Raw genomic sequence first — 57,671 nt, 5'->3', positions numbered from 1 at the left:
TAACGAGCCAAAGCGTCGAACGTAGGCATACCTTCGCCAGTCAGCAGGCTTTCAATTTGTATAGGCTCTCCAAGAGAACAATAACAAAATGACCCATCTAATCCGTCTATTTGCTCTTTAGACTTTTTAATGCCAAACATCCTCAACACTCCACCTTTAACCACTCGCTGATATGAGTGATATTGACCTTTTGTTGAATCTTGTATTATATCTAACTCACTAATTGTTTTATGTGAATTCTTAAAATCAGACCAGCTAATATTTTTTACAAAAAGCTCTTCCTTGATGTTTTTTTGAGCTACATAACCTTTGATAACTAGTTGCATCCTAGTTCGCGTTATATCGATAACCTCGTTATAACCAGCCAAATCAGCTTTTGAATCAGCTTTGATTTCTTCTGGCAATTGGATTCCAATAAAGCGTCGCTTACCAAAATCAGCATTATTTAACTTTAATACTGAATGTAACGTAGTCCCACTACCAACAAATGAGTCAAGTATAGTAGATGATTCATCACAGCAAAGATCAATTAAACCGGCAACTATATCTACATCTTTTGGATAAGGAAAAACACCTTCACCAACAAGTTCTTCAACTTGCAAAGTGGCAGAACGTCCATCTTTGTAAAAAACTGTATTGAAAGCGTCACCGGCAGATTTCTTAAGATAAGTTTTTCTATTAGGAATTGTAGTATTATCTTGACCAAAATGGATTAAAGGAGGATTGGCTTCAAGTGCTCTTTTAGTTGTTGATTCATCCCATCTCCAGCCAGTAGATGGTTTTGCGCAAGGCAACCCGTTGATTGGATGTAGAATATCGTATCTTGGTCTACTTTTCCGACCATCATCTGGTCCAGCAAAATTATCTGGAAAATATAAACCTCTGTTATCAGAGTGCGTATAGTGTTTCATGTTTTTTGCAGGTTCATCATCAGGCATATTTTTAAACCATTCCTGCATTTCTTCTTTAATAACTTCGTGTTTATCTTTATACTTTTTTCTTAGCTTATTGTAATGGCTGAGTACCTCATCGATACCTTCTTTTGGAGACCTCCATTTTATACCGATAGATTTAATGGCTTCCTTATTTTTACTATATACATGAATATATTCGTGGGTATTTGAAAAGAATGTAGAATCGCCTTTTTTACCTTTTTCCCAAACCAATGTTGCAATAAAATTATCTTCTCCTAAGATCTCATCCAACATTAAACGCAATGAGTGCTGCTCAACATCATTAATGCATACAAAAATAGTACCAGTCTCAGATAGTAATTCTTTCAACAAAGTCAAACGTGGCCACATCATGCACAACCACTTGTCATGACGCTCAAGATCCTCTTTATCGACTGGGTTCGCAGATTTTTTTAGCCACTCTTGCATAAGCGGGGAACGAACATTGTCATTATAGCTCCAGCCTTCATTACCAGTATTGTAAGGTGGGTCGATAAAAATACAGTCAATTTTGCCTGCATGGGTTGGCAGCAATGCTTTGAGTGCTTCAAGATTGTCACCGTGAATAATGAGATTGTCATCAAGAGAGGGTGATTTCCCTTCTAAAGGCAATGACTTGTCAAAATCTACCTTTAACTCGCGAAATGGGACGCTAAGATGATGTGAGTAAACAAACTGCTTACCTTTAAAGTCTAACGTTGGCATTATGGTTCCTTGAATATTTAAATGATGACTTTTTATTTGTTCGATAAATAAGTCTGTTATAGCGACAGATACAAAATCGTAAGGTGTTGAACATATCGGAGAGCAGCTCTTTCTTGATCGGCGCTAAGTATCTTCATACCCTATTACTTATACTCGTTATACGGTATGAAGATTGATTGTAGCGAACACTCATTAGTATTGACCATGATACTTCTCAGCTAACTTGCTTATCTAAGATGTAATTAGTGACAATTAAAAATATGCATTATTCGAACTAGTCCACTATGTATATTTCCTGTAATAATACCACTTCTAAACCAGCTTAAGCATAAACCGTTTATAACTCACTCTTGAAACAAACATATATTTCACAGGTTTTATTCTAAGCCATTAGAAATTATAATCCACCAACTATCAATCGCTACAAGCTTATTTATCTAATCAAACAGTATTGTTAGTTAGGCTGTTATTTAGCATCAAGAAAGTTAGAAAGGTCATATATCACTAGTCATATAAGCTGTAACACCCAAAAAACACCCCTTCATGCTCATCCGATCAAAGCTATACACATGAGCATGAGGTGCTTCCCTACAGCGTCCCACTAATGGCTGCTTTTGATCAGGTTTACCATTCGCTAGCTCTATTACTCCAGAACAAATTGGGCAGGTTGCCGTAAACTCAGTAACTCTCGCTACATTTAGCTTATCTTTGTCCCAATACATCTCGATATCAGCATTAACAACATTCATATTAGCAAAGAACATAGGTGCTTTAATAACACGGTGATAAGGCAGCATATATAGCGGCATAAAAAAGTATCGCCAGTTTAAGTATGCTACGGGAATAAGAATAGCGTATAAGAACGCCTGCCAAAGCTTTAAATTTGGTATCTCATTCATCAGCATGACAACGAATACAGCATATATGGCAATCAAGATATCTAGAAAAAAGCTTAATAATAGCAGTAGCATTAACACAATGCCTTTAAAGCTCATCATCTTAAGCTCACCTTGCTTAAAAAACAGTCTCGTAAATAATGATGGCTTAACATCGGATGTGGCTTTACGCTCGTACGTGATACTACTTAAATCTTCAGGATCTTCGTCATCAGAATCCAAAACAGTAGACCCATCTGTCTGCTCATTCCCTTCATCCGCACTGTCAATAGCCTCGATATCCATCCATATCAATGTTTTATTCTTTGATCCACCTCCTGATGCTGAACTAACGATGGTTGGCTTATATCCTAGATTGATAAATGCTCTTTTACAATCTGGTTGCCATTGAATAAATTCTGATAGTGTCGATTTTAGCTTTGACGTTTGAACTGCGTTTTTAGCAGTTAGGCTATCTACTGTATTCTCATTAATACTCTTGGCTCTAGCATAAATTTGTTGCCTTGATAACTTCTCAGGTTCAAAACCATCGTCTGAGTACTTGAACTGTTTAAGTTGCTCTTGAACAATAATTTCTAGATATTTATCACGCAGCGTATTACGAGGATAGTTCAATAACTGATTATGCAACTCACTAAAGACTTCTAAGTATTTGTTTTCCATAGTAATGCACCGATTAAACCCCTATTGATACCCTAATAGAGGTCTGTTTTGATAGTCAAATCTTTTTCATAATTACCTCACTCCTAACCAACTAACAAGAGGATGGTAACTATGTCAATGTCAATCGCTGTTAATGAGCAAAAGCAAATCGTCAATGTTAAGCAAGTCGAGCGAGGGCTGGCTTGTATGTGTTTTTGCTTTGAATGTGGTGAGCCTGTAGTGGCTCGTAAAGGTGAGAAGAATGAGCATCATTTTGCGCATCTCAACAATAAGGAAAGCTGCACTATCCACCCTGAAAGTATCCTACACAAGTTTGCTAAACAAGTCATTATGCAAGAGAGGTATTTAACACTGCCATCTCTACCCGATGACGAAAATAGCGGGGATAAAACTTGGCAGTTTGATCAACTAATCGAAGAGCAAGCTGTTGGCTGTATTCGGCCTGATATAGTCGCAACGGTTGACGGGGAAATGATGTTTATTGAAGTTGCTGTGACTTCTTTCATCGATACCGATAAAGCGGATTTTATTAAGCAATTAGGTATTAAGACCGTTGAGATCGATTTGAGAGAAATCATTACGCAAGGTATTGAGTTGCCAAGTGAGGAAGCAAAGGATCATATTTTAGACTGCGTCACTAATAAGCAGTGGATATTCCCAGCACCGAAATCCTTAACAATACCAGTAGCCCCTACACCATTACCTGAGCCTCTTTATAATTGCCAGAGCAGTACTGATGAGAATAGCAACGGAAGCTTTGATAAAGGCTATACGATCTATCGCTTTACCATTAACCATGCTTGGGTAGATGTCAGAGTCTTTAATTCAGGCATGGTGTCTATTAAGTGTGTGACCTACAACCATGATGTTATTGAGATATTAAAGCAATGGCGTAACGAAGGCGGTGGTCAGTACAATCAAAAGTATAAGTCATGGAATTACTTCAAACCATTTTCAGACACTGTCTTTCAGCGACTGCAAGAAATGGACATGACCCCTACTGCTTAAATATGATTCTATTTGAAAATACGGAGAATAAAGCTATGACACTCACTACTATGCTACTAATTATAATACTGCTGATGTTAGCCATGCTTGTATGGGCTATACAACGGATACAATTACAAAATAAGACTCTGCTACAGAGTGAACGAGATGTTGCGCAAATTAGGAACGATATGCTCGAAAGAGAAGCAGGCTTTCAACAGCAATTAGCGAAAGAAATTAAAGAGGCACAAAAGCGTTCCAACAATATGCAGCGCAATGTGCTAAAAGGTCAAATTGGCGAACAGTTCACGCCCTTTATTACTGACTTTCCTTACAACCCTTCAGACTGCCGATTCATGGGTGAACCGATTGACTACATCATCTTCCAAAATTTGCATGAATGCGCCGATGGCAACGTGCCTATCGAGGACGTGCATCTCATTATTGCAGAAGTTAAAACAGGGAATGCTAGGCTAAACCAACGGCAGAAGATTATTAAACAAGTAATCGAAAATGGGCAGGTTAGCTTTAAAGAGCTTAGGATAAAACACTGTGAAGATACGCGTTCAGGTAAGCGTATAAATCAGTAAAACTATACGTTTTGACTCTTATGTAATTTGCTAGCATTTTTCAATGCAGATGGTAATTAATAGGACTTATTAATAGAAAAGACTTTTTACTTAATCTCTAGAGACAAGATTAAAACATTGATTTATATAGTTTTTTTTATTTTAAAATAGTCTATAAATAGTCTTTTTATTGAAAAGACTATTTATAATCCTATCGATTATAAATGCAAACTCGCAATATTATTTATAACAGATTTGTTTTAAACAGCCATGATCACACCACTAGCGATTAGCACCTGGCCACCTAAAACCTTCATCCAACTGCCTATTAACTCTATGAGTGAAGTCAAGACTGATTGAAGCAGCAAAACAACCAGCAGCAAGTGCAAAGGATAACAATACTACTTCTAGATAATAAAATAAGTCCCCTTCCTACTAGAACCGTCATGTCAGGAATGGTTTGACAACTAGTAGCTAAATTACCTACGGGTATCAAAGGCTACTAGAACCGTTATCACTTTAACGAATATTAGAAATCCGAGAGCTTTAGGCCTCTGGCAGTACTATACCGAAAGATGTCGGCGGTTTCTCAAATAGACTTAAGAACCTCACTAAATCTATCTTGCTCCCATCAATAGTCAACTCATCAGACAATAGTATTTTTTTAACCCCTGCTTCACCGATTAACATATCAATAAACAAAGGATGAGTAAGACTGAGCGTAGCATTGACTTCATGTTGTAATGGAATCTTGTTATCTAATAACCGATGATGTAGAACCGAATTCTCTACCCATAATAAATAGCTTTCATTCAAATCAGTAAAATTAATCTTGATACGCCAGTCTTTATCAGTAGCGTTCTCAGATTTTAGACGAACTGCTAGGGTATCAAAGAAATTCGATACGGGTGTTTGCAAGAAAACACCTTTCATAGAAGCCATGTCAATACCTGTATTAGGAGTGCCTTGACGAAGCTCTAGCGCTGCTGTCAAATAAACATCGCGCCAAGGTCCCGACTCTGCTTGATAGCCAAGCTGATCGTAACTGCTAGCTAGTAGTTTTCGGGCAGCCGTATTATTGGGTTCAGCAAATACCAAATGGTTCAATAATTCAGCACTCCATCGATAATCTCCTTTATCAAATGCAGTCTGCGATTGTGCTAGCATCTTTTCACTACCAATCATCGCTACATAAGCACTCGCTCGCTGCAAGTCAGGCAACGGATCTAAATGCGCAGGATTGGCATCATACCAGCCAAGATAGTTCTGATAGACAGCGCGTGCATTATGTTTGACCGTGCCATAATATTCACGATTAGAGAATACTTTGGCTAAACTCGGTGGTAACTTTATATCTTCTGCAATCTCACCAGGCGTCATACCCTTATTCATTCGACGTACGCTTTGGTCATGAATGAATTTATACGTATCGCGCTGCTGGGTCAAAAAGGTTTGGATTTTTTCTTGACCCCACATAGGCCAATGATGACTAGCAAAGTAAATATCAGCGTCGGCAAATAAGTTACGCGCCTCTTCAATGTAACTGCTCCATTTCATCGCATCACGAACTTTCGCACCTCGTAAAGTATAGAGGTTATGCATATTGCGTGAGACTAGCTCAGCTCCGCCAAAAGCCTTGTATTTAGGCAGATAAAAAGTCAGCTCCGCTGGTGCTTCTGATTCTGGGGTATATTGAAAATTAAAATCTACTCCGTCTACTTTTAGGTTCGTAGGTGTAGCATTAACGAGTTGGGTAGGCTTAGTAATACTAAATTGACCAAAGGCTGGACCTTTACCTAAACCTGTATCGACATGACCGTACTCATCACGTGCTAAATCTTTACCGTACATATAAACGGCACGACGACTCATCGCGGTACCAGCAAGAATGTTTTCACTGGTCGCTTCTTCCATAAATCCACCAGGAGCAATCACTGGAATGTTCTGTTTGGCAATCTCTTCTTGACTGATAATACCTAATATCCCACCGAAGTGGTCAATATGACTATGGGTAAAAATAATAGCGCTAATGTTAGTCGTATTTGGATAACGCTTAGCCAGATGCTTCATGGCAAAATCAAAAGCGTACTTTGCCGTTTCTTTTGAAGTCATCGTATCGACTACAATCCAGCCACCATCTCCTTTGATAAGGGTCATATTGGACAAATCGAAACCACGCAACTGGTAAATACCGGGAGTCACTTCGAACAGTCCCTGAATATTGTTAAGCTTAGCCTGTCGCCATAGACTAGGATTAACGGTGTCAGGAGCGTCGCCCTTTATAAAATTATAAGCAGACATATCCCAAACGTTCTTGGTAGCATCAGATGAAGATGCTATTTGCATACCGTCTATACTAGCAATTAGGCCACGACGCGCATCTTCGAAATCCTGTTGATCTGCTATATTAAGCTCATTAGCGACTTGATGGTTTGCTTCTATTGTACTGGCCGTTGCAGCGCGTTCGCCGTCATTAACGGCTATTTTAGTTGTTGATGAGTCATTACAGGCTACTAGCAGCATACTACTACAAAGTAGTAGCAGTTGACTTGATCTCAAAACATTAGAACGAATCCTAGTTAAGGAGATGGGGTTTACCATTACAAATTCCTTTTTTTTAGTAAACTTCATTAGTTTAAATTTTAATGACACAATGGTTCAAAGTTTGGACAATATTTTCTCTATTAGTTAAGCGCATAGATAAACGAGAATGAATATGGAAGACAAAAAATTTACTGTTCATAAAAGTATGGTGCTTTCTAATCGAAAGGCGCTAGCTTTATACTTATTTAAGATTAATCGTGCTGATGACATTCCTAAAATCATGGCATTATCAGTAGATTTAGATACTTTTATAGGTGATCGTGTTCCCTTGGAGATTGTCACCCGTGAAATTGATTTAGCCGTACAGCTCCTTCAAGAAGAGTACATAGGGCTAAAAATAATGGAACTCACTGATGTAAAAGCACTACCTTTGTATAAAGGTATAAAACTTTGCATTAATCCTTTACTAAAAGCTGAACTAGAGATTCCATTTATTGTGCTTTGCCGTCTGGTTAGCCGTTACTTCAAAGTTATTACCGAGTCCATACAAGTTACTTTAGTGATAGAAAAAAGCTTATTACGGTTAGACTTTAATCCAAGTATGCCAGAGCTAGCTAATAACCATCAAATTGATGGTGTCATACTCGCTGTACATAAAATATTAGCCGAATTCAGTGCTCTACAGCCTGTAAGACTTACTATCGCGCATCGGAACTCAACACACGGCAGTGAGCTCTATAAAAAACTTTTAGGCATCCCAGCTGAGCTTGCTAGCAAAAAAAATAGTTTATATTATCCATTAATGAAAAATTATAGCTCTCAATCAAATTTGAACTTATCGGCAGGTGCTGACATATCAATTGAAAGTAGCTTTTTCATTGGGCCGTTGCACTATATGCTTGATAAAGAGTTTCCTGATTTGAGCTACGCTGAGCGCTGCCAACATATCTTGATGACTATCATAGGACTTAGTGAAGCAACCCGTGAGACTGTAGCGCAAGTCCTAAATATGAGCGTCAGTAGCTTGCAAAGACGGTTACGTGAAGAGGAAACCTCGTTTCAAAAAGTACTACTACATACGAAAAAAGTGATGGCTGATAAATTCTTGGTGGAGCAGAACCTCTCAGCTACTGACGTGGCTTTTCTATTGGGGTATCAGTCTCATAGTCAGTTCTTCCAAGCTTTTAAACGCTGGTATTCAATGACTCCGATGGCTTATCAAAAGTTGCATCGGAGTCATAGTAGATCAGATTATTGAGCTGTAGCTACCTATTGAGGTAAAGACTTATAAGCATCACAACCTAATGCTTCAAACTCGGATTTGGTAAAGTACTCAAGCTTTGGTAAAAAATCTCCTAATACTTCTACTTCGTCTCCCGGTACTGAAGTATTCTGAATAGAATTGTCAAAATCAGCAGCTGGCAGCATATGTCTCATAAGTAATAACCCGTCTGTTTTATTGTCTTGTCTACCAGCAACAATAGAGAAGCCATCGCCTTTATCCGACCAAGGCAGGAAGCCTACGCCACATTCATCAGTAGCATTAGCTGGACGATCTGACGGTAAACTGGTAGCAATGGTATAGTAACCATCTGGATTGATAGTGACTTGCTCATCGTATAAACAACCCGTTACTTTTTGGGAATAAAATTCATTTTGACACATAGACCAATAGCGTACTTGAGCGTCACTCTCGTCAAATATTTCATCGCCATTAACTGTCGATGGAACCTTTGGAATTTTACCGCGTATGACAGCAATAGGTTTAATATCTCTATCTATGTAAGTTCCAACGTATTGATTATCTAAATTGGCATACCAAGGCACTTGTCTGACAGGATTACCGTCACACTGTCCCAAAAACCCACACCTAAGAGTAAACTGGATGTTATAGACCGCACGCCATATTGGATTTAGTGTTGCAGGGTTGTTTTGGCGAAGACTTGCATAAGTTTGATCAGGTAAAATTGGGATTTCTATCAACTCTTGCTTAGACTGAAGAGTGTCACACACTGCTTGACCTGTTAATACTTGACCATTACCTAAGGTCAACTCTGGAGTAGGCAGACCTACACCACCGGTAACATCTTTACCTTTATTAGGAACATAGACTCGATAAAGTAGTAGCGATTCGCCATTATCTTGGACATAGTCATATAAAGTATTATTTAGCGGTATTATCGGAGCCTCGCCACTAGCCAATTCAATTTCATAACCCCGTTTATTACTATTACGCTGAGCACCCTGAAGGAAAGGATTAATAGAATCCATATTTGCAATAATGTCTTTGTCTTTCAACGCAAATGCTGGAGAGGCATCTTGTCTATAGCTATTAAACGACATATATCGCGCAAAAGGATACTCACCTTTTAGCTTTAAGGTTGCGTCTTTAGGTAAGGTATATTTTGCATGCCAGTAGGTAGCACCAGTATCAGGATAAGCGAAGTTTGCATCTGGATTATCGATACTGTAAGGACCACCCCAAAAGCATCCTTCAACGTTCTCTGGTAGATTGGGATCTGGAATAATAGTAGTAGTGGTTTCATTATCGTCACCACAAGCAGCTAGTAATCCAACACTAACTATTATGGCACTTGTTAAAGTAAGCCTTTTATATTAAGCATAAGTACTCCTGTTTATCATAGTTACGTCCTTGTTTTGCGTTAAACCGACTAACTTAATAAATCTAACAGAGTCATTACTTACTCAATAGGTGCATCCGAGTCAGCTATTATGACTACTATGTCTATTCGGGTCATATTTTAGTTAGTGCATATTTGTCGTTAAAAAACAGCCGTCTACTTGATAGGTAAACGGCTTACTTTATATTAGATACCTCTATCTAGAATTTTAGTATTAATCCAATTAGCGATCTCGCTCGCTACCCACACTACCCTCACCTGTGTCAGCTGTACCTTTTTAGGAAACGTTGGATCGTAACGATCAGATTCCTCATTGATCATCTCATAAATGGTCGAACGGCTAAGCCCGGTATAATGACCGACATCCTTAATACTCAATAGCTGTGGTATATGATTGCACTGCTCGATTACTGGTTGTGCTGCATTTAACTGTTCCATGATTATCTCCTTCGTAAGTGAATGAGAGCGGTATCTCTCATATACTTACCGAGTCCCATAATTTTTTATGCCGTCCCATACTGACCGCATGCGCCTTTCATTGAGCGCATAAAAAGAGAGCTGACGGATCAGCTCTCTTTTTATGTTGCGTATTAGTTTGTTAGCTCACCGCTGTCACGCTTTGGCGTAAGCCTTGGGCGATACTGCGTGTGTTTGGCTGCATAGCTTTTTCTGCCTTACTAGGTATTTTATTGCTGTCGTCTGCTACTGGATAAAACTCTTCCATTACCTCACTTGCCTCATCGTCGACCTCAAAGCATGAATTGGCATAACCAAGCGTGGCAGCTTGCTCTAATGCACTTTGATCAAAGCCGTTCTCGCTAAGCTCATAATCAATCGCCTTAGCCTGTTGTACAGCGTCTTTGATTGTCACCTCATCACGTAGCGTGAGGTCTACGAAGTAAATGGGTGTGCGATAGCTTTGCGTGGTGCTTTTACCTCTTAGCGTTAATTGCAGTGGTAAACATGACAGCTTATTACCGGATACCGCGGCAAAGTAGCGCAGCCTTGCTGCAAGTGTACGAATACTATTAAAGCCCGTCGTACGAAAGATAAACGTGCCGAGCTCATCGTCCTCACTCAGATTCACATACAAGCGACCATAAGGCTTACAAGCGCCACCTTGGGCTAGTGGGCAACGATCAGGCGACGGACAAGGCAGTTGCTCCACGCCATTGTTGGTACGGCGCTGACAGTGTTCGCCATCTCCCACGCATAATGGTCTGCCTGTCTGCCGATCAAATAGCGTGTACTGAGCACGTAGGTTTAGATCAGGATCATTAAACAGCATACGAACGGGTATTTGTCGCAGCTTACTGTCATTACCTTTACGCAGTTTGGCATCGAGTGGATGATTGACCCAGCCGTCCTTATTCTGCACTTGGCTGGTAATAGTGAATTGATCGTCTTTCGCAGGCAGACGCTTGCCGTCTTTATTGATGACGCGTCCAATGCTGATACGACCGAGTACGGGCGGGGTTATGGTTAGACCTTTAATCATAGTGGTATTCCTTGTTTGTTTAATAAATAGATAAGACATAAAAAAAGCCCACCGATTAGGGCGGGCTGTTATATGCTTACTTCGATTGATTGGTTCTGATTGATTAATAGATGCGTGAATAGTTAAGTGACTGACAATTTAGTCGTTTAACACCACAAAGCGTCTGCTACCTTGGCGAGTTTTACTAAATTTATCCATCAGCTCAGGATGGGCTTTAATGACTGCTTTGCTATCTAAACCGACACTGTCTTTCGAGCGCTTCCATGAGATCGCGCCCTTGTCAAAGACCGCCACCTCATTGTCTTTAATGAGGCTTTGCAGTTGATGTTTAACTTGATCGTGGCGCTGCTCTAGATCTTCGATTGACGCGCGATAGCTAAGCAGCTTATCGAACAGCTTATTTGCGCCCTCATCACTCTTAAAGTCTATCTTGCTTGTAGGCTTAGGCTCAGGATAAAGCAGCTTAAGCGCACGAGCGGCTGACTCAGAGTGATCAGGCGTGGGTGGTGTGTCCGTCTCCACGTACTGCCAGAACAAACGCTCATGCTCGATAATTGATGCAATCAAACGCTCATCACGCTCAACCTTGTAGATCTTCGCTTCGTGTCCGCATAGCAGCACACAGATATGCGCAGCTTGTTTGCCAGTGACTGCCAGTTGATGCTGTACTTGGCACGTGACGTATAGCGGTACGCCATCACGCCATAGTTTCGCGCCATGCTCCCCAGCGGTTTTGCATTCAAGTATTTGTACTTCCTCGCTACCTGTTACTGCATAATCTAAATTCGCGAGCATAAAGGCTTTATCAGGCTCAGGGTGTTGCAAGATAGCGTTTACGCGCCGTACCTTATTGCCTGTCTTTTCTTGGTAGTACTTAGCGACCATTGGCTCAAGCGTATTACCCCAATACAGGGGTGCATAACCGTCGATGCTCTCATCTAAGTCGGAGCTTGCACGTCCTGTCTTAATCAGCCATAGCTCTAGCATAGACAAATACGGATGAATACCACAAGCAGCGGCAGCATCACTACTGCCTACTCCTTGACGGCGTACCGCAAGCCACTCGTCATGACTTAAGTCTTTAGTACTAACTAGGCGCTTAGGAGTTAGCGGCGTATTAGACTCAGTAGCAAAGGGATCGATCCGCTTACTCTTATCTTTAGCCTTGTCAGTTACAGGCGCTTTGACTTTAGCGCTTAAACGCTTAGTACGTCTTATTGATGTGCTGGTGTTTAATGCGATCATGTTCATAGTGAACTCCTTCGATAAATTGATTGAAATGAAATAACAGGCATAAAAAAACCACGCGCTTAGGCGTGGTCTAATTATTAAGTGTACCAATAGACTTTAGGCAATAAGACTAAAGGCTTCCTCTAGGCTCTTGTCTTTAAGCTTAGCGCCTGCGCCAAACCAAGCAGAGTCTAGTCTGTGATCGGTAGATATCGCTCTACGTTCATGATCCACATACTCTGTCATAGCAGACAAGAGGCCATAAGCGGTATCACGCGCTGAGTCGAGATCGGCCCCGCGACCTTGACCGTTGAACATACTCATCACCTTATTCATAGCGCGAGCGTTAGGAACGGCGTCCTTTTCTTTCTTAGCGCTGTTAAACAGAATGATGTCGTTATCCTGATCATTGAACACACGGTTTAGATAGTTCGCCGCTTCTGCTTGAGTGACGCGGCGCTGGGTTAATTGTTTCATCTCGTACATGTGCTCGTTCCACTGCTTGACCGATACGCCAAGTTGCTGCTTGACGCGATCAGCATCAAAGGAGGTACTATGCGGTACTTTGACCACACCGCCACTACCGTCGGCTAAGCTTACCGCTAAGGTGTTATTACACACCACACGGATATTAGTAAACTGCGCTGTCGTTGCTAGAGTTCCATCACAAGCGGTTGCCAGCAACAGATACCCATTACTGACATCACCGCCTTTTAAAGTCATAGACTGACCAGTACGAGCCAATGCCCACATCTTACGGCCACCCTTTAAGATGCCAGCAGTCTCAAGCTCAAAGTGTGAGTGCTCTGTTAAGTCGCGGTAGAACTCTAAGATCTCACGAGGTTGTACTTCTTGGTAGCGTTGACTGACTACGCTAAGTGGCTCAAGCGTATCTGAACGGTATAAGACCTTATTGCTATCAAAGGGCATGATAAGACTTTGCCCTTTATCGTTGTTTGCCATATAGCTGACATCGGACGATTCAATACGCCAGTCCATACCGGCCTCACGTGCCCAGACCTCGATAGGCTGATTCTTAGGAAGCTGGTTACCAAGGCCATGCCAAGGGGTGTCGCCAACGTATGCCATGTTTTCGATTAAATGTGCCATAAGAGTATTCCTTTTAAATTAATTGAGTTGGTAGTTCAATAAGAGAGTTAGATAGTGAATGTTTTTGAACAGGTATTGCATAAATAGCTAGGTTGAGTAGCCACAACAAGAAGAGGTGGCTGTAGCTTATCTCTAGCTAAGCTAATCGCTGAAGCAATAGCACTACCTGCGATTATTCCGATAGCAGGATTTACCTTGTAGTACTTACAGACGCTAGCGCCAAGTCCCGATAAAGTCGTTGACGAGCATAGCTGCTCGATAATACTAAAGGGGCTATCAACATTAATGTTTTTCGTTACTCGCGATGAATGGCAGTGAGGACAAATTGTTTGCATGATGACTCCTATTATTTTGCGCATAAAAAAAGGCCTGCGATTAAGCAGACCTTTAATTAAGATGGATTAAGGTTAATAGACAAATTAGAAGTGGCTCCTTGCCTTATTTCATTGGAATACTATATATTTGAAATTATTTTGATATGGGCGGTAAGCCTCTACGTTTTTTCGTACGATAAACACCATGACCGAAAGTACGCATATTTGGTAGCCATAATTTTAATCGCTGCTCATATTTATTTGGCTCCGTTAAATAAAGAGCTGATCGTACTGCGTTTTCAACCTCCTGAGCATTATTTTGATGAATCATGCCAATACCTAATTTGCCGTTTCGTGCATAATTCTGCTTACGCTCTGTATCGTGATAGCTATAGTACTCTCCTAGTCCTCCAGTAATCATCTTCCACTTCTTACCGACCTCTTTAGCAAGATACCAGTCGTTCTGTCGTTTCGCTCCATCGTACATAAGCAGTAGATGACAGTGTAGTCCACCATTGCTCTCTCCTTGTTCAATAGCCCAAGCATTGCCTTGCAAGTGCTTAAAGCACGTTTTCTTATTGCCGATAAGATCCCGAAGATTCCTCATGTGACAATTGAAGTCCTCAATATTCACAAGATGGCTAGTCGCTTGCGCGTACTTTAAATCTATACGTACAAATAAAAGCCTTGAATAATGGGTAATAAGATTATTGGCATAGTGACCTAACTTTTCTTGGTTTTGTTTCTCCTGATAAACGAATGCTAGACGCTCATTGTCAATATCATTCTTATAGCACGACAACGTAGTGATAAATCGTTGGGTTTTATCATGATTCCAAATAACGTTTTCTGGATAATCATCGCCAACAATAGCATTGGTGCTATAAATAAATGCGACAATCGGTTGTGAATAAAGTAGCTCAGAATTAAGGTGAGTCATGAACGAGAGATAAATCTCGTTCAATTTGCTCATAGTCTCATTAAATGTAATAGCGTTCGCTAATACGCTTACAACTAAACTGTGTACTTTTGCAACGACTAATGGTTGGTTAAGGTGTGCGTAAGACATTATGGTATTCCTATGGAATTGAATTCATAGGGTAAGGTGGGTCTGTATTTTTATAATGATGATCGCTGAGAGTTATACCCTCAGCAGTAGAACAAGTAGCTGCTGTGTTTAAGTAATAATATAAATAACCTACTAAGGATGAGCTGCCGTAGTGCAGCTATTCTTAAGCTGGCATTGAAGGATGACTAGTTTAGCAGCTAGAAATCGCTTTGTACTGTAGGTAGATTATTGGGATGGAGTTAGATGATACTGTACTCTTGAAGAGTAGATAGGTTTTATTGCCTATAAGCCTTGTATTATCTGTTATATTGATGATAAATAATGACGTTTTTATGACATTTTATTGATGTATATATGAAAGTATTTAGACGTTCACATGATGATTACTTGACTACAATCTGTCTTACCCTTATTGTACTAGAACTACTAAATTTACCTCTGTATAGTTTACTTGGAGATAGTCAGTGAGTAATAGTAAGAACCAAAAAGCACAATCAAAATACATTCCTGATTTAGAATATATTACAAAAAAGGTAAACGCTCTTAGTGTTTACGATACTTACTGGTGTTTATTTTATTTACGTTCTATACATAAATACAAATACGAATATATTCTGAAAAACGATAAAAATGTAAAACTCCAATTATTAAATTACTTCTCAGAAAAAAACTTAAGCAAGCACGCGGTAGACTCTATTTTGAAAAAATCTGCTGACAACAATATTCCATATAAATATACCAAATGGTTTTACAATAATAAAAGAGCAGCATTATGGCTGTATATGGTTTTAAAATATCAAGGTTTATTAGATAACTATCTAGCAGTTAATTCCAATCAATTAGCATTAGACTCTGATATTGATATATTTATTCATGATATTATTTTTAATATTCATTTTCAAATTTTGGAAGATAGTATTACAGAAAGGGACGAGGGTGATGTTAGAACAAATATATACTTTAAAAAATCATCATTCGATTTTTTGAACAAAGTATATTTACTGTCTGGAGTTGAAAACCAATCCTTAAAATGGATAAATAAGCGTGATAAACTTTTAGTCAATCACTTATATAAATACATGGCAAAAAATCATTTAAAGAATAGCAAGCTGTCGACTCAAAAAATACAAGCTTTAGTTAGTACTGATACCATCAAGTTTCCAGAATCAGATATTGAGAGTAGGCTTAACCATATGCTTGCGTCACTTGACTACTGGGCTTTCGACTACCATTGGCTTAAAAGTAGAAATATAATACTAAATGAACAGATCATTGCTAGTAGAAACGCGTTTATTAAAAAAATGCGTGATGTTTGGTTTTCGAAGGCTAAGCGAGATCGCGATAAGAAAGCTGAAGCAAAAGGTTTGCGACTTACTACTGAAAACAAGAAGTTGTTAAAGCTTATTGCAAAAAATCAAAATAAGACACTAAGTCAAATGCTTAACGATATAATTGAGAGTTATAGTAAGATATTCCATTCCAACGTTCCTAAAACTAAACCACATACTAATGCTTTTTTACGAGGTGATTATGGGAAAACGTTTTTTGATTCTTATGAAACTCAGCAAAGCTTAGAAGCTAAGATCAACAGCACTGAGGCTATATTGGAAAACAATATCAGTCCTAATACTTGCGAAGGTATCAACGATCAAATTGAAGAGGCTGAAGACTTAGGGTCGTTGCCATACTCTAAAAAGGATGCTGATCAAGATTGTACTGAAAATGAAACTTTGATTGATAGCCAGCAGACGCAGTCTCAAACACATACTAAAGAGTCAGACGATGTCGGCAGTAGTCAATTATATCGTCCATTAGATCGACCGATCCTTGATATAGCCCTTAGTAAAACATTACGTACTAATACCACTGCAGACAGTCATGATAGACTACCGACTGTCACTTCTGTTCAAGAGGTTGAGTCGTTTCAGAATACAGACCTCACTAGTACTTCAACAGCTTACGTCAGTAGCACTGAAGAAGACCCTTTTGCTAAAAATAGTAGAATTATAAATGAGATTAAAGAAGGCGGTAGAAGACGTTAAGCCACTTGCTACTCATTTCAATATGTATAAATAAGTTATGGTCGATGGTCATATAGAACTGAAAGTAGAGTTATAAGTATACTGGTGAGTATACTATATCTAAAAAAAATTAATTAGTCATTATAAATCAAATACTTATCTATTAAATATCGTTCCGGCTCCGGGTACCATTACATAGTTCTATACTATCTTATAGAGTAGCCAAAGCCCCTGATATCAGGGCTTTGCTGTATCTATGATTCGCAACTCTTATCTATATGTCCAAGTCCAGCAGCTTTGAGCTTAAGCTCTTGCCATGCATATCTTGCGCCAGCGACTTGGTCACCCCGCCGCCTAATGCCCCATACAAAACAAAGTTAAAAGCTTTTAAGTTTGGCAACTCATAACGAATCACCTCTCCTGCTACAATATCTTGGAACCAGTCTTTGACCACGGCTGCGGTTACTTTATCTTTGAGCAATTCGTAATCAGTCTCCTCAAACGCGATCAGAGAAATATTGGAGATATTGCCTTTGTCACCAGTGCGAGAATGGGCAATTTCACGTAGTTTCATTTATTTGACTCCCAATATGAGACAGTAATGTCCGTATCGGTTTCTGGAATCAAGATAGAACCGATGGACACGATAGCCTGAATGTGTGAACGAATACCGCCGCCACCTGCGGGGCCATTGGTATACAGCGTCTCGACCTCTCGGGTGATGGCTTGTGCCATGGTTTTATCCGGGGTACGCGCCGCCACCCGTAGTCGCACCTCGGCCGCCTCCGCCGTGCTGGCAAACTCATTGCTATATAACGAATTGAGACCGATAAAGTCATAGCGTATCTCGATCGGTTTAATATGCTCAGCGGCTAGCCTGTTTTCAATGACCCGCTTGGCAAGCGCGGCCCTTTTGACTGCCCCTGAACCGCCGTAGCTGATCTCCGCTTCTGCGATATAGCCATCTTTATAGCCGATACTGGTTTTCAATAGACCTGTTTTGGGCCTGCCTGATCCGCCAGACACTTGAACCACATCGTTATCAATGGCTTTCACAGACACGTTAGAAAAATCAGCAATCACATCTGGGGTAAGATAGCGGGCAGGATCATGAATTTCGTACAGCAACTGCTCTTTTACCGTCGCCTCAGAGACCAACCCGCCAGCATTGGGCAGCTTGGACACGGTATACTCTCCGTCCTCTGTCACCGCCAAGATAGGAAAGCCAACATTCCAAAGCTCAGGTACCTCCTTATAATCAGGATCTGCAAAATAACCACCTGTGATCTGAGCGCCGCACTCCATCAAATGACCGCCAATTGTGCCTTTGCCCATCAAATCGGTATCGTCAAAAGACCAGCCAAACTCATACACCATCGGCGCCAAAAAGAGCGACGGATCGGCGGCGCGGCCCGTGATGACGATATCTGCGCCAGCGCTCAATGCTTGCACGATACCTTTGGCACCAATATATGCATTGGCCGAGACGATAGAATCGCCAAGATCTGCAATGGTGCGATCGTTTTCCAGCAGTGTCTCATTCTGATAACGCACAATGTCTGTAAACACATCATCACCTGTGACAGCAGCGATTTTTAAACCATGAAACCCTTGCTGCTCGGCGATCTGTTTGATTGTTTCGGCAGCAGCTTTGGGGTTGGCAGCCCCCATATTGCTGATGACTTTGACCTTTTTTTCGACACACAGCGGCAGTACTTGCGCCATACGATACTTAAGTAAACGGTCATAACCCTCGTTTGGCTGCTGCATTTTGCGCTGCTGGGCAATGGCAATGGTACGCTCAGCCAAGCATTCAAACACGATATAGTCCACGTCGCCGTAGGTCATAACATCAAGCGCAGGCGTCAATCTGTCATCAGCATAACCTGCGCCAGACCCAATTTTGATGGTTTTCATTCCTTACTCCTGATTATTTTATTTAAATGATCACGCCTGTGACTATCGCCACAATGGTCATGACCAGCGTGGTACCAAACGCCCATTTAAAGACAAACTTTTGATGATCGCCCAACTCCACACCCGCAAGGCCAATCAACAAGAACGTCGATGCGGTCAGCGGACTGAGCGGGAATCCTGTGGTCATTTGTCCCAGCATAGACGCTTGACCAATTTGGACAGGATCCAGCCCGTATGCACTCGCGGTCTGTGCCAAAATCGGCATCACCCCAAAATAATAGGCATCAGGAGTAAAGACGAGGCTTAAAGGCATGCTCAAGACGGCAACGATGACGCCCATCGAACCACCCACCGCGTCTGGAATGATCTGCACCAGCGCCGTCGCCATCGCAGAAATCATCTCTGTCCCTGATAAAATGCCCGTAAAGATACCTGCCGCAAAAATGATGGACACCACGGTAATCATGCCAACCGATTGCGACTTGATCTGATCCATTTGATCATTAGGTTTGGGATAATTGATAAGCACAGCGATGGCGAATGCCAGCATAAAGACGATTGGCAGTGGTAGCCAAACTTGCACCAACGCCACAATAGTAACTATGGTCAATATCAAATTGAACCAAAATAGCTTGGGGCGACGCATATCGCGCGCTTCTTCCGTCAGCTCATCATGCAGGCTGTGCTCCATGTCTTGAACGCCCAAGCGTTTGCGCTCTTTTTTGCCCACAAGGTAGGCCACAAATACAATCCAAACTACACCTGCCACAAACGCAGGAATAAGCGGATTAAATAACTGCGCGGTACTCACCTCTAAAGCCGCCGCCGCACGTGCAGTTGGGCCGCCCCAAGGCGTCATGTTCATCGTACCTGCACCAAGCGCCACCAAACCCGCCAGTATGATTCGCTTCATACCCAGTTTGTCATATAGCGGTAGTAGGGCTGGAATGGTGATTAAAAACGTCGAGGCGCCCGAGCCATCCAAATGCGCCACCATGGCGATCACCACGGTGCCGATACAGATTTTGACAGGATCGCCTTTGACCAGTGTTAATACCCGCGAGATAAGCGGATCAAACAAACCTGCATTGTTCATCACGCCAAAAAACAAAATGGCAAACCCTAACATGATACCCGTTGGTGCCACACCCACGATGCCGTCTAGCATAAAGCCGCCAAGCTCTGCGCCAAAGCCGCCGATTAAAGCAAAAACGACAGGCACAAGAATCAATGCCACAATGACGGACACCCTTTTGGTCAGTATGAGCGCCAAAAATACGAAAATCGTCAAAAACCCAAGTAATGCCAACACATTCCTTCTCCTTGTGAACGTTAATCTCTTCCATGTGATATCACGACCAGCTCACCTCTCCATCGGTGACTCACTGGCATCAGCTTTACTAGAAATATCACGGGTGCAGGAGGCTTCCAAGGGTACAGATGAACGTTTTGACAGGAAACTGTACCCGTTTTGGGCACACATTTCTGTGCTATGGCAGGCAGTTACTAGGAAAATGGGCGGTGCGATTCATCAAACAAAATGACAAAAATATCGGTCATTATCGATGCATTTTTAAGAAATACTGGCAGGTTTTGTATCATGTTATTAAACAAAAAATATCTCCCACACTGTCAAAAGCAAAAAGTATGCTTTGATATAACGCATCAACATAAGCGTTAATGATGGTTAAAAATAGCAGTTTTAATAAACTTAACCGTGGTTTTGTCTATATAGAATTTATTGACTCTTAAGGCAAAATAAGTCGGATCGGAGGGAAAAAACAGACTACCAGGCGCGATGAAAATATTATTATTTTTAGCGGCTTCTACCGCCTTTTTATCGTCCATCGGAATACGAAACCACAAAAAATTACCACTGGGATTATGCGGATAAAGCGTCAGGCCGTCGATTTTGTTTAGCTGAGTGATGGCAGTGGCTGACTTCTCCGCAGACAGATGCTTGAGCGCTTGCAAATGATTGGTCAAAGCGCCACTGGTGATCAGATGGTTGAGGATATTTTCCATGATGGATGAGGTATTGATCACCGTAATCATCTTAAGCCGTGTGAGTGATTTGATCACCGATTTGGAGGCGACGACAAAACCACATCTGATCGACGCAGAGACGGTTTTTGAAAAACTACTGACATAAATCACAGGACAGGTTTGATTAAAAAAGTAACTGGCAGCGTCGTCTCTTGCCAATAAAAACGGGTCGTTTTCCACAATAATCACATTATATTGGGTGCATAATGCCTGAATCTCTGCCATATTCTGAGACGTCAAATCTGTACCCATCGGATTTTGTGCAAAAGGCTGCAAAAATAAAATCTTGGGCTGAGATTTAATAATAAGGGCTTCTAAATGATTAGCGTCTATGCCCAATTTGGTTCGCTTAATGGTATTAATAGCGACTTGATGTAATTCAAGCTTACTAAATAGCGGATAATATCCGGGAGACTCAACGATGACTGGATCGCCGCTGGTCAAAAAGTGCCGAATGATCAAGTCCAAACTGTGATTGGTGCCATAGGTCAATAGAACATTTTGCGATTCAACCGTCATAGCGCGCCTGCTTAGGATGTCGACCAGCAGCCCTCGCAGTAATACATTGCCAGCAGGATCGCCATTACCACGATCAAAATGTGCCACCTCAGCGCTTTCACTCCCAAAACGGTCACTAGCCTGCCCCAAATAGCGCTCAAGGTTGAGCTTATCCATGTATTCTTTGGGATAGCGGCCCGCCCCAGGCTTATGATGCGACTGGTTGACCATTTGTTGCTCCAACAAGTCAATACCTGTATAAAACGGGGTCGCGTTTAGCATGGGTGTGTTGGACAAATCCTCTCCCACATAAAAACCCGATTTGGGCAGCGCTTTGATCCAGTGCTGCTCAAGCAACTTGTTATAAGCCGTGATTACGGTGTTTTTGGACACCTTATGTTTTTCGGCCATCGCTCGAATGGAGGGTATTTTGTCTCCTACTTTTTTTCGACCAGCTTTGATATCGTCAATCACAATGAGACAAATTTCTTCGAACTTTTTCACCGTCACACTCCATGTTGAGCAACCACCACGCTCAGTACGTACTCGCTTTCGCAAATGCTATTTCTAAAATAGATTAGTAGCATGTGAGGAAAATATCATAACTGAAAGACCTATAGTTTATAATCTGGATATCAAAATTGATATTATTAAAGAGAGAACAGACCGAACAAGGTATCTCTTCATCTCAAGTCGCCAAGTCGCCAAGTCACTGAGCATCGCGCGATAAGGCTTATTTTGGTGACTCAGAAAAAACACACTAAAAAAGGTTGTCTACGCTATGAGCATAAACAACCTTTTGATCGTGATTACCATCATAGTATCTGATGGCTAAGATTTTTTAACACCGATCAGGGATATCATGAATGGTATCTTAAAAGCAGAACGCTACGCCTCTAATAGCGCATCACCATACTCATCACGCAAGTCTTTTTTCACCATTTTTCCGGCACCGTTTAGTAAGATGTTCTCTACAAAAATAACTTTGTCAGGTATCTGCCAGCTAGCAATTTTATCTTCATAAAAACTTAGCACTTGTGACTCATCGAGTTCTGCATTCTCTTCTTTTACCACAATCAGTACCGGACGTTCTCCCCATTTTTTATGTTTTGCGGCGATAGCAGCTGCCATTTTTATCTGTGGATGGCCGGCAGCGATATTTTCAAGCTCTACTGAGGAGATCCATTCTCCACCAGACTTAATTAAATCTTTTGATCGGTCACGAATATTCATATAACCATCAGCATCAATGGTTGCAATATCACCCGTGTCAAACCAGCCATCTTCTGTAATGGCATCAGGATTCTCTGTATAATAATCGTTGATAATCCAGTGACCTTTGATCTGCAAGCGACCCTGAGACACTCCATCCTCTTTGACTGGCTTAAGTGGCTCATCAGTGTCTATGAGACGTAACTGTACACCATACGGTGGACGTCCTTGAGAGTTACGTAGCTCGTCAATCTCATCTTTACTCAGTGATTTATGCTTAGCTTTTATTTGATTCATCGTTCCAAGTGGACTGGTCTCCGTCATACCCCAGCCGTGTACCGCATCGCAATTAAAGTCTTCTCTAAACGTTTTAATCACTGATGGTGGACAAGCGGCGCCACCGACAATGGTACGCGTCATACTATCAAGCTTACTGCCTCTGGCTTTAGCAGCGGTCAATAGGCTTTGCCAAATCGTGGGAACGCCTAACGCAACCGTCACCTTATAATCATCAATGAGAGATACTAGGCTATCACCATCCAGATTGGGACCTGGGAGCATCAGAGAGCAGCCAGTTAATGCAGCCGCATAAGGGGTTCCCCACGCGTTGACATGGAACATCGGTACTACAGGGAGTAGGACGTCTTGCGCAGATAAACCCGATACGTCCGGCATACAGAGTGCCATCGCATGAAGCACAGAAGAGCGGTGCGTATATAAAATCCCTTTAGGATTGCCTGTCGTTCCTGAGGTATAGCAAAGCGAGCTGGCAGTGGCTTCATCAAACTGAGGCCAATCAAAGTCAGCATTATGCTCTGCTAATAACTCATCAAAGAATAATACCTCAGGCAGTTTTGCGACGACACTGTCCTCTCGAGCGCTCAAGCAGATAAAGTGCTCAATCCCTTTAATATCTTCTTTAATCGCCATGATAAGCGGTAGGAATGTGACATCAAAAAATAGCACGCGGTCATCAGCATCATTGATAATGTAACTAAGCTGCTCAGGAAATAGACGCGGATTGATAGTGTGGCAAACCATGCCACTGCCTGAAATCGCATACCAAGCTTCTAAGTGACGGCGATTGTTCCAAGCCAATGTGGCTAAGCGCTCTGATGATTTAAGTCCGAGGGCAGCTAAGGCATTGGCCAACCGTTTTGAATTATTCGAAATCGTAAGCCAATTAGTATGAGTCATTTGTCCATCGACTTCTTTGGACAAAACTGCCGTATCGCCATGATAGCGGGCAGCGTGTTCGATTAGACCACTGATCAGCAATGGCTGATACATCATTTTTCCTAACATAGTACATTCCCTGTCGTTGTTAAAAGTTCGCTTATTTTTATTCATGTATCCTCTAATACTAAAAATAAACCACAATTAAGAATAATCAGAATTGTGTGTCAAGACAAGATAATATTATGATCGCCCTCCATTAAAATAAACGGCTGTTCATTATTTATATATTGCTGCTAATACTCTATTTTCCTTTTCCTACTAATTTACCAAACAGCTAACTACATTAATCATCAATAAAAAATCGTTGAATTGCTCTAAACTCATTAGGGCGTGTTGAACATTCGACCATGGCACTGACAGCGACTATTTTTTAGGCGATTCGATGTTAAAAATAATAAGCTTAGTCACTCTAAGCGCTTATTTTTAACGATGAAGCGGCAAAAAAGAGTCCTGTCCCCTGCTTTTATCGTTGGGGCTGATGCTAAAATTGCCCCATACTGCGTTACAAATCTCGCTAAGGCATCTGCATTATCGTCGCTTTGTGCCTTGTCTGGAACAATTTTAGCGATCAGCAGTGCCTATTTGCGAATGTTCAACACGCCCTAAATTTCTTAGGTACTTTGCGCAATACCACATAATGCAAAAAAACCGATCAAATTAAATGATCGGTTTTTTGTTCGTGGTGGGATAGCAAGAACTAGGGACACGCCCTAAATACTTTGATAAGTTTTTTTAAAAACCAACTTCATTTTGCGTTAGTGCACGTACCTCAATCGGTACTGCATGAAACCAACCATTATCTGCGGTGCAATAAAACTGCCCGTCCCTAAAATCTACGATACACGCTGTAAAGTCGTTCCCTACTTGATCTTCCATAGCGTCTTCATCGCTCACATCACTCACGGCACACCATATTTCTTGATGGCCATTTTCAAGCATTAAGCGAGTTAATTGACTCCCCACCATTCCACTATCCATACCACTGACTCCTACAATGAAGATGATTATTTAGGCAAACAATCAGGTTACATCCGTGTTCATTCAACTATAAGCCTACGTCATCTTGAGTAAGCTCGACCTTTTTAACGGGTACAGCGTACTGCCATAGATGGCCTTTATCACAAACAAAGCCATCATCACCCAAAGACACGATAGACACTAATAATTCGTAATAACCATTATCGATGGCTGTCATAGCATGATCGTCACTGACATTGCTCACAGCACACCATACCTGATTATCATCCCGCTCTAATATTGCCTGAGTCAATCTACTACCCTGTAGTTCGATAAGCATGTCTAATCCCTCATTTTTAGTCTGTTATTTTTATACTTTACAGATAAATTCACTTTCTACAATATATTTTTTCGACTTGAAGGTTACAAATAGACATACTGAAAAGCAATTCTAGCTTGCCTTGAGTAGTGTTTTAGCTAATTACGACGATGATAAGCACGAGATATTTCATGGTGAAATCTATGCTACGTAACGTGATATAGGTCAAGGATATCAGAGTATTTTTTGTTAATATTGAACAGCTGGAAAAGCTTCAATACCAACAATAACCCCAACATCCTATATGGTAGCCAACCTTTTATAAGGTAAGAGAAAGTCAAAAAACACGCAAAATAAAGGGCTGACAATCTGCGACTGTCAGCCCTTTATCAATATTTGGTGGAGATGGCGGGAGTTGAACCCGATTACATCACATTCTATCACACGCTATCAAATACGTACTTAGCAATATCAATGACTTACCAAAAGTAAATGTGATTAAGTGTGATAGTGTTTGATGGTAGGCTGTCAAAAATCATGTCACGGCTTAATTGTCTGATGCTGCAAATCTTAAATTGCCAGCCACTCGTCTTGCCCATCCGCGGCCAAAGCTTAACCAACCACGAAGGCCTGTGTAAAACTCAATACGCTCGGCGTTAAATAAGAATACCACATCATTCTTGTCCTTGGCAGCAACCGCAGCTAATGTACGTGGGCCAATTAAACCGTCATCACTGGCACCAACTGCACGCTGTAAAAACTTAACCGCTTGTCGGTTACCGTGGTTATAAGCCGCATCTGTAAGCTGCCATGCAATTAGTCGGTCTAGTTGATCGCCCTTCACAGCTTTATAGTATGACTGCTCAGTGATCTGCTTTGCAAGTGATTTGGGTAGCTTGCGCATATCCCCCCAATATCCGTGTGCATTGGCAACGCGCTTAGTCACACCATACATGGTTTCGCCTCCTGGATCGTTCGGATGGTTGACGTAACCACCCTCATGGTCCATCAATCTATCAAAAATCATGTCGTAGATACTCATAGCTTTACCTTATTTTAGACATTAAAAAAGCCCCGTTAAGGGGCGTGGTGTTTATCGCATCTGTCATGGCAGATGAACGACCGATGTATCTTGTATAGTGTTGCGAGCCATGACACAAAGAATAGCGACCTTGCGAGCGTATAACCCCAATGACCACGGTATCCAATGGTATGTAGTCCACCATAATCCAACCATGCTGACACAGCCAAAAAACCAAAAACCAACCAACTGAATGATCCAAGGCATAAGATGGCAATATCAACAAATGGCGAATGTATGCAGCGTTTGCCAAAACTCATACGGCTGCAAAGAAATATTGAGCCAAGCACCACCGAGATGAAGGCAAATATAAAATCTAGATAAATAGCTTGCATTATTCATCATCCTTATCTAACGACACATCAATGCCTGTCTTTTGTTTGTAATAGCCATCTAAGGCTTTATCAATACGTCTTTGCTTGCTTAGCCACGCCATCGTACCAGCCACTATCGGGGCACTAAACAATGAGGCGAATAGCGCAAAGAATGTTAGTAGCTCAATACTGGTATTAAGTAGCGTTTTTACTAAAAGCGATATTGCTACGCCACTAAAAACGCCAATCACAAACTTTGCCAAAGCAGAATAATGATATCGGTCATCAATCTCTCTCATCTTTAGGAATGCAGATCCTGCACCACCACCTATCGCAAAAGCCCAAACACCTGACCATTCCAACAAGAAAGGCGCTGGCAGCATTAAAATAGGGGTGTTTTCTACCGCCCATGCGCTAATTGGGTACAAAACTACGATGGCAGCGCAAGCCCACCATAGCCGCCTAATTTTTATTTTAAGCATCTCTACCCCTCGAAATTTAGACAAAATAAAACCCTCAATTAAGAGGGTTGATGATACTTACTGTAACTTAAAACCTAACCAATCAAGTGCCGTAGTAGGCGAGCTGTATGCTTTGATTTTATGCAATCCTAAATCTAAGCTGCCCAACGACTGCCCTTGCATTGTGATTGTAGTCTGCACGCCATCAACCAAGACATATTGGCCAACAACCGCATTGGCATAGTAAGCAGTTAAACCAAGCTGCTGGCGGCTCGCGTTGAATACCCAATACTCTTGGTATTTTTTATCTGTAGCATCAGCATGAGTCGCCAATGTTTGGTTTTTAAAACCTTGCTTGAAACTACCTGCTGCTAATTGGCTGATGTACGTGTGATTGATATCAGACTTATTAAGCTGTGTGCTGTAGTCAAGTTGCTCACCTGTAGTTGTCCAGATGCAGCGCTGGCAGAAACGAGCAAATAACAACTCTGCTGTGTATTTGTGGCCGCCATCACCAAAGTGGATAATGTTACCCCCACTTTCCATAATGTTATTTAGCAGTGGCTTAGTGCTGTACTGCATGAAATCCTGACCCCACTTGTTAACGTCCACAAGCTCAAGCCCATATTTATCAGCTAGCGTTTTCTTGATACCGTTAGCGACTTCTTCCGTATCGCTACCGTCACCATCGCCAATGTACAATGGCATAGTCATTGGTTGTGTGGTCATTAGAAAAGGCTGATACCCATGCTCAAAACACCATTTGATAAGTCCTTCAATCTCTCGGTAAAAGTTCGTCGCGTAGAGCGCCGCACTCGCTGTGCGGTCGTTGATGCCGTGACTGATTCCGATCATCTTAGCGTCAGCATATGCCTCGCCCATGATTGCGTCGATATTAGCTAGTGCCCAAGTGCTATTACGGCCGCTGAATCCTGCGTTGTACGCTCGCATCTGCGTGTTACCAGTGATTTCACGTATCAAGCTTTGGAATATAGACGTATAGCTGCTAGGTGCAATGTAGTCTTGCCCAAGCGATGCTCCTGCATCGCGGTAAACAAATCCAGTCGTACCGTTGCCGTTGGTTGTAGAATCACCTAAGAAGCAGATAGGAAATTTTTGACCATCACGCCACGCTATCCACGCATCCAAGAAACTATATTTACGTGCTAAGGTTTTATTTAGATCAAGCTTGGTTTGTGGTGTGACATGCAATTTATCTAAGCTAAATTTGTAAGGCTGTGGAATAACAGAAGGAAGCACAGTACCCGCGTTAAGCTGAAAACGATAAGATACAGCACTGCTTAAATTAAAACGCAGCTGAGTACAGTCAGACGGTGTAATAAAAGCCTTATCTGCAGACGCGCTGATAAAACTACCATCTGCACGATAGAATAAAACGCGGCTCATTTCATTTGCGATGTATGCCTTGCTTGGTTTGCAAGGTATGTATGCTGTAACATCAACGCTTGCTGCTGGTGTCTCAGTTTTGCCATCCGTTAAACTGATAGTTAGACCTTTGCGCAAGGTGCTAGCATCGTGCATATTTAAAAAAGTAGCATCAGCAAAATGCTTCGCGCTGACTGCTGCAGTCTGTAATTTGTCACTACTGACGCTGTTATCCTGCAAAGCAGCTGTGGTCACAGCTTTATCAGCGATGATGACACGGTAAGCCTCATAAGAAGTTTTAACCGCACCAAGCTCAATTTGCGCAGTATTTAAGCTGCTATCACTAATATCGATACGTACAAAAGCAGCGCTGGTGGCACTGATAACATTTGCATTTGCACCATTGCTCAACTGTACAAAAGCTTTATTTGAGTCATAAAAGACAGCTTTGTTTATATTACTGAATGAGTAAGCGACGTTTGGTTTTACAGCGATATAACTTGATACATTACGGCCAGGCGTGTTAAATGTGCCGCCCGTATCATTTAACGCAAGTCCTGCAATTGATTTTGTTTTGTCAAACAGGTTTTTACCAACTACGCCGTCCAACTTTAACGCGATTTTATCTGATGTGTTTGTCGCTGCTGCTGCTATTGCGGCTGATTGCGCGACATTAGCTTTATTTTGTGCGTCAGTCGCTGCGGCTGCAATCGCTGCTTGCTTTGCTTGCTCAATCTGCTCAAGACCTTGTCGAGCTACGTTTAAGTTGAGCCACACCAGCTCGCCTTGGCGCATCTGATAATAGCCATTGTTGTCTAAAGTTTCGTCATTGAGCACAAGACCAAAATCATCATCAACAAGCGTGACTGGGGTATCACTACCTAGCGCGTTACCGGTATCAAGATCGGCTTTAGTTAAAAACAAGAAAGCATCAATCGTGCCTTGCTCTAAAATCAGTCGTACAGCACGCGGTGCAGATGGAAACTCACGGCCGTTACGAGCAGTGACGATCATGTCTTCAAGCGCAGCTTGCTCGATTGTGTTTACATCTACATTAGCATCAATCATGCCTTGTATAGTCAGTGCATCTGCCATATTTTTTAGCTCCAAAAAAAGCCCTCAAATGAGGGCGTATGTGTAAATGAATTTAGGCTATCAAGCCGTTTATATGGTCTTTATCGTTCGGGTAGTATCTGCTGTCATAAGCCATGGCATTTATAGAGGATTCAAAAAGACCTTGGCCTGATTTTTCATTGATTAAATACGCTTCAGCTTCAATATCGACAGCTTCAGTAATACTAAATGCTGAATGAGCCACGCCACTGGTGACCAGTGGCATCATTGGTATGCGCGCCACTTCAATTTGATAGTGACCAACTTGGCCAATAATATCAATCACATCAACGGTGCAGTTCTTAAGCTGCAGATGGATGACATAGCTCTTGTCTTCATCCAAATCAACTGGATAGTCCAAGGTCAGTATCGTATTCTCTTGGAGATCCACTTGCCCACTGCATAGGATTGGTACGGTCGAGTCAACGACTGCGATTCTATCCATGCGCGTCACCAAGTCGCCCTCTCCGTATGCAGTAAACTCAATCGCCTTGCGGTTATATTTAAGTTTATTCCATACCCTGTGCGCCAAAAAGTGCGCTTGTGCGTAATTGGTTACGCCTTGGCTATCTATAGTCTTATAGTTGGTACGCAGATTATCCGGCAGTCTAATGATTGCTTCGCTGTAATTGTCATCAGGATCACGCCATTTAAACTCAACACCATCGTGTTTATCTTGGATACCAAAAAACTCAGTCACAACCATACTCTCTGGCACAACATTGCGATGGTTGAACAAAGCTAAACTATTAGGCGTCTCACGCTCGAAATTAAAATAATGCAGACCGCCCTCTCTGCGTGCAGTACAAAACACAGCTTCAGCGACCGTAAAGATCATTTCTTGATAACTACTGTATTTATCATCAAACGTGTAGTTAAACTCAGTCGCTTTATCGGTACCAAAATAAGTAGCTATTTCATCACTTAAATCATAAAACGACTCGATATCAACTTCGGATTCATCCATTCGGCCGATATAAGGATCAAGGGCCATAGCAATCGATATATCAGCAAAATCACTGGTAGGCAAAAAACCACCAATAGTATCAAGCTTGCGGTGGACCACTGCGTTTAGCTCACTGGCGTTGGTACCAGAACCAATTGCCATACGTCGCAGCCGTGCCACAGTGTCGTATTCGTAGACTGAGCGCTTTGTCTCGTAGCAGCTATATGCACTTTCAAAAATCACATCGTCAATTAAGTTGTCATCTTTGCCTTTGTAGTCCCGATTATCGTTAGAGCGTTTGGTTCTAAATCTAAACTGGCCAGCACTTGGCAGATCTCTTCTAATCGTTAATCCAATCGGATTGCGATTATTTGCAATACCTTTCATGACATCGCCATGCTTGAATATTGGACCCGTTGGCACACCATCAACGACCATCTGATACTCAACTTCGATTGCTACCTGTTGTGATGTATTGCCCTGATAGATACCGTTTTGTGCCAAGTAGTTTAGAATAAACCCGGTACTTTCATTACTGCCTGCATAGTACCAACCGATAAAATTATCTTTAGAGCTTGCAAAGGTTACGGTCTTAGAGAGCATATCAACTATTTGAGATTGAGTTAAAGCGCCCAACCTGTTCCAGTCGCTATTCACAGCAGCAGGATTAACTAATGTAAGATTGGTATCAGTGACACTAGATACAGTGTATTCGCCGGATAAATCAACGTTGTTATCATTATCTGTCAATACACCCGATGTCACGCCAGTTGTGTTTGCTGTCAGCATATAAAAGCTTGGGTTAATATCTTTATAGCCGTCAGCAAGCGTCAGCTCATACACATATGCATCGTTACTACCAGACTTAGCAATACTATCGACAGCATACTCACCCGCTAGATTCAAGCTACCGCCATTTTCATCTCCAACTAACAGCGATGTGATTCGAATTTTTTTATAGTCATCAGGATTGGATATGTTTTGTTTTGCTGCAATAGTGAGCACGCCATCAGTGATATCAATATTTGTATTGCCAGATACGACGCTATCAGCAACGGTACCGTATATAGCATTGGCAATAATGATTTTCTCGCCAGACTGGAACTCACTCGTAAATTTAGCAACTTTAGGATTAAAAAAGCTATTAAAGCTACCATTATTATCCCATTCAAAATTAGCTACTGTTCCCTGCTCCTCTTGAACCTGTATTGTATTTGGCGAGGTGAAAACGACGCCTCTATATTCTAGATAACCACTGTTAGGTGAGCGTAGCGTTTGTTTTCCATCAATTGAAGATACTTGCTTAGTGACTAATGGCAGTTCATCAAACGCTGCGCCTATCTGTATTTGAGGCGATTCAGCTATCATTGATTGACCAGGCTCATAAATACTAATAGAAGCGCCCTCAATTGTATTGATCGGCGTTTCACCCTCTTTGATACTATTCTCATCAATAGCAAACCAACCGGTGCCAAAACACAGCAGGCACTCTTCGACTTGAATACCATCTTTGTAATAGCGGTAAAATGGCCCTATACCATCAGGTATGGATTTTCGCTTGCCATACATATCAGGCGCCCGCTCATTAACACGATGCTTGTTTTGACGCTGAGCAAGACTGTTATTCGGTGAGCCTGACGTGTCACCTGGCGTACTTAAATCAGGCATATTCATATAAGTATAAACAGCAGCACCAATTGATATGACCGCTGCTATCACACCAAGTGTAACTGGGTCACGCGCATGGCATACTACATAATAATCACCAGTCACATCTTTTAGTGCCCAAGCATCGGCCTTTGTCTTTGGTGTGATATCGCTCTGCACGCATATAGTATCTTTATATAAACGTGCGGCTGGATATTGCTCACGCACTCTCATCCATTCAGTCAGTAAGCAAGTAAAGTTATGCTCTGTGCATTCGCTAGCATCAAGCTGATTATGAAAAATCTTTAACGTCATAAAACCTTACCTTCTTATACTGGCGTTTAATACTACGCATGGTTTCAAAGCGTGGACCAATCTCAGATAAATGCAAAACACGGTTACAGTAGTACAATCCGACATGATGGCGATTATCTAACGTCATCATGAGTACAACCGTTGCATCACTAGGCTTGGTAACTAAAGTGCCCTGCTCCATGCTAGCTTTACAGGGACTGAGCTCAGCATTTAGAGAGCCGGTCAACCCCAAGAAGCAATGACTAAAATCATAATTAAATAGGTGTTTTCCGGCATCTATTAAAAAATGTACGCAGTGATAATGATCGCGATCAAACTTACGGTTAAATAAAGGATCAATGCTTTTCATGCCAGCAGCCCTTTTAAGTCGGTGTAATAATCAGGCGAATACGGCCTGCCTGTTTTAACTGTGTTCTTGTCTGGGGTCTTTGCATCGAAAGTCGTTGCTTGATGATCACGGCTCATCTGCTCAACAAATAAGCCTTTCTTGATATCAATAGGCTTATCTTTGGCAAAGGTCATTGATAACGTATCAAAAGCATAAGCACGATAAGTCACTTGCGGATACTCATCGCTGTCCGATGCCCTGATTTGCTTGATCAGTGGTGGCACAATTTCGCCAAGGTCACCTAGAGTAATATTAAGATTCTGATCAAGGTCATCAGAGGTAGTACCGTTGTTGATAAGCAAGGGCGCAAACTCAAAATACACAGTCTCACCAGTTTCAAGCGTAGCCTCAACACCATCCTCATGATTGGTTACGATGCGAATAGGTGTTGGCCATAAACTGTGAGTAACCTCCAATGTCTCAAGTGATGCGATGCTAGGCGAGCTATCAAGATGAAAGTCTTTGATATCATCAATTGTTATCACTTAATACCTCCCAGCGCATTTGGCATATCTTCATTGGTCAATTTTTCGAGCAGATTTAGATACTTCACTGGATCGTCAGATTCCCAGAGCTGAACGATAGTGTCATCAAACTCTTTATTAGTGTTATTTGGCTTTAGGCGCAAACCAAATGACACGCTATACACTCTGCCATCCCTTTCGTTGAGGCGTAATGAGCCAGCGACAAACTGACAGACATAAATGGTAATCTCAGCGTCATCGACAATCAAACGCCACAAGAAAGGACGTGGTTTACTTTGATGACTGTTCCAAAAAGCCCAAAAGTACTGCTGCTTTGCTTTATCATCAAGCATGACCGATGCAGTAACAGTGTGCACATTATTAACAAACTGTACGCGCTGACGGGCAAAACCACCCATTAGCGCTTGCTCTAATAGGTTGTTTGCTACTTCAGGCGCGTAGCCACGTTGTAATGGACATAGTGCAAAATTATTCATGAACGATTCACCCTTGCTGTGGTACCACGCCTTACGCTTTTACTTTCGATTGAGTTGGGACGGCCAATACGTCGGAATGATTTTTCAATCATCTTGTCTACCATATCAACCGTTACCCCACCATCTGGTTCGCGGCGTACACTGGCTTGCGCGCCTGGGCTTTCGTTGATGGTAATGCCACCGTAACTCGCCTTTTGACCATTCGCCATAAACTTAACGAGGTCCTTATTCTGCTTGGGAGACAGTACGCGCTCATCTTTTTGCAATAGATAAGTGGCTTCTTCTGGCACATTATCCAGACCGCCGTGGGCGATACCGGCAACGGATGGTACTGAAATGCTGCCAATGCCAGCCGCTTGAGCGACTTGAATAGCAGACGCCGCTGCCGCCATCGGCATTGCAATGTAAGGACCGATTAAAGGTATGGCAGATATAGCATTGAATGTATTAGAGTACGTCTCTTTAACATTCATCAATGCTTTTTGGGTGGCATAGGTTCGTTCCATAATAAAAGCGGCCTGATGCATTCTAGAGCTTTCACCAAAGAACATAGCGGCAATGCTTGTCATTGAACCAAATGCAGACTGCTGTATGGCTACGCGCGTCGCACCCATTTGCTCATCAAGCGATTGCTGTCTAAGTGCGTACTCTTGCTCCATAGACCACATATTATCAAGATGCTCTTGCTTGGCGACTTCTAACAACTCGAAGCGTTCAAGCTCAGGCAACGCATAGTTGCCACGTTCATCGACAGCATTGATTTCAGCTTGTCGGTTGGAGTACTGACTATTTACTGAGTTAAATGCTTCATCACGGTCTTGCGCCAATCTCCATACAGCATATTCATCATCACTCATGGTGCGCTGTGCCATGCTATCAAGGCCGGTACTAGCAGCAGATAAGCCGTTGGCTTTCATACTATTAGCAATCGACTGATACATTTTGTCTTGTTCACGAGCTTTTGCTTGTGATGCAAATTTGAAGTTGGCTAAATCTTCTTGATAAGCTGCGTTTTGAAGATCGACATAAAGCTGTCTGTTTGAGTCATCCTTAGCAAACTGCTGATCAATAACAGCCATCGCCTTTTTATGAGCATCATGAATACGTTGCTCTTCACTGAAATATTTCTCAGCTATAGAAAGCAATCCTGCATTTTTTTCTATTGCATAGCGCTCTTCTTCACGCGCTAAGTATTTAGTGCGTTCACTCGATCCTTCAGCGTAGAGCCGTTCGATTTCTATAACGTTATTAGTATGGTTGCTTTCTATCTTCTCTCTATCTGATGCATACTTCTGATTAATAGACAGCTTGGCTCTCTCAAGCTCTTCGAGCGCCCGTTTTTCTTCGGTCGCGGCTTTTTGCTGCTCTACTAATACCTTGCTATTTTGCTGTTTGATCCAAGCAATGTCAGCACCGCCCTTACCATTATCCTTTTGTCCATAGACCGAAACATGTAAATGGCCACCAGTGGCATTTTTTGATGGATTGGCATACTCATCAAGTATTTTTACTTGGTAACCATATTCTTTCGCAGCAGCTTTTATCTCAGCAACTGCCTTCTTAGCTTGCTTGGCATCATTTAACACAACATCAAAAGCTTGCCCAGTTGCGTGTTTGCTATTAGAGCCTTTATGATAGGTATCATTAATTGCGCTAAAATATTTTAGGTTACCGCCGAGTATTGATTGGGTTAACTCTGCAAACTCAGCTGTATAACCACGCGCTTTTCCACCCTCAATCGCTTCGTTTGATTTTAGCTTAAGGCCACTTAATGCTGTGTTACTGACATAAGCACTACCTAGCTCTTTTATTGCCTTAGCAGTCTTGCCAGCGGCTTTAGCTTGTTTCTCTAAAGCCTTTGCATTGTCGTCAGCGGTTTTAGTGCTAATAATATTACTTTCTTGGAGCATCGCTGCTTCACGGCGCAGGCGTTCAAGCTCGCTATTGCTGCCGCCCACATTGGTAGGTACACGAATAGTCCCAGTATTATTAATAGCATTGGCGGCACGCTCAGCTTCTGCTGCAAATCGTCTGTCGGTAGATGCACCAGCTGCTGCAAATGATGCACTGCCATTTTTTAATGCTTGTATTTTTTCAAATAAACCATCAGCGTTTAAGAACGCTGTACCTGTTTGTCCAAGCACATAGAATTGGTCCATTAAACCTTGAAAGCCGATGACAGCCATATTGACGACCGAACTAAACCCTATGATAATTTTAGCAACACCACTTACTACAACACCAACACCATTAACACTACTAGCAAAACCATCGCCTTGCTTAGCACCTTCCGCAAAATACCCAACAACAGAATTCAGAGCTGGAGTGGTATAAGTCACTAATTGGTTAGACATTCCTTGAAACTTGCGCTGAGTGTCTTCAACTTGGCTTTTTAATATTGCTGACTGCTCTATCGCTTCTTGTGTTCTGATCACACCAGCACTGTAAAGCGCTTGCTCATAATCAGCGATAGTGCTGCCACCATCTTCCCAAACTTCTGAAATATCGCCAAGACCACTAGCTAGTGACTCCATTGTGAAGCGAGTTATTTGTGCGCTAGCACCAACTTCCTCAAGCTTGTCCTTGACCATTTGAATAGCTTCAGAACCCTCAACATTTGATAAAGACACACCAAAAGCTTCAACTTCTTCAGCGCTCATCTTAGTATTATTTTGCAGCAACTCCAATGTATCCAATAATCCACCGGCGCCAGTGGCTGCGAACTCTCCGAGCTTTTCTTGCGCATCCGCCAATATGTCACTCAAACCTTCATTATCTATTCCATAGTCTGAGACAGCAGCAGCCAATACCTGAAATTGAGTAGTAGTAACATTAGCCCTATTCGCCAATACCTGAAGTTGTGAGTCCGTCTCAGCAACTTGGATTGCCATTGTCGTTAATCCGACTGCCATACCTACAGTTGCAGCAATAACAGCGGCGGCGCCAATCTTAGCAGCTCCAGCAATACCTAAATCAGTATCACCAAAAAGCTCTCTAATTTTGTCAAGCCTATCTGTCAGAGAGCCAATAGCATCGCCTATCGGCGTGCCACTTAGATCGTCTATCAATCCATCTTTGAATTTAGATACTGAGTCACCCATGGCTTTGGTTTTTTCAGCAGTCTGTCTTTCAGCTTGTGTTAGACCGTCGGTAAACTCACTTAGGCGAACCGCCAAATCAAGTGTTAGCGTGCCAAGTGAAGTGCTGGCCATAATGATACATCCTTATTTTGGACAATAAAAAACCCCAATCATTTCTGATTGAGGTTTTTTGAAAAATTAGTTTTCTTGCTATTCTTCGTCTATATATAAATAAACATAATATCCAGTTGGTATCGACTCCATGAGCGACCAAGCCCTATGCTCAATTAGGTTGTTGATCCATATTTGCGCCCAGTTTAATTGCTGGACAGGTAGTTTATGGCGTGGTGAGTATTGCATATTAAATATTATCTAACCTTAAAGTTTTTCAGGACCTTGTATTTAATCATTTGGTTATTAGCTTCTATAATATCTAGCAGCGCACCTTTGTAACCGATCTGCTGAGACTCATTTAAGTCATATTCAACCGCATTACTAAAAGCGGGACGAGCCATATCACCTGAAAACTCGCGATAGCCAATATTTACTTTCGAGCCGACTTTACCATTGTATAGTAATGTTTGCTGAAAGCTGTTGGCGTCAGCGGTAGTCCAATTCTGTTGTTTAAAGTCTAATCCAGTCTTGCAATCTACATTCATGTTGTAGACTGTAAATATACAAATAGCATTATCTGACTTTCGTAAAGTTAAACCTTGCGTTGGATCTGATAGCGGGCCATCTACAACTTTTCCAGCACCTGATTCATTTGATATACCATACTGTATATACTCAGCATCCTCACCACGCTTTGGGTAATACCCTTGCTGTAATGTATGTTGAAAGCTAGTTTTTTGCGTGACAGGGAAATATAGGGCATCACGCTCAGTAACCATACCTTGGCTCAGCATTCTGTCACCTACGTAAGCTTCATTAATGCTATTGATTGGCGGCTCACTAATTTCTCGCATTTGCGGCTGATAATTAGTCAATGGCGTAGCACAGCCTACAACTGCAAATGAAGCAACCACACAGATTAATGTTTTATACACAACTTAGTTCCTTGTTTTAAATCACAGAAGCTATGAATATAAAACAATAGAAACATTAGAGCAACTTTAATTAATAAAACAAATTTCTAGTCCTTAATCTGATCCTCAAAACTCTCAACAACATCGTCTTCATATGGCATTAGCTCAATAGGATCAATCCAGTCATCAGCATCTTTAACTTTCATGTTATAACCAAAGCTCATGATGTTAGCCGCGGCTTGCTCGATACGCCTACCAATATTCAAGCTACCACGTCTTGAGCGATACTCTGCCCACTGCTTAATCTCAATCATTGTAAGATTGCTTTTGACTTGGTGAATTGTAGTACCACCGATACCTGCAAGTGCAAGCTCGTAGAGCAATTCGTTCTCGCCAGCTATGAAGCCTTTTTGCTCTTGGCCACCTGCTTCTCCACAGCCTTTTTTATATTATCAATCCCCCACACCTTATCAAATATAGCGCTACCCATTGCTTGTACAAAAGTATCTTCGACTTGCTGCTGAGTAAATAATTGCTCACCTTCATCATCAACCAGTGCTTTGCTAATCCATTCTGAGGTCACATCTTCTTTATTGTTCATACGACGATGCAAGTCATCAGTGACCGCAAAAGGTAACTGTTTGATTCGGATATCAACCTCAAGTTCATCGCCATTATGATAAAAACTGACTGTTTCATCGCGAATCTCTGATACCAAGCTACCCGCTTTCACATCTAACAATAAAACCTTAGTTGGTTTTTGCACTTCCGGAGTGTTTGAATCGTCTTGAGCAATTGGTGCTTTCTGAGTCTCTTTAGCCTTTGGAGTCTTTGCCATCTTACTAATCCTCTAAAAATAGTTAGACCCCAATTAAGGGGCCTATTTTTCGTTCATATTGTCACTGGTTTATGGCGTGGGTAGCTTGTACGCAGTGACCGCTTTAGTCTGGCGCTTCATTCCGACCGAATGCTTAACCAGTGAATCAGGGTCAAATGTTGGAGGGCTGGCTCTCAATCGTGTGATAAATGAGGTCCATGTGCGCGTCTCAGGCAGTGTAACTTCTGCTGTCACCATTTCTGGCTCAATGTCTTTCCCGTCTGCCCAGCCCACGAACACCTCCACTAGCTCTTTATCTTCTGCTAACTGCAGCAGTGTCATATGCGTAGCATTTTTAGGATCGGTATTGATAGTGAGCGAACCCTCACCCGGCTTATTCAAACCATATGTTGATGTTGCAGAATCTGGCTCATCAAGGCATGTGTCATCAATTTCAGTGGGGCTGTCATCACCAAGTACGATGCCAGTAATACAGTCCATGCGAGTGAGCGTTGGCGCAGCTTCATCGCCGTGTTTAATCCAAACTTTGGTGCCCTGCGTAAGTACACCTTTTTCTTTCTTAGCCATGATCGGCTCCTAGTGTTGTTGGTAAATAGTTAACGCGCTAATATCCAGTTCGCATCGAAGCCGCGACCGTATAGCTTAGCCTTGCTGTCATGCTGATTAATTGAAGGGTTTAATATCCAAGATTTTTGCTCAAGCACTGTACGCACTGCATCGCGTATCGCATAAGCAGATTTAGCATCTGTCGCGTAGACCATTATTTGATACTGCGTATCATCAAAATTAGCGGGTTCGTCCAAATGATTGTTTGCTTGACCTGAGATTGCTTGCCAGACGATATAAGGTGGGGCTGTACCGTGTGGCGCTACGTCCTCATGTAATTTTGCTTCTACATCAATTAATAAGGCGAGTGTCGCATCGGCTTTTAAAGCTCGATAGATTGGTAAACTCATAGCTTGGCAATCTCCTTGTCGAGCTCTTCTTTATATGCTCTGGAAAATTCAGCTTGTACTGCATCCATATTGTTATTTAGCGCCGGTCGTAAAAAAGGATCTGCACTATTAGTTGCACTGCCGAACTCTTTAAAACGCCAGTACCAGGTATCACCGCCGGGGTTTTTCTTATCGCCTTGCGTCTGATAAGTGCGCCCTATACGGTTTGCACGTCTATTGTCTGCATTAGTGCCGTAATTTTTTGCACCGCCTTTTACGCCAACTTTCATCACGACATTATCAACACCCTTGGTTTTACCAGCTTTGGTAACAATGTTTTTCCAAATCTTTTCGGGGCTGTCTTTGTCATCAAACGCTTTAGCGTTGACTACAGCCGCTTTTTTAACGATGTTCATTGCTTTGCGTGATGAACGCACAGCAGCGTTCTTTGCTTTACGTTGATTGCCCAGCTGACGTAGTTTGGCTTGCACTCCATCAAGCCCAGTGATTTCGTTAGCCATGGCTTAATCCTTAAATTGCTCAATACCGCCTGACAAAGTGAACGTTGTATATTCCAAGCCACTATCGCCATCATCAAGACCTTGGCTATCTATTGCATATAACCGGCCTTTCCAAATCACACGCATAGTGGTATCGATATCAAGACCAGTGCTATACCGGACTTTCATTCGAGCCGTTATTTCAGAGTCTGCAGCTTGTGCGCTAAGTAAATCTTTAGTAGAGAGCGGCGTGATTTTGGCATACGCTTTTTTGTAGAATATCCAATCTGATGGCAATTCATACCCATCATCATCGCGGCCGCCTTTAACGTAGCTTTGGATAGTGACACGATGTCTTAGCTCGCCTGCATTGACTGCCATATCATTCACCCATCTAAAAAGGTTGAGCCCGTCTGCTCATCGTCGTTATCTTGTTGATCAACGAGCTCATTTAATATCTCATCGTGCTGATCAAGCAGTCGCAATATGATTTTTTCTTTCTCACTAGACTGCTGGATTAGTACGTTATTTTGTTCGACTATCTTTGTCGCTAGAGCTATTAAGCTTGGCAATGAGTCGTTTTGCTCGATCTCTTGCTTCATCGGCTCTTCGTTTAATCCACTCATGGCGTGCCTCGCATCCTTTACATGACATAATATTAGATTCCCATTCGGCGGTAAGGCTGTAGCAGACAATAAGTACCCATCGGCATCTCATTCATAGATGACTCAGACACAGCTTCACGATGGGCATACCAGTGGCCAATCATTAGCAAAGTTGCCTGATCAATAGATGAATTATCGATAACACCATCGGGATCATCATCCGGTACCGCCATTTCGTAAATGGTCCGGTCTAAGTACATCTGAACATGGTCGCGAGCAGCTGCCATATATCCAGCCAGCAGCGCATCTTCATCATCGTGCTCGATGCGGCATTGGTGCTTGACCTGCTCGAGTGTGACCATAATTAATCTGCCTTATCTTTAGTATCGTTTTTGGCTGCTGCTTTAGGTTTTGGCGTTTCCGCTTTTACTACCTCACCATGAGGTGCATCGACCTCAACAGCATGGCCTTTTTGCACCAGTTTCTTGCCTTCGGTATCATCCACTTCGACAGTGGTATTACTCTGTCGAAAAATTCGATTAACCATCGTGTATCTCAAAGTACGTATAAACATAATTAATTACTCCGACTTGTTTAGAGACTATTCTTCAGCCTTATTTACCTTTGTTTTCCGCCGCTTCTTTAGCCTTAGCTTTTTCAGCAGCTTCTTTTTCAGCGGCCGCTTTAGCCTTAGCATCATCGGCGGCTTTTTTCTTATCATCTTTATCGTCAGCCGCTTCGGCATAGCCTTTATCAATAAGCTGCTGACCTGTGATATCAGTAAACTCACCAACCTCGCCAGTGGTATATGTCTGATTACCCATGCACGTAACGTCTTTAAACTTAACTTTCATGACCTGCTCCTTTTAGTAAGACAAAATCAGCTTAGTAAACTGGCTTTGGCTTAATAAAAAAACACGCAACTTGATAGACAGGTTGCGTGTTTTGTATTTTTAAGGATAAAAGTTTCGTTATGGGGCAACTGTCAAAGAGCCTTTGACAAATGCTTGTGGGCGATAGACAGTCAGCGTTAAGCGCTCTTCAGCACGGACAGATACCATATTCTTCTCAAAATCATCAGCGTTCTCAGTAGAGACAACCACGTTCGCATCTTCACGGTCAAAGATTTGCGCGGCATCTGCGAACGAGCCAGTTAAGAAATTGCCAAGCATGCCTTCCTGATTGGTTTGCGCGACTGGCAGCCCCCATAGGCGCGCTTCTAACGTACCAAACGGATTGCTGAACAAGTAGCCTTTTGTGTTGGCATCTTTGATCAGCTCAATGTCGGTCCAGTCGATATCGTGCATCACATGGCCAGTTGCTGATAGCTCAGCCAAAGTTACTTGCAGCATTGCCAAGCGCATAATATCCAGGCTGTTTGAAGGCGTAGTTTTAGTGCTAGGATTGGCAAATGCTTGTGCTTGCGGATAGATACCATGCAAGTTATTACCCACACCGCTACCAAATAGCAGCTGTGTATCTTCGACACGCTTTAGACCGTTAAGTAAGCGACCATTAATGATGCTTCGCAGTTGTGGTAAATCATCAAGCGTCTGCTTAGCGATTTTCATTAAGTGAGCCACTGTCTTGACGCCAGACAACACTTCTTCAAATTCAATATTCGAATATGGCTTGGTTGTATTTTCAGCAACCGTCGCAGCGTTATTCTCGAACAGTGTCTCACGCAAATAAGCAACCGCATTTGATTCAGTATCACCTGGCGCCAATAAATCACGCACAGTTAGGCGCTGGTTTGGATTGGTAATAATCTGAGTAGTACCATCAACTGGATTGACAGCAAATGAAGTCAGTGCTGCACGAGGTACATCAATAGCTAAGCGGCGACCAGCAACTACAGAGTTACTAAACTCAATAATGCTATCGTTTGCGATGACAAGATCACCTGCGCGGTTACGGGCTGGTGCTTGATTACCGCCATTACCAATGCGTGCGAATAATTGCTCAGCTTCACCCAGTTCCGTTTGTAGACGGTTTTGAGTGTCGCGCATCGTGTTTAGGTCTGTGAGTAGCTTATCTACTTCAGCCTTGGTCTGACTGGAAAGCTCTCCTGCCTTTTGAGCTTCTTTTAGCGCATTTTCAGCAGCAGGTAATGTTTTTTCGGTCAGCTCTTTCACGCTAGCATTGACTTGCTTTAGCTGTTCAGCCGTTTGATCTTTATTTTGATCAGACATAATTTTTTCTCACAAAAAAAGCCGCCAATAGGCAGCTGTGAATGAATGGGTTGGTTTACTTTAGGTTGATATTGATTGAGTTAATCGCATTCTGCAGATTGTCAATCAATCCACTCAGGTCAACGCCAGCGTTTTGCGTAGCATCTGGTTGAGTAGCGCTAGGCGTACTCTTTAAATCTTTTACAAGACCACGGCGCTCTTTGCGAGACATACCCGCTTGCGCCATGATTAAATCTAGTTTGTGAGCAGCGATGCGCTCTTTAGCAGTATTGTTGGTTTGCTCTGCAATCACATCAGAGTCCAAAAAGCTATCAGCCATACCTGTCTCAACGGCCTGTTTGCCATTGATCCAAGTCTCTTTATCCATCTGCAGTGATAGCTCAGTCGCCTCCATACCACTTTTGACATGATAAATATCAGCAATAGTCGCATCGATTTGCTCTAAAAAATCAGCGACTTCGCGCATATCATTACGATTGCCACCAACACCAGTCCATGCATTGTGAATCATGAAGAAGCCAGCACGCGCAATCTTAACTTCATCAGCCGCCATTGCGATAAACGAAGCTGCGCTTGCAGCCATTCCAAGTACTCGCACGGTTACATGACCAGCATATTCGCGCAGCATGTTGTAGATCGCCAAGCCTTCGAATACATCACCACCAGGGGAGTTAATATTAACGACGATATCTGCACCGTTAAATCTTTTAAGTTGAGCGCTGATAGACTTGCCAGTTATACCACCATCGGTCCACCAGTCATAACCGATAACCTCTAAGATATTAATAACGTGTTCAGAGTCATCGTCTGACGCTTTGATGTCTGGATTCCATTGGTCCAAAGCAAGCGGCATTCTTACATCATGCGTTGCTTCAAAATCAGCTTTTGGCATCATTGTTCGCTTGCTCATCTTTGGTAACTCCATTGTAGTTTGTGCCCACTTGATCAAGCGGGATTAATGCTGATTGAATAGTATATTTATCACCACCTTCAATCGGCGGCATATTTTCTTTAGACCGGACTTCATCGCGGTTTATCCAACCGTTATTCAGACCTGATGAATAGTATTCAGAGCGCGTCTTACTGTCCGCTCGTAGCAAGCCTTCGACATTAAACTCAACATAGTATTTATCACTATCAAGTTTGCCGATAAGACAACGTAGAATCTCTTGCTCAATATTGACCAGCAGTGGTCTGAATGTGTATTTTAAAAAATGTAAGTCTTGCGCTTCAGCAGATGCCGCCCATGAGCTTTGTTTGTCAAAATGACCAATCATAATGGGTGATACACGGAACCAACGACAGATTTCTTCAATCTCAAAGGAACGTGTCTCTAGCATCTGTGCTGCTTCTGGATTCATGGTCACGCCGTTGTACTGCATGCCATGCTCAAGCACCATTGTCTTGCCAGCATTACTGCTGCCCATAAATCTTTCTATATGCTTACTTAAGCTGGTACGTTGTTCTTTATTAAGCTTTTCTGAAGTGGTTAAAAACCCAGAGGTTTGCAATCCATTCTCAAAGAACTTACCAGCTGCTTGCTCAGCGGATGCAGCAGTAGCGAATGTTTCGCGGCCCTTATTTATGGTAAAGATACCCATCACGCCATCGACACCAAATGCGCGAATATGCATGACATCTTTATGACCAATTTCACGTCGCGTACCTTCATCTGTGTAGTGATACTGCAGCAGCTGATTGTTTTTATTACGAGTCACACTTACGTGCTGTGGCAAAAGAGGCTCTAGGGAAATAATTCGCTTGCCTGTGATATTGCGCTTAATCTCAACGTAAGCATTGCCCCAAAGCAGTAGGCTTGCCACAATCATTTGCATGAATCGTGCAGGCGTCATCTCATAATTGGGCGAACGACACAATAAATCGTATAGAGGATGCTGTTTGGCCACCACACGACTACCGTCAGCTTTGGTTTCATAAACCTTTAGCGGTAATGTTGATACTGTCTCAGCGACTAAGCGTACGCACGAAAAAACAGTACTAAGCTGTAAGGCACTGTCAACAGTGACGTTTTTACCACTGGCTGTTCTGGTCGATATATTGTCGCTAGGCGTTAGACTCAGATGTCCATCCAAGCCTAAAAAACTGATTGCGGCTTTTGCAGCTTTTGCAAAACGCTTGGGCTTGATTAGATTAAGCACATTGAATCCTTAAATATTAAACGCCGATCATGATTGGGTCATCGTAGAAGCCATTATCGCCGCCACCATCGCCAGCCAATACCATGGCGCGACTGATACCCATTAATAGAGCAACAGCACCATCAATTTTTTTGTAGTTGGTTTCTTTACGCGGGAATACGTTGTTGTTGGCGTCTTCGCGTGATACGACATTACCAATCATCCAAGATAGGACTGGATGACCGTCATGATGAAACCGCCCGCCTTTCATTGCAGCCTCTAACTCACGCATAGCAGGAGAAAAAGACTTAACCGTCTTAGGAATCTTCACCGCGTCATAGCCTGCCGCTTCAATAGTAGCCGCAACTTGGAAACCGCCCCATTCATCGTAAGGTACTTCGGTTAATGGAAAGTTTCCCGCATCAGAAACCAAGTCTTCAGCGATGGCATTCAGGTCATTTTCAGCGCCATCATGGACTTCAAGCAAACCCTGGTTCATCCACTTTTGGTAGCGCTCAACCGCTTGCTTCTCATCGCCCTTATAAACCGTGTCTTCTGGTAAATAAAACCATGGCGCCAAGCAGTAGTAATGAAGCTTGCCATCATCCTCAAAGCGATAAAATAGATTAATGCGCGCTGCAATATCAATCTTAGACGCCAAATCAATCGGCATGACGCATGGTGTGGTTGAAAAATCATCGATGCTTAGCGTGTCATCAGCACACGCGCGCCAATGCTCCATGTTAAAGAAAGCTGATTTTGCTGATACCCAAACGTTTAGATGCTTGGTCTTAAAAGAGTTTTGACGGCTGGCGTTATTGATAGCTTTGGTCTGCTGAGACTTTAAGAAATCAGCATATACAGAAACATCATAATTTGGATTGGCTTTGATTAGGACGTTTGGGTCGGTCCAATCATCGCCGTCATCGATACTCCAAATCCAACCAAACAGCTCATCATCTGGCACATTGCCAAGCAGCATGTCTTGCACGCGGCTGCGCAGCTCATAGCATGGGCCTTCAATATTATGACCAGCCGTAGTAATGATAAACATCATCGGTTGGCGGCGTGCGCCCATACCCGTTTGCATCGTGTCATAGAGACGACTATCAGGATGCTCATGATATTCATCGACGATAGCGCAATGTGGCGACTGCCCATCTGGCGGATCACCGATAATTGGCTCAAACAAAGAGCCATCATCAGGGCGCTCGAGACTGGCCGCGTTAATCTGTATGCCAGTTGCCTGCACTAAAGCGGGCGAACGTAACACCATCAGACGTGCCGGCTTAAAAACCTCCCACGCTTGCTTCTCTGTTGTAGCACCTGAATAAACCTCACTACCAAACTCACCGTCATTGGCAAACATATTAAGAGCGACGCCGGCAGCAATTGCTGACTTACCATTCTTACGTGGCACTTCCCAATAGGACTCACGGAAGCGTCTGAAGCCATCTTTTTTACGCATCCAACCGAACGTGACCGCGATGCCAAATTTCTGCCATGGCTCAAGCTGAATTTTTAAGCGCTTTAGGGCCCACTCACCTTTGGTATGAGGTAGCAATTCAACAAAAAGTATCTTTTTTTCGGCAGCCTTTGGGTCAAATTTGTATGGATAGTCACGTTTTTTTGACGATTTTAAGTCATCCAAGTGACGTTGGCACGCCAAAACTACCCATTTGCACGCTGGAACTTTGCCTTTGACAACTGCTCGGGCCCACTTATTGGCGATATCAACATTAGGATAATCGGCCATATTTATCTCGCTTGAGCATCCGTCACATATTCAGAACACCTGCAAATGGGTTGGTTTGATTTTTATCGCCAGCACCCGTTAAGCGTTGACGAGATGACGGATCTAATCCTAGTAAGCTACCAAAAGTTGCCATCTGTCTTGCTGCCTCGTTGAGTGCGGTTAATGCTGGATTTTTAATCGGACTACCTGACGCGCCCATAACGGTAACACCTTCTTTCGCAAGCTCCATCTGGCTTTTACGATAAGTGTCGTAGGCCATGCAAAAAACTTCTACGTTGTGCATATCTGTAATTCTAAGCAATTCGTTTTCAAGTAATTCAGGAACGATGGACCGCCAAATCATCGGCGCAAATTCTAAATCGCTCATGTATTCTGGCGGCTCAATATCGACCACTTCGCTAAATTCGGGAACGTTGATGTTTTTATTTTTCGATTTTCTCGGATCAGCCTTGCGGCCGCGTCCTGGTACCGCCGCAATTCCTCCCATAGCAAAAAATCCTTAACCGGTCAATAGGGCAAACTTTTAATTAAACGCTCGTAAAAATGTACTTTAGGGGGCGGTCATTCGGGGCTTCCGGCTGAAGTGCAATCATACCCCCTACCTTACACTGCATTGGCTAAGCTAAATCTAATCAGTCAACCGTTTTAATTCTTCGTATAACTCAGAGTTCAATTGGTCGATTTCTTCTTTTGTTTCTGCTGTTGCCGCAAGCACTGATGAGCCATTGCTAAGTGTGATGTGTATGCACCAGTAGCAACTGGAGTTGTATTCATTAACTCGCTCAACAACAGAGGTTGAGACAATGTTATTAACGTTAATCAAAGACTTTCCAATCTTCATAAACTTAGCCATATCAATTACTCGTTAGCTGTTTTTGATCTATGGCACTTACGACAAAGCGACTGTAGATTGCTGAGCTCGTCGGTACCGCCGCTCGCCTTATTGATTATGTGATCAACGTCGGTGGCTGGCACGTATCTGCCTGCGCGCTTGCAAGCCATGCACAGATGACCATCACGATTAAGTACTTGCGCGCGAAGCTTACGCCAAGCGTGTCCGTAACCGCGCTTGGTTGTGCTACCGCTGCGGTCTGGGCGCTTGGTCCAGTTGCTGCGCTGGTCCGCATGTTCATCACAGTATCCTTTGTCTTTACGTTTAACTAGGTTTGGGCAGCGGTATTGGCGGCATGGTGTGGACGGCATAACTTCGGCTTCCATTTCTTATTATCAGGCTCAATCAAAGCCATATACTTCTTGGCTTCGCTGTTGCCGTTGTTAGCTCTATCTATAAGCAGTCTTAGGTTTGATTGTCTATACTCTAGCGTTTCGCCTGTGCGATATTTGATATACAGCGTCTCGCTTGTGCATTCATATCTCATGGGCGTCACACCTTATCAAACGTTAGGCATAAAAAAGCCCACGCTATTTCTAACGTGGGTAAGTGATAGTGCGCCCGGCAGGATTCGAACCTACGACCAAAAGATTATGAGTCTTCTGCTCTAACCGCTGAGCTACAGGCACGCAGCATCGCCACTGTTATTTAGCAATCATCACATGCAATGATTGTTAAATAACGGCAGCTCTCATTCAATTCGCAGTTGCCACCTGCTAGTGGGTTTCTCTATGGCATGTGCTGACTGTGGCTAAATCAATCAGGCATAAAAAAAGACGAGAGCAATTAAGCTGTCGTCTTTTATGTTCTGCTTTATCTGTTACCATTTAGCAGTATGACAAATACTACCCTAATCTGGCACGGTGCGTCAAGCATTATCATCTACTCTATTAAGCTGCATGCGATAGCTACTGACGTACTGATCAGCGGTGCTTACCATATCGATAAGGTCATCCATCATTTGACGCTGGTACCGCACCCATAATGTTGTATAAGAGCTAGCCTTTACTTCTATTCCTGAAAACTGCAACCGACCCTTGACTGTATATATATCCCACAGCTCATACAGTTCAAAATGCAGTACCATGCGCGCCATCAATCGTGCCAGCTCAGGCAGACTGTGAGTACATGCCTGCGGTGCAGCGCGCTTATCTTTATTACAACGCTCAATCATATTGGCTGCCAGATACTGCACGACTTCATCGAAATGACGTGACCAATCCCAGTTAGTATCACTACCCCAAAGCAATATACTTGCCAGCGCCTTGGCTGGCGCGTCATCAATCATTGCAATCGCGGCGCAGTGGTCTTCCCAGTTCACTTCTGGCGGCAATCCACCTTGTCCAATATTGAATTTAACGGTCTTGGCATGCATGCCTTGCTCAAGCCAGTCTTGATTTGATAGCTGCAGGTTTGGAGACTGACCGAAATTGTTATGCAGCTCGTCAATCAGTGCGTAGGCATACTGACCAGGCTTATGTTTTTCTTTTGCCGGCTCAGGCTTATCTAACACTTCCTGCGCTCGCACAACTGGCACAGCGTAACGGAGAAACTTATCGATAGATACAACCCTTTCTTTTTTGCGGTTTGGATTATTAAGCCATTTAAACCTGAGCTCGTCTTTGTCATAATCGACATGCAGCACTTCCATCACTTCGCCTGCTTTATCGAGCCATTCGGTCTTGATTTCGATATCAGTCACTTGCTCACCTCGCTTGCCGCTTTAATCTCGTGATTTGATTCATCACATACTGGCCAGTAATCAACCTTGCCATCATCGAACATCACCATATAATTCAATCGACCGCCCGGATAGTCTTTACCACACATAACCAAGCCCACAATAGTCGCCCATTCGCCAGACCTAAAACTATAAGGGTGTATCCCTCTAATCATTGCTGGTGATATCTTCAGGCCTTCTTTATCTTGTCTTTTGAAAAACTCACTTTGTGGCTCATAATTATTCAAGAAATAAACTATGTCTGAACAGCGTCTTTGAGTGCCTATGTAATAAACAACGCAGCGATGTGGGAGTGAGTCTACAATTGCCAACTCTCCACTATGCTTACATCGCCACTTACTTTTGATTTCGATATCAGTCATCTCTTACCACCTTTCTTAGTTTTGCGATTGTTACGCGGCTTATGGGGTATATAACCCTGACCTTTAAACTCAAATGGATTACATATGCCATGAGTCTGCTGCTTCAGCATTGCAATGATTCTGTGGCTATCCTTTATCTTACTCATCGATTTCTCCTAAGACTTACCATTCAGGTTCGCTTAAAACTTTTACAAAAAAAACAAAAGCTGCGAAGCTGAGCATAATTAGAGATATTCCCCACTGCCTAGAACTGAACCCAGCGCCGGCAATAAGCTCTACATAAGCCATGACTATAGAAGGCATGCCAAATGCAATAAAAATAAGCAGACATGCCTTAGTCGAATTTTTCAAAGCCCTATCTCCCTTCCTTTTTAATCGGCTTTGGCGCTGGCACGTCGACCACACCCTTTTCAATCAATCGATGATATTTATATATAAGCATGCCAGCATCACGGCTATGCTCAGACGTACGCCCATGCCAGCCAGTAATCATCTTAAAGTCTTTGGCGCTGCGCTTAGTATCAATGCTAGCAGGCGCAACCAAAAGATGTGGAATATCGTAGCGCTCGCAAAATTCCTGCCAGATTGAGCAATCACGTATAACCGAACCCACTCCCTTCATGCGCTCTTTACCGATTCGAGGATCTACCCACTTACGCTTACGCACGTCCTCAATACAGACGACGAATTTAATATCCGACGCTTGCGCCTCTTCAAACGTTTTATAAACTTTATCTTGGGCGCTTAGAATGCTTTGAGTAGATACTTCTTGCAGTACGCCATCAATGCTATGAGCAAAGCCTGTCTTAACGCCTGTGTCGATACCGATTAAAATCATTTCTTACCATCCTTTAAATTAATATCACCATATTCATGATCAATTGCTTGGCCTTGTTCATCCCACTTAGCATAGTTATCATGGAACGGATCCCCAGCAACTACTCTTAATTTCCCCGTCCATCCCTGATAAGTACCCGTCTTTGGGTAATATGCTTTTTGCAGATAGATGACCTTGATGTCCTTTGTGGTTTTCATACTCACCTCGCCTGCAAATGGGTTATCGCAAAACAGTCATAACGCAGTTTTCAAAAGGAGGTTCTGAAAATCCTATATTTTTACCACCAAACACCCTCATAGCTGTATGCAACTGCATTACATGCACGCCCTCACCATCTATCTTGGTAGCACTGTAATCAGCCAGCATTTTGCAGGTGGCTCTAACCTCAGCATTATGATCATCTAGTATTTTTTGGCCGTATTTGGTTAGCTTAAATTTAACTTCTTGATTGATATTTACTGGCCCTTGGGCGTAACCGTCGAAATAACTCATACTGTCTCCCTGTTATACTTCTCAAACCAAAAAACGACATCAATATTTGTTTCGACAACCAATCCGTAACGTTTAGCTTTTTGATACGTCGTACTATCTCTATTCAAACAAACAACTTTATTAACAATCATTTTCCGCCAATCCTCTGGGTGTAAGCTACCCTTGTCTAAATTGCAAGACCTACAGGCTGGCTTCAAGTTTGAAATACAGTCGTTTTCGGGATTTTCGCAGTCTGTAAAAACCTGCTTTCCGTTTACCCTTATCCAGTTTCGTCTTATCGGTAAGTAATGATCTGCGTCCCACCTCTCACCCAATTTCTCACCGCAGTAAGAGCAACAACCGCCATATAGCTGCTTAAGCTCTGCACGTAGAATTGTAGATAACTTCATACCGCCTCCTGCAACTGGTTTAATACTCTGTCATAGGTTTCATCTGCTGACTCGCCTGGCATCTTCTGTTGCTTGATATGCTCGTAAGTTTCAGCAATACTCATATCCGGCAATGGCTCTTTGCACAAGCCGTTAAAAATGCAGCACTTACTAGGGTCAAGCTTAGCCTGTACTGGCTGGCTATGGCTTGGATGGAACACTGGTGGCAAGTCGCTGTCGTAACTGTTAGACGACGTGCCGGCGCTGTTGCTCCAATCTTCATTGTCGATATTAAAACGGCCCTTGGCTTTTTCCTGACGCGCTTGATCGGCTTTTTGATTGTTTGCTTCGCGTATCATCCATTTAATTAGTTTTACTTTGCGATAAGAGTCTGTGGTCAGTGGATTGCCTTTGAGCGCTTGCTCAGCGTAATGCGCTTTGAATGCTGAGACTTCAAACTGATACTGATCTTCAGTGAGCTGTATCATCTTGCCAGCTTTGAATAACTCACCGCGCATCTGGTCAATGGTTGGCGCTTCCCAATTCTCAACATCATCAGCACGTTGGTCACGTATCTGATCAGCTTTGGTTGCTGGCTGTGGTGCTACTGGCTGGCTGTCTGATGGTTGATTGCTGTCAGTAGAATTATCCACAGAACCATGGTTAAACTTATCCACAATCACCTCGCCTGTGTTTGTGTGTGCGTCCTCTCTAACTGGTTGTTGGTTGTTGGTTACTGGTTTCTGGTTACTGGTTATAGCAGTGTTTTTTGCGTTACTAGCGTTACAGTCATCGTTACTAGGCGTTACCGTTTGAGTTACATCACTTGTAACGTTACTAACGTGACACTGTTTGATAGCGTCAATATGCTTGGCATGTAACTCTCTTAAATCAGCAGTACCAATATCCTTGTTAAAAGATACGCCTATATCAGTAAGGTCGTTAATCATATTGCGCTTGTCTTGACGAGACTTGCGAGTACGTTCTGCAGCTGTCATAGGCGCATCATCATCGTTACACGTAACGTTACACCCATCGTTACTTGGCGTTACACCTTGCGTTACATCATTCGTTACAGCGTTACGCTTGCCGTTACTATCGGTGTTACCGTTTTTGAATTTGTAATTCTTAATCTCTTTATCGATACGGTGATGATGATGACGCTTGCCACGTTTGACAAAATATTCATCAAGTATGTATTCGAGCATTTCAAGATATTCAGGCGTAGTACATAGCAGACGACGTGCCAGCTTATTCATATCTGACGAATCAATGGCTTGTTCGTTGTGATAGTACATATCTATCAAATCACGATAGATAGCGCGCTCAGGTAACGATAGGTGGCGTGTTGAGTTGTTAAAATCAGCAATGTTGAAGTTATAGAAATGCATTAGGCCACCTCATGAACGATGGCAAAAGTCTTAGCAAGATGCGTAAGGCCCTTTGGCGTGAATAGGGGCTGAGTGGTTGCGACTCGCTCGTTGCTGTTGCCTTGATACGTTACTGCGCGCTCTTCCATAAAGCCTTGCTTCATGCGAATGCTGCTCATCTTTAGCTTGTTGCGCTTGTCGCGGTACATCCAATCATGGCCCAGGCACCAATTAACAAACTTGTTTTGTGGAATACCAAGCGCTTTGGCAGTATCTCGAACGTTTAAGCTACCCATGGCGCAGTCGATAACATCCAATGCTGCAGCTTTAGGCTCAGTAAGTGCTAAGCGCGACTGCTGATTCTCGATAAGCTCAGCCTGATCAGCGGCAAGGCGCAATGCTTCAGATAAGGTGGCAGGGATGACTGGTGCGCTGGCTTGCGCTTCTAGCTCTTGCCAGCGGTCAATAACTGCAGCGGTAAACTCAGGTGATAAGCGAGCGACAATTACAAGGCTGTCTCGCTGGTCTGATAAAAAGTGAGTGTATTGCTGGCCGTTTTGCTCATGCGTGTACTGATGGGGTGTCGTATTTTTTACGATACCCTTTTCGACCAAAGAGCGTATTAGCTTTAATACATTGTCATGAGGCTTTTTGCATAGATCTGCCATTTCACGGCTAGACATACGTTTTTTATTATTTGTTTGCAAAGTCTGAATATTCATAGTAGTATTCCTTTATCTAGTTTTGCTTTGAAGAAACGCCTAAAGCCCATCAGTGTCCGCTGATGGGCTTTTTGTTTGGGCTTTTAAATAATGTGAGCTAGTTCTAATAACTCGTCCATCCCAACCCTCCTTTGATTTGGCTCGTTGCTCGATGCGCTCAAACTCACGTTTGATTGCATGATCATCGCCGGTCACTTCTGTTGCTTCTCTTAAATGACAAGTTTTGCATTTATTGATAGTGGCATTACACATTATTATTACCCTCACAATGATTGGCGATTTGAACGCTGAGTGTGCGCAGTGCGACCATGGCGTCTTGAATCTTTGTCTGTAGCGCGTCATGCTCTTTGCAATCAATGCGGCCGTCTTCTAGCGCTTGCTGCATTTCACTCATGATGTCGCCCTGGCATGCTGATGTAGATAGCGCGGTCATGATGATGCTTGCCTGCGTCGCCTCTTCATCTACACGCGTAAATACGCCGCCTAAGCGGTGAGCCATGGCTTGGATGATACTGGTGTCGTTGGTGTATTCCATAATTGTTATCGCTTCATCAAGGCGCAGATGATGCGTGTCAGTGTTCGGATTGACTTTATTGTTCAGTACGGTGTTAGACATACCCATACGTGCTGCAATAGCTGTTGAGCCGCCATGCTTAGGGTTGTGTACTGTCTTGTGTGCTGCGTCGATTACGTCCATCGTGTCCTACCTATTTATAAAAACGTTTTGTTGATGAGTGGGTGGTTGTAGTATTTAATCAGTGGTTTCGAGTTCAGCTAATGCGGGGCAAAGGTCTACGGCTTTAATCTCACCCTTGGTGATTCGCTCAGCTTTTAAAGCCAGAGGTGCCGACATATTGGCCTTACCTTGAACCCATTTCCATACACCAGGCTGACTACAGCCCAATGCTTCAGCCGTCTTATGCTGATTTCCAAAATAACTGACTAAGGCTTCATAAGGATTGTTAGGTTTCATTTTATTACCTTGGGTATATTTATGCCTTAATAATATAACTTTAGTTATTATAAATCAATAACTTTAAGCATTTTACATTGATAACCTAGGTTATTAGAATCATTGTAATAACTGGAGAATCGTAATGAGCACGTTAGCAGAGAGGGTTAAGCTGGCTAGAGATAGGCTAAACCTGTCGCAACAAGATGTTGCAGATGCCACAGGCATGTCTCAGCCAAGTTATTACAAGATAGAAAGAGGACATACCAAGCGAACTACATACATCAACGAATTGGCCAAAGTTTTTGAGGTGAATGTTGATTGGTTAGCAAATGGTAGTGGGGAAATGCTTTCTGGTGCCGCTAATAAGGCCGAAGAAGCTAAGCGCGCTGGCAGTGAAGCTATAGCTGATCCTGAAAAAGAGCTTGCAAGAATTTTGGAAGCAGGATCCGTATCTACAGATGACTCTGATGATGAGATGGTATCAATACCTATTTATGATCTTTATTTCTGCTGCGGCGATGGTAATGGTTCTTGTGAGTTTGAGAACATCAAAGGCTATAGAAAACTACCACCCTCTTTTTTCAAAGATAGGAATATTAGACCGGAAGATTTTAAGTTAATTTGTGCCATCAATGACAGCAACCATCCTTATATCAAAGACGGTGATGAGGTTGGTATTGTAATCACTGATAGAGAAATAAAAGATGGCGAGTACTATGCAATCCTTCTAGATGGTGATCGCATGATAAAGCAAATATTTAGGGAGGCTGGAGGCTCTTATAGATTGAGTAGCTTCAACAAGGCTTACCCAGATAAAGTAGTTACTCCTGAGCATAATGAAAGCTTAATTATCGCAGGCCGACAAGTTTATAGAGCAGGATAAGAATTATGGATAACAGTAAATTACCGATAAACCAATTGATAGCTAAAATTAATGTAGCAGCTGAAAACAATGAGGCGCTAAGTCTGACTGTTGATGAAGTAAAGCTGGCTGCTAAAGAGTTTGGAAACCTAGTTATGATTCCAGTTTACGACATGAATAACTTTCCAATAAAGCGGCGCAATATTGACGAAGTCGCTGATGTGAATCAAAAGTAATAAATGTGTTATCAAAAAAAGGATTTTACGAATGACAGACTGGCACTTTGGCTATCAGTTCGACACGCCTATTGTGGGCGAATCGAACTATCAAAAGGCACTGACAAAAAGCTATAAAGATCCTAACGCTTTTAGAAAAGGCGAGTCTGCTTTTGTTGATGTGGGTTTAGTTTACGAACCGAATAACCCTTACGATAAGAATGCAGTAGCAATTGTCTCTACTCATGGAGTATTGGGTTATCTATCTAAGCAGGATGCTATTCGCTATCGACACCTATGTGAAGGCGATAAAGATACTCTGTCTGTAAGATGTAAGATATATAGAGGAAATCATCCTATGTACGGTGCGTGGGTTGATTTAAACCTAGAGGGTTTGTCTGGATCGCCACAAAGTTTAAGAAAATATAACGACGCATCGAGCCAGCCTGCACCGCCACCCCTTCCGGACAGTTCTAAGCAGAAGATTTCACCTGTAACGATGATTATAGGTGCGCTGATATTGTTTTTTCTTTTTTCAATAGTCTTTTAAAGCTGAGGATAATAAGCGTCCGTGCCAGCACGCTTGAGACTGGCGACAAAATGAGGTGAAACAATGGCTTTATACTCTATAACTTACGATCTTATTAAGAAGAAAGATTACGACCGCATATACGAAGGAATCAAAACATGCGGAACAGGTGCTTATGCTAGACCAACAGAATCTCAATGGATAGTTCAATCCAATAAGACGGCTACAGATATTGCAAATCATTTGCGGAATTTTACTGATAGTGACGATAGAATATTTGTTATTCCAGTAAATGGGAAGATGTGGGCTTCGTTCAATGTTTCTCAAGAAGTTCGCGACTGGCTCAGAGACCACTCTTAATATTATTGCAATAACCTAAACAAAAACACAGAAGTTGAAACTTAATAATAAACCGCCCTATATGGGCGGTTTTTTTGTACCTGAGATTTTATTTTAACAATTACTTACAGTTTTGTTAAAACTAGGAATTACTGCGGTTATGGCTTAATAGTCTTAAAGTAATATAAACTCATTAATTTATTACTTTGGTTATTGACAGTTATTATAACTATGGTTATTATTAACGCATCACAACGACACAGAGTAATTATTATGAAACTTGCAAAGAACATGCTCGCAGCAATTGGATTAATGGCGCTACTTGTTATTGCACTTAATACTGTTTCGGCAGTCGCTGGCGTGATAGGAGATGCTTTTGACCGTCAGCAATCAGCTCATGACGCAATGATTGCTGAACATAAGGCGTCACTACCTAACGACGATGGTAATTACGTCACTGACCCGATGAATGGGTTTGATGATGAAGTTGAAGAAGCTTACGAAACTTCGACCGAAGCCAAGGCGGCAAGTTATGCCAATGGCTTCATAGCCAAAGCGTACGGGAGAGAATGATGACGACTTATCACATGAAGCAATCGATAGCAGGATGCTTGCGTAACAACCGTATTGGTACCATCGACTTTTTAGAAGATCAAGATGGCAATCCTCTATCTGACGCTGAAGCAAGAATTGAGTTAAAAAAATTATTGGCCAAGGGTCACACGGTTATGCCAGTTGGTGATGACTGCGAAGGCTTTGATGTATTCGGCGGCGGTTGTCCGGGGCATGAGCCACTGGCGGGCAGTGCTTTATGTCACGCAATGCTTAAGCGTGGTGATAAGGCGGTTATGTGTAAAGCAAACAATAGTAATCATATGACGATAATTGTTGGCTACAAAGAAGCTAAAGCAGG

64 protein-coding genes and 1 tRNA gene (2 of these 65 cut by a window edge) are annotated in these 57,671 nt (G+C 42.5%); 9 read left to right on the top strand and 56 right to left on the bottom strand.

The features are described 5' to 3' along the window. Together HL061_RS13320 and HL061_RS13315 are read right to left on the bottom strand one after the other, a co-directional pair. Positions 1–1,658: the 5' portion of a site-specific DNA-methyltransferase gene (locus HL061_RS13320; RefSeq protein WP_252962981.1), read on the bottom strand. 304 nt of this gene lie to the left of the window's left edge; only the first 1,658 of its 1,962 coding nucleotides appear in the window; it begins with the start codon at positions 1,656–1,658; the stop codon falls past the left edge of the window. Between the two features lie 494 nt (positions 1,659–2,152). After that, the gene (locus tag HL061_RS13315) at positions 2,153–3,217 is read right to left on the bottom strand and encodes a hypothetical protein (RefSeq protein WP_252962980.1); all 1,065 of its coding nucleotides are present in this window, start codon (positions 3,215–3,217) and stop codon (positions 2,153–2,155) included. 111 nt (positions 3,218–3,328) lie between these two features. On the opposite strand from HL061_RS13315, the gene HL061_RS13310 reads away from it, so the two are divergent. Together HL061_RS13310 and HL061_RS13305 are read left to right on the top strand one after the other, a co-directional pair. Continuing rightward, positions 3,329–4,225: a competence protein CoiA family protein gene (locus HL061_RS13310; RefSeq protein ID WP_252962979.1), complete on the top strand. Its 897-nt coding sequence runs from the start codon at positions 3,329–3,331 to the stop codon at positions 4,223–4,225. A 35-nt stretch (positions 4,226–4,260) separates the two neighbouring features. Next, positions 4,261–4,794: a Holliday junction resolvase-like protein gene (locus tag HL061_RS13305; RefSeq protein WP_252962978.1), complete on the top strand. Its 534-nt coding sequence runs from the start codon at positions 4,261–4,263 to the stop codon at positions 4,792–4,794. Between the two features lie 525 nt (positions 4,795–5,319). On the opposite strand, the gene HL061_RS13300 is transcribed toward HL061_RS13305, so the two are convergent. Beyond that, positions 5,320–7,374, bottom strand: a complete 2,055-nt coding sequence (locus HL061_RS13300) for an alkyl sulfatase dimerization domain-containing protein (RefSeq protein WP_201547997.1) — start codon at positions 7,372–7,374, stop codon at positions 5,320–5,322. Between the two features lie 115 nt (positions 7,375–7,489). Here HL061_RS13300 and HL061_RS13295 point away from each other — a divergent pair, with 115 nt between their 5' ends. After that, a complete protein-coding gene (locus HL061_RS13295) occupies positions 7,490–8,575 on the top strand; it encodes an AraC family transcriptional regulator (protein ID WP_252962977.1) in 1,086 nt (361 codons plus the stop codon). Positions 8,576–8,586: 11 nt separating this feature from the next. Here HL061_RS13295 and HL061_RS13290 read toward each other — a convergent pair whose 3' ends face one another. The 6 genes from HL061_RS13290 to HL061_RS13265 all read right to left on the bottom strand — a co-directional run bounded on the left by HL061_RS13290 (position 8,587) and on the right by HL061_RS13265 (position 15,180). Further along, positions 8,587–9,660 (bottom strand): hypothetical protein, encoded by a 1,074-nt coding sequence (locus tag HL061_RS13290; RefSeq protein WP_252962976.1) that lies wholly within the window; start codon positions 9,658–9,660, stop codon positions 8,587–8,589. A gap of 485 nt (positions 9,661–10,145) precedes the next feature. Continuing rightward, a complete protein-coding gene (locus HL061_RS13285; protein ID WP_252962975.1) occupies positions 10,146–10,397 on the bottom strand; it encodes an AlpA family phage regulatory protein in 252 nt (83 codons plus the stop codon). 160 nt (positions 10,398–10,557) lie between these two features. Then, positions 10,558–11,457: a hydrolase or metal-binding protein gene (locus HL061_RS13280; RefSeq protein ID WP_252962974.1), complete on the bottom strand. Its 900-nt coding sequence runs from the start codon at positions 11,455–11,457 to the stop codon at positions 10,558–10,560. A gap of 138 nt (positions 11,458–11,595) precedes the next feature. Next, on the bottom strand, positions 11,596–12,708 hold the full coding sequence (locus HL061_RS13275; protein ID WP_252962973.1) for a lambda-exonuclease family protein: 1,113 nt from the start codon (positions 12,706–12,708) through the stop codon (positions 11,596–11,598). 96 nt (positions 12,709–12,804) lie between these two features. Continuing rightward, entirely contained in the window at positions 12,805–13,797 is a 993-nt protein-coding gene (locus HL061_RS13270; RefSeq protein WP_252962972.1) for a DUF932 domain-containing protein, read from the bottom strand. Positions 13,798–14,265: 468 nt separating this feature from the next. Next, on the bottom strand, positions 14,266–15,180 hold the full coding sequence (locus HL061_RS13265; RefSeq protein WP_252962971.1) for an inovirus-type Gp2 protein: 915 nt from the start codon (positions 15,178–15,180) through the stop codon (positions 14,266–14,268). 464 nt (positions 15,181–15,644) lie between these two features. On the opposite strand from HL061_RS13265, the gene HL061_RS13260 reads away from it, so the two are divergent. Continuing rightward, on the top strand, positions 15,645–17,222 hold the full coding sequence (locus HL061_RS13260) for a hypothetical protein (protein ID WP_252962970.1): 1,578 nt from the start codon (positions 15,645–15,647) through the stop codon (positions 17,220–17,222). Positions 17,223–17,475: 253 nt separating this feature from the next. On the opposite strand, the gene HL061_RS13255 is transcribed toward HL061_RS13260, so the two are convergent. From HL061_RS13255 to HL061_RS13025, 47 genes are all read right to left on the bottom strand, one after another. Then, the gene (locus HL061_RS13255) at positions 17,476–17,775 is read right to left on the bottom strand and encodes a hypothetical protein (protein WP_071003550.1); all 300 of its coding nucleotides are present in this window, start codon (positions 17,773–17,775) and stop codon (positions 17,476–17,478) included. Further along, complete coding sequence (locus HL061_RS13250; protein ID WP_071003549.1) at positions 17,772–19,118, bottom strand: acyclic terpene utilization AtuA family protein; 1,347 nt, start codon at positions 19,116–19,118, stop codon at positions 17,772–17,774. Before HL061_RS13250 ends, HL061_RS13255 begins: the two co-directional genes overlap by 4 nt. Before the next feature lie 22 nt (positions 19,119–19,140). Then, a complete protein-coding gene (locus tag HL061_RS13245; RefSeq protein WP_252962969.1) occupies positions 19,141–20,430 on the bottom strand; it encodes a citrate:proton symporter in 1,290 nt (429 codons plus the stop codon). Between the two features lie 365 nt (positions 20,431–20,795). Further along, positions 20,796–22,220: a PLP-dependent aminotransferase family protein gene (locus HL061_RS13240; RefSeq protein WP_083328965.1), complete on the bottom strand. Its 1,425-nt coding sequence runs from the start codon at positions 22,218–22,220 to the stop codon at positions 20,796–20,798. 330 nt (positions 22,221–22,550) lie between these two features. Further along, positions 22,551–24,179 (bottom strand): long-chain fatty acid--CoA ligase, encoded by a 1,629-nt coding sequence (locus tag HL061_RS13235; RefSeq protein WP_252962968.1) that lies wholly within the window; start codon positions 24,177–24,179, stop codon positions 22,551–22,553. Between the two features lie 666 nt (positions 24,180–24,845). Next, a complete protein-coding gene (locus HL061_RS13230; protein ID WP_093068926.1) occupies positions 24,846–25,091 on the bottom strand; it encodes a hypothetical protein in 246 nt (81 codons plus the stop codon). A 67-nt stretch (positions 25,092–25,158) separates the two neighbouring features. Then, on the bottom strand, positions 25,159–25,410 hold the full coding sequence (locus HL061_RS13225; RefSeq protein ID WP_058024156.1) for a hypothetical protein: 252 nt from the start codon (positions 25,408–25,410) through the stop codon (positions 25,159–25,161). Positions 25,411–25,936: 526 nt separating this feature from the next. Then, on the bottom strand, positions 25,937–26,431 hold the full coding sequence (locus HL061_RS13220; protein WP_252962967.1) for a glycosyl hydrolase 108 family protein: 495 nt from the start codon (positions 26,429–26,431) through the stop codon (positions 25,937–25,939). Positions 26,432–26,435: 4 nt separating this feature from the next. Beyond that, positions 26,436–26,723, bottom strand: coding sequence for a hypothetical protein (locus HL061_RS13215; protein WP_252962966.1), 288 nt, complete (start codon positions 26,721–26,723; stop codon positions 26,436–26,438). An 81-nt stretch (positions 26,724–26,804) separates the two neighbouring features. Next, the gene (locus HL061_RS13210) at positions 26,805–27,290 is read right to left on the bottom strand and encodes a hypothetical protein (protein WP_252962965.1); all 486 of its coding nucleotides are present in this window, start codon (positions 27,288–27,290) and stop codon (positions 26,805–26,807) included. A 33-nt stretch (positions 27,291–27,323) separates the two neighbouring features. Then, the gene (locus tag HL061_RS13205; protein WP_252962964.1) at positions 27,324–29,726 is read right to left on the bottom strand and encodes an SGNH/GDSL hydrolase family protein; all 2,403 of its coding nucleotides are present in this window, start codon (positions 29,724–29,726) and stop codon (positions 27,324–27,326) included. Between the two features lie 52 nt (positions 29,727–29,778). Further along, positions 29,779–32,652 carry a host specificity factor TipJ family phage tail protein gene (locus tag HL061_RS13200; protein WP_252962963.1) on the bottom strand — a complete coding sequence of 958 codons (2,874 nt, stop codon included), beginning with the start codon at positions 32,650–32,652 and terminating at the stop codon, positions 29,779–29,781. Further along, positions 32,630–33,001, bottom strand: coding sequence for a hypothetical protein (locus tag HL061_RS13195; protein WP_252962962.1), 372 nt, complete (start codon positions 32,999–33,001; stop codon positions 32,630–32,632). Before HL061_RS13195 ends, HL061_RS13200 begins: the two co-directional genes overlap by 23 nt. Continuing rightward, the gene (locus tag HL061_RS13190; RefSeq protein WP_252962961.1) at positions 32,998–33,525 is read right to left on the bottom strand and encodes a DUF1833 family protein; all 528 of its coding nucleotides are present in this window, start codon (positions 33,523–33,525) and stop codon (positions 32,998–33,000) included. The genes HL061_RS13195 and HL061_RS13190 overlap by 4 nt, the downstream gene beginning before the upstream one ends. Then, positions 33,522–34,001, bottom strand: a complete 480-nt coding sequence (locus HL061_RS13185; protein WP_252962960.1) for a hypothetical protein — start codon at positions 33,999–34,001, stop codon at positions 33,522–33,524. The genes HL061_RS13190 and HL061_RS13185 overlap by 4 nt, the downstream gene beginning before the upstream one ends. Then, positions 33,998–37,213: a hypothetical protein gene (locus tag HL061_RS13180; protein WP_252962959.1), complete on the bottom strand. Its 3,216-nt coding sequence runs from the start codon at positions 37,211–37,213 to the stop codon at positions 33,998–34,000. Before HL061_RS13180 ends, HL061_RS13185 begins: the two co-directional genes overlap by 4 nt. Positions 37,214–37,449: 236 nt before the next feature. After that, positions 37,450–38,130, bottom strand: coding sequence for a hypothetical protein (locus HL061_RS13175; protein WP_252962958.1), 681 nt, complete (start codon positions 38,128–38,130; stop codon positions 37,450–37,452). A gap of 86 nt (positions 38,131–38,216) precedes the next feature. Further along, positions 38,217–38,492, bottom strand: a complete 276-nt coding sequence (locus tag HL061_RS13170) for a hypothetical protein (protein WP_252962957.1) — start codon at positions 38,490–38,492, stop codon at positions 38,217–38,219. Between the two features lie 14 nt (positions 38,493–38,506). Continuing rightward, positions 38,507–38,947 carry a phage tail assembly chaperone family protein, TAC gene (locus tag HL061_RS13165; protein ID WP_252962956.1) on the bottom strand — a complete coding sequence of 147 codons (441 nt, stop codon included), beginning with the start codon at positions 38,945–38,947 and terminating at the stop codon, positions 38,507–38,509. A 69-nt stretch (positions 38,948–39,016) separates the two neighbouring features. Then, on the bottom strand, positions 39,017–39,514 hold the full coding sequence (locus HL061_RS13160; protein ID WP_252962955.1) for a phage tail tube protein: 498 nt from the start codon (positions 39,512–39,514) through the stop codon (positions 39,017–39,019). A 29-nt stretch (positions 39,515–39,543) separates the two neighbouring features. After that, positions 39,544–39,903 carry a DUF3168 domain-containing protein gene (locus tag HL061_RS13155; protein WP_252962954.1) on the bottom strand — a complete coding sequence of 120 codons (360 nt, stop codon included), beginning with the start codon at positions 39,901–39,903 and terminating at the stop codon, positions 39,544–39,546. Then, positions 39,900–40,403, bottom strand: a complete 504-nt coding sequence (locus HL061_RS13150; protein ID WP_252962953.1) for an HK97-gp10 family putative phage morphogenesis protein — start codon at positions 40,401–40,403, stop codon at positions 39,900–39,902. Before HL061_RS13150 ends, HL061_RS13155 begins: the two co-directional genes overlap by 4 nt. Positions 40,404–40,406: 3 nt before the next feature. Then, on the bottom strand, positions 40,407–40,763 hold the full coding sequence (locus HL061_RS13145; protein ID WP_252962952.1) for a phage head closure protein: 357 nt from the start codon (positions 40,761–40,763) through the stop codon (positions 40,407–40,409). A gap of 5 nt (positions 40,764–40,768) precedes the next feature. Continuing rightward, complete coding sequence (locus HL061_RS13140) at positions 40,769–41,008, bottom strand: hypothetical protein (protein ID WP_252962951.1); 240 nt, start codon at positions 41,006–41,008, stop codon at positions 40,769–40,771. Positions 41,009–41,040: 32 nt separating this feature from the next. Next, complete coding sequence (locus HL061_RS13135; RefSeq protein ID WP_252962950.1) at positions 41,041–41,349, bottom strand: head-tail connector protein; 309 nt, start codon at positions 41,347–41,349, stop codon at positions 41,041–41,043. 2 nt (positions 41,350–41,351) lie between these two features. Further along, positions 41,352–41,534, bottom strand: a complete 183-nt coding sequence (locus HL061_RS13130; protein ID WP_252962949.1) for a hypothetical protein — start codon at positions 41,532–41,534, stop codon at positions 41,352–41,354. A 67-nt stretch (positions 41,535–41,601) separates the two neighbouring features. After that, complete coding sequence (locus HL061_RS13125; RefSeq protein ID WP_252962948.1) at positions 41,602–41,841, bottom strand: hypothetical protein; 240 nt, start codon at positions 41,839–41,841, stop codon at positions 41,602–41,604. Between the two features lie 117 nt (positions 41,842–41,958). Further along, positions 41,959–43,179: a phage major capsid protein gene (locus HL061_RS13120; RefSeq protein WP_252962947.1), complete on the bottom strand. Its 1,221-nt coding sequence runs from the start codon at positions 43,177–43,179 to the stop codon at positions 41,959–41,961. A 55-nt stretch (positions 43,180–43,234) separates the two neighbouring features. Beyond that, entirely contained in the window at positions 43,235–44,089 is an 855-nt protein-coding gene (locus tag HL061_RS13115; RefSeq protein ID WP_252962946.1) for a head maturation protease, ClpP-related, read from the bottom strand. Then, positions 44,058–45,338 (bottom strand): phage portal protein, encoded by a 1,281-nt coding sequence (locus HL061_RS13110; RefSeq protein ID WP_252962945.1) that lies wholly within the window; start codon positions 45,336–45,338, stop codon positions 44,058–44,060. Before HL061_RS13110 ends, HL061_RS13115 begins: the two co-directional genes overlap by 32 nt. Before the next feature lie 16 nt (positions 45,339–45,354). Further along, positions 45,355–47,073: a terminase TerL endonuclease subunit gene (locus HL061_RS13105; protein WP_252962944.1), complete on the bottom strand. Its 1,719-nt coding sequence runs from the start codon at positions 47,071–47,073 to the stop codon at positions 45,355–45,357. 22 nt (positions 47,074–47,095) lie between these two features. Then, positions 47,096–47,560, bottom strand: coding sequence for a phage terminase small subunit P27 family (locus HL061_RS13100; RefSeq protein ID WP_252962943.1), 465 nt, complete (start codon positions 47,558–47,560; stop codon positions 47,096–47,098). A gap of 141 nt (positions 47,561–47,701) precedes the next feature. Next, positions 47,702–47,926, bottom strand: coding sequence for a hypothetical protein (locus tag HL061_RS13095; protein WP_252962942.1), 225 nt, complete (start codon positions 47,924–47,926; stop codon positions 47,702–47,704). Between the two features lie 5 nt (positions 47,927–47,931). Next, positions 47,932–48,276: an HNH endonuclease signature motif containing protein gene (locus HL061_RS13090; RefSeq protein ID WP_105246329.1), complete on the bottom strand. Its 345-nt coding sequence runs from the start codon at positions 48,274–48,276 to the stop codon at positions 47,932–47,934. After that, positions 48,234–48,452 carry a hypothetical protein gene (locus HL061_RS13085; protein WP_252962941.1) on the bottom strand — a complete coding sequence of 73 codons (219 nt, stop codon included), beginning with the start codon at positions 48,450–48,452 and terminating at the stop codon, positions 48,234–48,236. The genes HL061_RS13090 and HL061_RS13085 overlap by 43 nt, the downstream gene beginning before the upstream one ends. Before the next feature lie 69 nt (positions 48,453–48,521). After that, positions 48,522–48,594: transfer RNA gene (locus HL061_RS13080), tRNA-Ile, on the bottom strand. A gap of 239 nt (positions 48,595–48,833) precedes the next feature. Then, positions 48,834–49,667 (bottom strand): hypothetical protein, encoded by an 834-nt coding sequence (locus tag HL061_RS13075; RefSeq protein ID WP_252962940.1) that lies wholly within the window; start codon positions 49,665–49,667, stop codon positions 48,834–48,836. Further along, entirely contained in the window at positions 49,664–50,068 is a 405-nt protein-coding gene (locus HL061_RS13070) for a hypothetical protein (RefSeq protein WP_252962939.1), read from the bottom strand. Before HL061_RS13070 ends, HL061_RS13075 begins: the two co-directional genes overlap by 4 nt. Before the next feature lie 162 nt (positions 50,069–50,230). Next, the gene (locus HL061_RS13065; protein ID WP_252962938.1) at positions 50,231–50,419 is read right to left on the bottom strand and encodes a hypothetical protein; all 189 of its coding nucleotides are present in this window, start codon (positions 50,417–50,419) and stop codon (positions 50,231–50,233) included. Between the two features lie 4 nt (positions 50,420–50,423). Then, on the bottom strand, positions 50,424–50,906 hold the full coding sequence (locus HL061_RS13060; protein WP_252962937.1) for a hypothetical protein: 483 nt from the start codon (positions 50,904–50,906) through the stop codon (positions 50,424–50,426). Then, entirely contained in the window at positions 50,903–51,103 is a 201-nt protein-coding gene (locus HL061_RS13055) for a hypothetical protein (protein ID WP_252962936.1), read from the bottom strand. The genes HL061_RS13060 and HL061_RS13055 overlap by 4 nt, the downstream gene beginning before the upstream one ends. Before the next feature lie 22 nt (positions 51,104–51,125). Further along, positions 51,126–51,398 carry a hypothetical protein gene (locus tag HL061_RS13050; protein ID WP_252962935.1) on the bottom strand — a complete coding sequence of 91 codons (273 nt, stop codon included), beginning with the start codon at positions 51,396–51,398 and terminating at the stop codon, positions 51,126–51,128. Between the two features lie 385 nt (positions 51,399–51,783). Then, on the bottom strand, positions 51,784–53,157 hold the full coding sequence (locus tag HL061_RS13045) for a YdaU family protein (RefSeq protein ID WP_252962934.1): 1,374 nt from the start codon (positions 53,155–53,157) through the stop codon (positions 51,784–51,786). Continuing rightward, positions 53,157–53,858 carry a phage antirepressor KilAC domain-containing protein gene (locus HL061_RS13040; protein ID WP_252962933.1) on the bottom strand — a complete coding sequence of 234 codons (702 nt, stop codon included), beginning with the start codon at positions 53,856–53,858 and terminating at the stop codon, positions 53,157–53,159. The genes HL061_RS13045 and HL061_RS13040 overlap by 1 nt, the downstream gene beginning before the upstream one ends. Positions 53,859–53,897: 39 nt before the next feature. Continuing rightward, a complete protein-coding gene (locus HL061_RS13035) occupies positions 53,898–54,110 on the bottom strand; it encodes a hypothetical protein (protein ID WP_252962932.1) in 213 nt (70 codons plus the stop codon). Continuing rightward, positions 54,103–54,555, bottom strand: a complete 453-nt coding sequence (locus HL061_RS13030; protein ID WP_252962931.1) for a phage regulatory CII family protein — start codon at positions 54,553–54,555, stop codon at positions 54,103–54,105. Before HL061_RS13030 ends, HL061_RS13035 begins: the two co-directional genes overlap by 8 nt. Before the next feature lie 54 nt (positions 54,556–54,609). Beyond that, positions 54,610–54,831, bottom strand: a complete 222-nt coding sequence (locus tag HL061_RS13025; protein ID WP_252962930.1) for a Cro/CI family transcriptional regulator — start codon at positions 54,829–54,831, stop codon at positions 54,610–54,612. Positions 54,832–54,955: 124 nt separating this feature from the next. Between HL061_RS13025 and HL061_RS13020 the strand changes: the two genes are divergently transcribed. The 5 genes from HL061_RS13020 to HL061_RS13000 all read left to right on the top strand — a co-directional run. Continuing rightward, on the top strand, positions 54,956–55,696 hold the full coding sequence (locus tag HL061_RS13020) for a LexA family transcriptional regulator (protein ID WP_252962929.1): 741 nt from the start codon (positions 54,956–54,958) through the stop codon (positions 55,694–55,696). A 5-nt stretch (positions 55,697–55,701) separates the two neighbouring features. Continuing rightward, positions 55,702–55,911 (top strand): hypothetical protein, encoded by a 210-nt coding sequence (locus HL061_RS13015; protein ID WP_252962928.1) that lies wholly within the window; start codon positions 55,702–55,704, stop codon positions 55,909–55,911. A gap of 31 nt (positions 55,912–55,942) precedes the next feature. Then, a complete protein-coding gene (locus tag HL061_RS13010; RefSeq protein WP_252962927.1) occupies positions 55,943–56,440 on the top strand; it encodes an HIRAN domain-containing protein in 498 nt (165 codons plus the stop codon). Between the two features lie 609 nt (positions 56,441–57,049). Continuing rightward, positions 57,050–57,331, top strand: coding sequence for a hypothetical protein (locus HL061_RS13005; RefSeq protein WP_252962926.1), 282 nt, complete (start codon positions 57,050–57,052; stop codon positions 57,329–57,331). A gap of 14 nt (positions 57,332–57,345) precedes the next feature. Beyond that, positions 57,346–57,671: the 5' portion of a hypothetical protein gene (locus HL061_RS13000; RefSeq protein ID WP_252962925.1), read on the top strand. 100 nt of this gene lie beyond the right edge of the window; the window shows 326 of its 426 coding nt (coding positions 1–326); the start codon lies at positions 57,346–57,348; its stop codon lies beyond the right edge, outside the window.

The organism is Psychrobacter sp. PSP, from assembly GCF_024085615.1.
GTDB classification, from domain to species: domain Bacteria; phylum Pseudomonadota; class Gammaproteobacteria; order Pseudomonadales; family Moraxellaceae; genus Psychrobacter; species Psychrobacter pacificensis.
This window is presented reverse-complemented; position numbering and strand designations above follow the sequence as displayed.

Coding starts and splice junctions, on each gene's coding strand:
- HL061_RS13315 (WP_252962980.1), bottom strand. CDS start 3,217: ATGGAAAACAAATACTTAGAAGTCTTTAGTGAGTTGCATAATCAGTTA.
- HL061_RS13295 (WP_252962977.1), top strand. CDS start 7,490: ATGGAAGACAAAAAATTTACTGTTCATAAAAGTATGGTGCTTTCTAAT.
- HL061_RS13280 (WP_252962974.1), bottom strand. CDS start 11,457: ATGATTAAAGGTCTAACCATAACCCCGCCCGTACTCGGTCGTATCAGC.
- HL061_RS13015 (WP_252962928.1), top strand. CDS start 55,702: ATGGATAACAGTAAATTACCGATAAACCAATTGATAGCTAAAATTAAT.
- HL061_RS13140 (WP_252962951.1), bottom strand. CDS start 41,008: ATGAGTGGATTAAACGAAGAGCCGATGAAGCAAGAGATCGAGCAAAAC.
- HL061_RS13165 (WP_252962956.1), bottom strand. CDS start 38,947: ATGGCAAAGACTCCAAAGGCTAAAGAGACTCAGAAAGCACCAATTGCT.
- HL061_RS13195 (WP_252962962.1), bottom strand. CDS start 33,001: ATGAAAAGCATTGATCCTTTATTTAACCGTAAGTTTGATCGCGATCAT.
- HL061_RS13115 (WP_252962946.1), bottom strand. CDS start 44,089: ATGAGCAAGCGAACAATGATGCCAAAAGCTGATTTTGAAGCAACGCAT.
- HL061_RS13290 (WP_252962976.1), bottom strand. CDS start 9,660: ATGTCGTTTAATAGCTATAGACAAGATGCCTCTCCAGCATTTGCGTTG.
- HL061_RS13220 (WP_252962967.1), bottom strand. CDS start 26,431: ATGAGTATCTACGACATGATTTTTGATAGATTGATGGACCATGAGGGT.
- HL061_RS13145 (WP_252962952.1), bottom strand. CDS start 40,763: ATGGCAGTCAATGCAGGCGAGCTAAGACATCGTGTCACTATCCAAAGC.
- HL061_RS13235 (WP_252962968.1), bottom strand. CDS start 24,179: ATGTTAGGAAAAATGATGTATCAGCCATTGCTGATCAGTGGTCTAATC.
- HL061_RS13310 (WP_252962979.1), top strand. CDS start 3,329: ATGTCAATGTCAATCGCTGTTAATGAGCAAAAGCAAATCGTCAATGTT.
- HL061_RS13010 (WP_252962927.1), top strand. CDS start 55,943: ATGACAGACTGGCACTTTGGCTATCAGTTCGACACGCCTATTGTGGGC.
- HL061_RS13025 (WP_252962930.1), bottom strand. CDS start 54,831: ATGAAACCTAACAATCCTTATGAAGCCTTAGTCAGTTATTTTGGAAAT.
- HL061_RS13150 (WP_252962953.1), bottom strand. CDS start 40,403: ATGGCTAACGAAATCACTGGGCTTGATGGAGTGCAAGCCAAACTACGT.
- HL061_RS13285 (WP_252962975.1), bottom strand. CDS start 10,397: ATGGAACAGTTAAATGCAGCACAACCAGTAATCGAGCAGTGCAATCAT.
- HL061_RS13035 (WP_252962932.1), bottom strand. CDS start 54,110: ATGTGTAATGCCACTATCAATAAATGCAAAACTTGTCATTTAAGAGAA.
- HL061_RS13005 (WP_252962926.1), top strand. CDS start 57,050: ATGCTCGCAGCAATTGGATTAATGGCGCTACTTGTTATTGCACTTAAT.
- HL061_RS13055 (WP_252962936.1), bottom strand. CDS start 51,103: ATGAAAACCACAAAGGACATCAAGGTCATCTATCTGCAAAAAGCATAT.
- HL061_RS13030 (WP_252962931.1), bottom strand. CDS start 54,555: ATGGACGTAATCGACGCAGCACACAAGACAGTACACAACCCTAAGCAT.
- HL061_RS13225 (WP_058024156.1), bottom strand. CDS start 25,410: ATGCTTATCGAACTACAGGGTAGTAGATTGACTCAGGCAATATTAGAG.
- HL061_RS13185 (WP_252962960.1), bottom strand. CDS start 34,001: ATGAATAATTTTGCACTATGTCCATTACAACGTGGCTACGCGCCTGAA.
- HL061_RS13085 (WP_252962941.1), bottom strand. CDS start 48,452: ATGAGATATGAATGCACAAGCGAGACGCTGTATATCAAATATCGCACA.
- HL061_RS13250 (WP_071003549.1), bottom strand. CDS start 19,118: ATGAAAACCATCAAAATTGGGTCTGGCGCAGGTTATGCTGATGACAGA.
- HL061_RS13130 (WP_252962949.1), bottom strand. CDS start 41,534: ATGGTTAATCGAATTTTTCGACAGAGTAATACCACTGTCGAAGTGGAT.
- HL061_RS13270 (WP_252962972.1), bottom strand. CDS start 13,797: ATGGCACATTTAATCGAAAACATGGCATACGTTGGCGACACCCCTTGG.
- HL061_RS13095 (WP_252962942.1), bottom strand. CDS start 47,926: ATGGCTAAGTTTATGAAGATTGGAAAGTCTTTGATTAACGTTAATAAC.
- HL061_RS13135 (WP_252962950.1), bottom strand. CDS start 41,349: ATGGTCACACTCGAGCAGGTCAAGCACCAATGCCGCATCGAGCACGAT.
- HL061_RS13160 (WP_252962955.1), bottom strand. CDS start 39,514: ATGGCTAAGAAAGAAAAAGGTGTACTTACGCAGGGCACCAAAGTTTGG.
- HL061_RS13265 (WP_252962971.1), bottom strand. CDS start 15,180: ATGTCTTACGCACACCTTAACCAACCATTAGTCGTTGCAAAAGTACAC.
- HL061_RS13105 (WP_252962944.1), bottom strand. CDS start 47,073: ATGGCCGATTATCCTAATGTTGATATCGCCAATAAGTGGGCCCGAGCA.
- HL061_RS13305 (WP_252962978.1), top strand. CDS start 4,261: ATGACACTCACTACTATGCTACTAATTATAATACTGCTGATGTTAGCC.
- HL061_RS13255 (WP_071003550.1), bottom strand. CDS start 17,775: ATGAAACTACGTGAAATTGCCCATTCTCGCACTGGTGACAAAGGCAAT.
- HL061_RS13100 (WP_252962943.1), bottom strand. CDS start 47,560: ATGGGAGGAATTGCGGCGGTACCAGGACGCGGCCGCAAGGCTGATCCG.
- HL061_RS13125 (WP_252962948.1), bottom strand. CDS start 41,841: ATGAAAGTTAAGTTTAAAGACGTTACGTGCATGGGTAATCAGACATAT.
- HL061_RS13040 (WP_252962933.1), bottom strand. CDS start 53,858: ATGAATATTCAGACTTTGCAAACAAATAATAAAAAACGTATGTCTAGC.
- HL061_RS13090 (WP_105246329.1), bottom strand. CDS start 48,276: ATGCCGTCCACACCATGCCGCCAATACCGCTGCCCAAACCTAGTTAAA.
- HL061_RS13300 (WP_201547997.1), bottom strand. CDS start 7,374: ATGGTAAACCCCATCTCCTTAACTAGGATTCGTTCTAATGTTTTGAGA.
- HL061_RS13120 (WP_252962947.1), bottom strand. CDS start 43,179: ATGTCTGATCAAAATAAAGATCAAACGGCTGAACAGCTAAAGCAAGTC.
- HL061_RS13045 (WP_252962934.1), bottom strand. CDS start 53,157: ATGCATTTCTATAACTTCAACATTGCTGATTTTAACAACTCAACACGC.
- HL061_RS13060 (WP_252962937.1), bottom strand. CDS start 50,906: ATGATTTTAATCGGTATCGACACAGGCGTTAAGACAGGCTTTGCTCAT.
- HL061_RS13050 (WP_252962935.1), bottom strand. CDS start 51,398: ATGAGTTATTTCGACGGTTACGCCCAAGGGCCAGTAAATATCAATCAA.
- HL061_RS13275 (WP_252962973.1), bottom strand. CDS start 12,708: ATGAACATGATCGCATTAAACACCAGCACATCAATAAGACGTACTAAG.
- HL061_RS13155 (WP_252962954.1), bottom strand. CDS start 39,903: ATGAGTTTACCAATCTATCGAGCTTTAAAAGCCGATGCGACACTCGCC.
- HL061_RS13205 (WP_252962964.1), bottom strand. CDS start 29,726: ATGGCAGATGCACTGACTATACAAGGCATGATTGATGCTAATGTAGAT.
- HL061_RS13180 (WP_252962959.1), bottom strand. CDS start 37,213: ATGGCCAGCACTTCACTTGGCACGCTAACACTTGATTTGGCGGTTCGC.
- HL061_RS13200 (WP_252962963.1), bottom strand. CDS start 32,652: ATGACGTTAAAGATTTTTCATAATCAGCTTGATGCTAGCGAATGCACA.
- HL061_RS13020 (WP_252962929.1), top strand. CDS start 54,956: ATGAGCACGTTAGCAGAGAGGGTTAAGCTGGCTAGAGATAGGCTAAAC.
- HL061_RS13230 (WP_093068926.1), bottom strand. CDS start 25,091: ATGGATAGTGGAATGGTGGGGAGTCAATTAACTCGCTTAATGCTTGAA.
- HL061_RS13070 (WP_252962939.1), bottom strand. CDS start 50,068: ATGACTGATATCGAAATCAAAAGTAAGTGGCGATGTAAGCATAGTGGA.